At 39.6% G+C, this 57,671-nt stretch carries 61 protein-coding genes and 1 pseudogene (1 of these 62 cut by a window edge); 26 read left to right on the forward strand and 36 right to left on the reverse strand.

All coding sequences use genetic code 11. The annotated features are described in order from the left end of the window. Positions 1-358, forward strand: the 3' portion of a protein-coding gene (locus tag AABS66_RS00475; RefSeq protein ID WP_430224429.1) for a GNAT family N-acetyltransferase. Its footprint begins 164 nt before the window's first position; only the last 358 of its 522 coding nucleotides appear in the window; its start codon lies beyond the left edge, outside the window; its stop codon occupies positions 356-358. A 51-nt stretch (positions 359-409) separates the two neighbouring features. Here the strand turns inward: AABS66_RS00475 and AABS66_RS00480 are convergent, their stop codons facing one another. Further along, positions 410-1,324, reverse strand: coding sequence for a DMT family transporter (locus tag AABS66_RS00480; protein WP_206084346.1), 915 nt, complete (start codon positions 1,322-1,324; stop codon positions 410-412). A gap of 95 nt (positions 1,325-1,419) precedes the next feature. On the opposite strand from AABS66_RS00480, the gene AABS66_RS00485 reads away from it, so the two are divergent. After that, entirely contained in the window at positions 1,420-2,286 is an 867-nt protein-coding gene (locus AABS66_RS00485; RefSeq protein ID WP_272538436.1) for a LysR family transcriptional regulator, read from the forward strand. On the opposite strand, the gene yqfB is transcribed toward AABS66_RS00485, so the two are convergent. Next, positions 2,283-2,603: a N(4)-acetylcytidine aminohydrolase gene (gene yqfB / locus AABS66_RS00490; RefSeq protein ID WP_206084342.1), complete on the reverse strand. Its 321-nt coding sequence runs from the start codon at positions 2,601-2,603 to the stop codon at positions 2,283-2,285. The two genes, AABS66_RS00485 and yqfB, sit on opposite strands and share 4 nt — an antisense overlap. 175 nt (positions 2,604-2,778) lie before the next feature. On the opposite strand from yqfB, the gene AABS66_RS00495 reads away from it, so the two are divergent. After that, a complete protein-coding gene (locus AABS66_RS00495) occupies positions 2,779-3,561 on the forward strand; it encodes a GNAT family N-acetyltransferase (RefSeq protein WP_272573618.1) in 783 nt (260 codons plus the stop codon). Between the two features lie 39 nt (positions 3,562-3,600). Here the strand turns inward: AABS66_RS00495 and AABS66_RS00500 are convergent, their stop codons facing one another. From AABS66_RS00500 to AABS66_RS00510, 3 genes are all read right to left on the reverse strand, one after another. Further along, positions 3,601-4,194: a LysE family translocator gene (locus tag AABS66_RS00500; protein ID WP_430224430.1), complete on the reverse strand. Its 594-nt coding sequence runs from the start codon at positions 4,192-4,194 to the stop codon at positions 3,601-3,603. 25 nt (positions 4,195-4,219) lie between these two features. Further along, positions 4,220-5,143: an alpha/beta hydrolase family protein gene (locus AABS66_RS00505; RefSeq protein ID WP_206084336.1), complete on the reverse strand. Its 924-nt coding sequence runs from the start codon at positions 5,141-5,143 to the stop codon at positions 4,220-4,222. 77 nt (positions 5,144-5,220) lie between these two features. Next, on the reverse strand, positions 5,221-5,994 hold the full coding sequence (locus tag AABS66_RS00510; RefSeq protein ID WP_206084334.1) for a DeoR/GlpR family DNA-binding transcription regulator: 774 nt from the start codon (positions 5,992-5,994) through the stop codon (positions 5,221-5,223). Between the two features lie 86 nt (positions 5,995-6,080). Between AABS66_RS00510 and hisN the strand changes: the two genes are divergently transcribed. Beyond that, positions 6,081-6,881: a histidinol-phosphatase gene (hisN, locus tag AABS66_RS00515; protein ID WP_272680942.1), complete on the forward strand. Its 801-nt coding sequence runs from the start codon at positions 6,081-6,083 to the stop codon at positions 6,879-6,881. 28 nt (positions 6,882-6,909) lie between these two features. Then, positions 6,910-8,070: an MFS transporter gene (locus AABS66_RS00520; protein WP_206084330.1), complete on the forward strand. Its 1,161-nt coding sequence runs from the start codon at positions 6,910-6,912 to the stop codon at positions 8,068-8,070. Between the two features lie 55 nt (positions 8,071-8,125). Here the strand turns inward: AABS66_RS00520 and AABS66_RS00525 are convergent, their stop codons facing one another. Beyond that, positions 8,126-8,953, reverse strand: coding sequence for a PhzF family phenazine biosynthesis protein (locus AABS66_RS00525; RefSeq protein ID WP_206084328.1), 828 nt, complete (start codon positions 8,951-8,953; stop codon positions 8,126-8,128). 133 nt (positions 8,954-9,086) lie between these two features. On the opposite strand from AABS66_RS00525, the gene AABS66_RS00530 reads away from it, so the two are divergent. The 4 genes from AABS66_RS00530 to AABS66_RS00545 are packed head-to-tail and all read left to right on the forward strand — an operon-like array spanning position 9,087 to position 11,994. Continuing rightward, on the forward strand, positions 9,087-10,187 hold the full coding sequence (locus tag AABS66_RS00530; RefSeq protein ID WP_206084320.1) for an NAD(P)/FAD-dependent oxidoreductase: 1,101 nt from the start codon (positions 9,087-9,089) through the stop codon (positions 10,185-10,187). Between the two features lie 3 nt (positions 10,188-10,190). After that, positions 10,191-10,964, forward strand: coding sequence for a GNAT family N-acetyltransferase (locus AABS66_RS00535; protein ID WP_206084318.1), 774 nt, complete (start codon positions 10,191-10,193; stop codon positions 10,962-10,964). A 28-nt stretch (positions 10,965-10,992) separates the two neighbouring features. Continuing rightward, positions 10,993-11,421, forward strand: a complete 429-nt coding sequence (locus AABS66_RS00540) for a GNAT family N-acetyltransferase (protein WP_430224431.1) — start codon at positions 10,993-10,995, stop codon at positions 11,419-11,421. Between the two features lie 12 nt (positions 11,422-11,433). After that, positions 11,434-11,994 (forward strand): adenylate kinase, encoded by a 561-nt coding sequence (locus AABS66_RS00545; protein WP_206084315.1) that lies wholly within the window; start codon positions 11,434-11,436, stop codon positions 11,992-11,994. Between the two features lie 63 nt (positions 11,995-12,057). On the opposite strand, the gene ddlA is transcribed toward AABS66_RS00545, so the two are convergent. Together ddlA and AABS66_RS00555 are read right to left on the reverse strand one after the other, a co-directional pair. Further along, positions 12,058-13,161 (reverse strand): D-alanine--D-alanine ligase, encoded by a 1,104-nt coding sequence (gene ddlA / locus AABS66_RS00550; protein ID WP_206084313.1) that lies wholly within the window; start codon positions 13,159-13,161, stop codon positions 12,058-12,060. Positions 13,162-13,295: 134 nt separating this feature from the next. Next, complete coding sequence (locus AABS66_RS00555) at positions 13,296-14,177, reverse strand: LysR family transcriptional regulator (RefSeq protein ID WP_272538443.1); 882 nt, start codon at positions 14,175-14,177, stop codon at positions 13,296-13,298. Between the two features lie 147 nt (positions 14,178-14,324). Here AABS66_RS00555 and AABS66_RS00560 point away from each other — a divergent pair, with 147 nt between their 5' ends. Further along, positions 14,325-14,939, forward strand: a complete 615-nt coding sequence (locus AABS66_RS00560; RefSeq protein WP_430224432.1) for a LysE family translocator — start codon at positions 14,325-14,327, stop codon at positions 14,937-14,939. Here AABS66_RS00560 and AABS66_RS00565 read toward each other — a convergent pair. The 3 genes from AABS66_RS00565 to AABS66_RS00575 form a co-directional block, all read right to left on the reverse strand. Beyond that, a complete protein-coding gene (locus tag AABS66_RS00565) occupies positions 14,936-15,412 on the reverse strand; it encodes an NUDIX hydrolase (protein ID WP_206084306.1) in 477 nt (158 codons plus the stop codon). The genes AABS66_RS00560 and AABS66_RS00565 overlap by 4 nt on opposite strands. Positions 15,413-15,435: 23 nt before the next feature. Next, on the reverse strand, positions 15,436-15,822 hold the full coding sequence (locus AABS66_RS00570) for a cytidine deaminase family protein (protein WP_206084304.1): 387 nt from the start codon (positions 15,820-15,822) through the stop codon (positions 15,436-15,438). 76 nt (positions 15,823-15,898) lie between these two features. Beyond that, a complete protein-coding gene (locus AABS66_RS00575) occupies positions 15,899-16,234 on the reverse strand; it encodes a hypothetical protein (protein ID WP_430224433.1) in 336 nt (111 codons plus the stop codon). Between the two features lie 81 nt (positions 16,235-16,315). Here AABS66_RS00575 and AABS66_RS00580 point away from each other — a divergent pair. The 3 genes and pseudogenes from AABS66_RS00580 to AABS66_RS00590 form a co-directional block, all read left to right on the forward strand. Continuing rightward, positions 16,316-16,606 (forward strand): annotated as a pseudogene (locus tag AABS66_RS00580) (EamA family transporter); the annotation flags it as partial. Between the two features lie 92 nt (positions 16,607-16,698). Then, positions 16,699-17,328, forward strand: coding sequence for a GrpB family protein (locus AABS66_RS00585; RefSeq protein WP_430224434.1), 630 nt, complete (start codon positions 16,699-16,701; stop codon positions 17,326-17,328). Between the two features lie 5 nt (positions 17,329-17,333). After that, positions 17,334-17,792: a GNAT family N-acetyltransferase gene (locus tag AABS66_RS00590; RefSeq protein ID WP_272538447.1), complete on the forward strand. Its 459-nt coding sequence runs from the start codon at positions 17,334-17,336 to the stop codon at positions 17,790-17,792. A 74-nt stretch (positions 17,793-17,866) separates the two neighbouring features. Here the strand turns inward: AABS66_RS00590 and leuE are convergent, their stop codons facing one another. Continuing rightward, positions 17,867-18,508: a leucine efflux protein LeuE gene (gene leuE / locus AABS66_RS00595; RefSeq protein WP_272516286.1), complete on the reverse strand. Its 642-nt coding sequence runs from the start codon at positions 18,506-18,508 to the stop codon at positions 17,867-17,869. Positions 18,509-19,012: 504 nt separating this feature from the next. Here leuE and AABS66_RS00600 point away from each other — a divergent pair. The 4 genes from AABS66_RS00600 (at position 19,013) to AABS66_RS00615 (ending at position 21,588) form a co-directional block, all read left to right on the forward strand. Further along, positions 19,013-19,834, forward strand: a complete 822-nt coding sequence (locus AABS66_RS00600) for an AraC family transcriptional regulator (RefSeq protein ID WP_206084296.1) — start codon at positions 19,013-19,015, stop codon at positions 19,832-19,834. A gap of 91 nt (positions 19,835-19,925) precedes the next feature. After that, positions 19,926-20,627: an AzlC family ABC transporter permease gene (locus AABS66_RS00605; protein WP_206084295.1), complete on the forward strand. Its 702-nt coding sequence runs from the start codon at positions 19,926-19,928 to the stop codon at positions 20,625-20,627. Further along, a complete protein-coding gene (locus AABS66_RS00610) occupies positions 20,624-20,938 on the forward strand; it encodes an AzlD domain-containing protein (RefSeq protein WP_206084293.1) in 315 nt (104 codons plus the stop codon). Before AABS66_RS00605 ends, AABS66_RS00610 begins: the two co-directional genes overlap by 4 nt. Before the next feature lie 182 nt (positions 20,939-21,120). Next, a complete protein-coding gene (locus AABS66_RS00615) occupies positions 21,121-21,588 on the forward strand; it encodes a DUF1456 family protein (RefSeq protein ID WP_206084291.1) in 468 nt (155 codons plus the stop codon). Positions 21,589-21,683: 95 nt separating this feature from the next. Here the strand turns inward: AABS66_RS00615 and AABS66_RS00620 are convergent, their stop codons facing one another. The 6 genes from AABS66_RS00620 to AABS66_RS00645 form a co-directional block, all read right to left on the reverse strand. Continuing rightward, entirely contained in the window at positions 21,684-22,598 is a 915-nt protein-coding gene (locus AABS66_RS00620) for a LysR family transcriptional regulator (RefSeq protein ID WP_206084289.1), read from the reverse strand. Positions 22,599-22,619: 21 nt separating this feature from the next. Further along, positions 22,620-23,579 (reverse strand): acetyl-CoA carboxylase carboxyl transferase subunit alpha, encoded by a 960-nt coding sequence (gene accA / locus AABS66_RS00625; protein ID WP_206084287.1) that lies wholly within the window; start codon positions 23,577-23,579, stop codon positions 22,620-22,622. A 109-nt stretch (positions 23,580-23,688) separates the two neighbouring features. After that, entirely contained in the window at positions 23,689-24,105 is a 417-nt protein-coding gene (locus tag AABS66_RS00630; RefSeq protein WP_206084285.1) for a helix-turn-helix domain-containing protein, read from the reverse strand. Between the two features lie 20 nt (positions 24,106-24,125). After that, positions 24,126-24,701: a GNAT family N-acetyltransferase gene (locus AABS66_RS00635; RefSeq protein WP_206084283.1), complete on the reverse strand. Its 576-nt coding sequence runs from the start codon at positions 24,699-24,701 to the stop codon at positions 24,126-24,128. Continuing rightward, positions 24,682-26,142 carry an AMP nucleosidase gene (locus tag AABS66_RS00640; RefSeq protein WP_371007212.1) on the reverse strand — a complete coding sequence of 487 codons (1,461 nt, stop codon included), beginning with the start codon at positions 26,140-26,142 and terminating at the stop codon, positions 24,682-24,684. The genes AABS66_RS00635 and AABS66_RS00640 overlap by 20 nt, the downstream gene beginning before the upstream one ends. 82 nt (positions 26,143-26,224) lie before the next feature. Next, the gene (locus AABS66_RS00645) at positions 26,225-27,133 is read right to left on the reverse strand and encodes an AEC family transporter (RefSeq protein ID WP_272680926.1); all 909 of its coding nucleotides are present in this window, start codon (positions 27,131-27,133) and stop codon (positions 26,225-26,227) included. A gap of 314 nt (positions 27,134-27,447) precedes the next feature. Here AABS66_RS00645 and AABS66_RS00650 point away from each other — a divergent pair, with 314 nt between their 5' ends. The 4 genes from AABS66_RS00650 (at position 27,448) to AABS66_RS00665 (ending at position 30,395) form a co-directional block, all read left to right on the forward strand. Further along, a complete protein-coding gene (locus tag AABS66_RS00650; protein WP_206084277.1) occupies positions 27,448-28,215 on the forward strand; it encodes a basic amino acid ABC transporter substrate-binding protein in 768 nt (255 codons plus the stop codon). Positions 28,216-28,279: 64 nt separating this feature from the next. Then, entirely contained in the window at positions 28,280-29,044 is a 765-nt protein-coding gene (locus AABS66_RS00655) for an amino acid ABC transporter permease (protein ID WP_206084275.1), read from the forward strand. Then, positions 29,031-29,753, forward strand: coding sequence for an amino acid ABC transporter ATP-binding protein (locus AABS66_RS00660; protein ID WP_206084273.1), 723 nt, complete (start codon positions 29,031-29,033; stop codon positions 29,751-29,753). The genes AABS66_RS00655 and AABS66_RS00660 overlap by 14 nt, the downstream gene beginning before the upstream one ends. Before the next feature lie 102 nt (positions 29,754-29,855). After that, positions 29,856-30,395: an NADAR family protein gene (locus tag AABS66_RS00665; protein ID WP_206084272.1), complete on the forward strand. Its 540-nt coding sequence runs from the start codon at positions 29,856-29,858 to the stop codon at positions 30,393-30,395. Between the two features lie 99 nt (positions 30,396-30,494). On the opposite strand, the gene AABS66_RS00670 is transcribed toward AABS66_RS00665, so the two are convergent. Beyond that, a complete protein-coding gene (locus tag AABS66_RS00670) occupies positions 30,495-30,953 on the reverse strand; it encodes a GNAT family N-acetyltransferase (protein WP_206084264.1) in 459 nt (152 codons plus the stop codon). Positions 30,954-31,055: 102 nt separating this feature from the next. Between AABS66_RS00670 and AABS66_RS00675 the strand changes: the two genes are divergently transcribed. After that, entirely contained in the window at positions 31,056-32,543 is a 1,488-nt protein-coding gene (locus AABS66_RS00675; protein WP_206084263.1) for a PLP-dependent aminotransferase family protein, read from the forward strand. Between the two features lie 101 nt (positions 32,544-32,644). After that, positions 32,645-33,223: a YebB family permuted papain-like enzyme gene (locus tag AABS66_RS00680; protein WP_206084444.1), complete on the forward strand. Its 579-nt coding sequence runs from the start codon at positions 32,645-32,647 to the stop codon at positions 33,221-33,223. Between the two features lie 65 nt (positions 33,224-33,288). Here AABS66_RS00680 and AABS66_RS00685 read toward each other — a convergent pair whose 3' ends face one another. From AABS66_RS00685 to AABS66_RS00735, 11 genes are all read right to left on the reverse strand, one after another. Next, positions 33,289-33,954: a CerR family C-terminal domain-containing protein gene (locus tag AABS66_RS00685; protein ID WP_272538449.1), complete on the reverse strand. Its 666-nt coding sequence runs from the start codon at positions 33,952-33,954 to the stop codon at positions 33,289-33,291. A 21-nt stretch (positions 33,955-33,975) separates the two neighbouring features. After that, entirely contained in the window at positions 33,976-35,241 is a 1,266-nt protein-coding gene (locus tag AABS66_RS00690) for a M24 family metallopeptidase (RefSeq protein WP_206084259.1), read from the reverse strand. 259 nt (positions 35,242-35,500) lie between these two features. Continuing rightward, positions 35,501-35,848 (reverse strand): YajD family HNH nuclease, encoded by a 348-nt coding sequence (gene yajD, locus AABS66_RS00695; RefSeq protein WP_206084257.1) that lies wholly within the window; start codon positions 35,846-35,848, stop codon positions 35,501-35,503. A 142-nt stretch (positions 35,849-35,990) separates the two neighbouring features. Then, entirely contained in the window at positions 35,991-37,022 is a 1,032-nt protein-coding gene (locus AABS66_RS00700) for a methionine synthase (RefSeq protein ID WP_206084255.1), read from the reverse strand. Between the two features lie 29 nt (positions 37,023-37,051). Continuing rightward, positions 37,052-38,029, reverse strand: a complete 978-nt coding sequence (locus tag AABS66_RS00705; protein WP_272573633.1) for a DUF1852 domain-containing protein — start codon at positions 38,027-38,029, stop codon at positions 37,052-37,054. A gap of 412 nt (positions 38,030-38,441) precedes the next feature. Further along, positions 38,442-40,016, reverse strand: coding sequence for an alkyl hydroperoxide reductase subunit F (gene ahpF, locus AABS66_RS00710; RefSeq protein ID WP_272573634.1), 1,575 nt, complete (start codon positions 40,014-40,016; stop codon positions 38,442-38,444). Between the two features lie 126 nt (positions 40,017-40,142). Then, on the reverse strand, positions 40,143-40,706 hold the full coding sequence (gene ahpC / locus AABS66_RS00715) for an alkyl hydroperoxide reductase subunit C (protein WP_206084249.1): 564 nt from the start codon (positions 40,704-40,706) through the stop codon (positions 40,143-40,145). Positions 40,707-40,892: 186 nt separating this feature from the next. Continuing rightward, complete coding sequence (locus AABS66_RS00720; protein WP_272538517.1) at positions 40,893-42,017, reverse strand: ABC transporter permease; 1,125 nt, start codon at positions 42,015-42,017, stop codon at positions 40,893-40,895. 5 nt (positions 42,018-42,022) lie between these two features. Next, positions 42,023-44,779, reverse strand: coding sequence for a ribosome-associated ATPase/putative transporter RbbA (rbbA, locus tag AABS66_RS00725; RefSeq protein WP_206084247.1), 2,757 nt, complete (start codon positions 44,777-44,779; stop codon positions 42,023-42,025). Then, entirely contained in the window at positions 44,776-45,846 is a 1,071-nt protein-coding gene (locus tag AABS66_RS00730) for an HlyD family secretion protein (protein ID WP_206084241.1), read from the reverse strand. Before AABS66_RS00730 ends, rbbA begins: the two co-directional genes overlap by 4 nt. 379 nt (positions 45,847-46,225) lie before the next feature. Beyond that, the gene (locus tag AABS66_RS00735) at positions 46,226-46,702 is read right to left on the reverse strand and encodes a GNAT family N-acetyltransferase (protein WP_206084239.1); all 477 of its coding nucleotides are present in this window, start codon (positions 46,700-46,702) and stop codon (positions 46,226-46,228) included. Between the two features lie 413 nt (positions 46,703-47,115). Here AABS66_RS00735 and AABS66_RS00740 point away from each other — a divergent pair, with 413 nt between their 5' ends. Beyond that, positions 47,116-48,858, forward strand: a complete 1,743-nt coding sequence (locus AABS66_RS00740) for an ABC-F family ATP-binding cassette domain-containing protein (RefSeq protein ID WP_430224435.1) — start codon at positions 47,116-47,118, stop codon at positions 48,856-48,858. 236 nt (positions 48,859-49,094) lie between these two features. Here AABS66_RS00740 and AABS66_RS00745 read toward each other — a convergent pair whose 3' ends face one another. From AABS66_RS00745 to AABS66_RS00765, 5 genes are all read right to left on the reverse strand, one after another. Beyond that, complete coding sequence (locus AABS66_RS00745) at positions 49,095-49,295, reverse strand: DEAD/DEAH box helicase (RefSeq protein ID WP_272680913.1); 201 nt, start codon at positions 49,293-49,295, stop codon at positions 49,095-49,097. Further along, positions 49,288-49,845 carry a PadR family transcriptional regulator gene (locus AABS66_RS00750; RefSeq protein ID WP_206084235.1) on the reverse strand — a complete coding sequence of 186 codons (558 nt, stop codon included), beginning with the start codon at positions 49,843-49,845 and terminating at the stop codon, positions 49,288-49,290. The genes AABS66_RS00745 and AABS66_RS00750 overlap by 8 nt, the downstream gene beginning before the upstream one ends. Before the next feature lie 290 nt (positions 49,846-50,135). After that, a complete protein-coding gene (gene tyrP / locus AABS66_RS00755) occupies positions 50,136-51,284 on the reverse strand; it encodes a tyrosine transporter TyrP (protein WP_318826048.1) in 1,149 nt (382 codons plus the stop codon). 77 nt (positions 51,285-51,361) lie between these two features. Then, positions 51,362-53,305, reverse strand: a complete 1,944-nt coding sequence (locus AABS66_RS00760; protein ID WP_272538455.1) for a pyridoxal phosphate-dependent decarboxylase family protein — start codon at positions 53,303-53,305, stop codon at positions 51,362-51,364. Positions 53,306-53,710: 405 nt separating this feature from the next. After that, positions 53,711-54,721 carry an NAD(P)H-quinone oxidoreductase gene (locus AABS66_RS00765; protein ID WP_371007147.1) on the reverse strand — a complete coding sequence of 337 codons (1,011 nt, stop codon included), beginning with the start codon at positions 54,719-54,721 and terminating at the stop codon, positions 53,711-53,713. A 364-nt stretch (positions 54,722-55,085) separates the two neighbouring features. On the opposite strand from AABS66_RS00765, the gene AABS66_RS00770 reads away from it, so the two are divergent. Together AABS66_RS00770 and uspE are read left to right on the forward strand one after the other, a co-directional pair. Next, on the forward strand, positions 55,086-55,841 hold the full coding sequence (locus AABS66_RS00770; RefSeq protein ID WP_068443675.1) for an FNR family transcription factor: 756 nt from the start codon (positions 55,086-55,088) through the stop codon (positions 55,839-55,841). Positions 55,842-55,966: 125 nt separating this feature from the next. Further along, entirely contained in the window at positions 55,967-56,914 is a 948-nt protein-coding gene (uspE, locus tag AABS66_RS00775; RefSeq protein WP_206084232.1) for a universal stress protein UspE, read from the forward strand. A 58-nt stretch (positions 56,915-56,972) separates the two neighbouring features. Here the strand turns inward: uspE and AABS66_RS00780 are convergent, their stop codons facing one another. Further along, on the reverse strand, positions 56,973-57,596 hold the full coding sequence (locus AABS66_RS00780; protein ID WP_206084231.1) for a TetR/AcrR family transcriptional regulator: 624 nt from the start codon (positions 57,594-57,596) through the stop codon (positions 56,973-56,975). Positions 57,597-57,671 lie beyond the last annotated feature (75 nt).

Consider the following 57,671-nt stretch of genomic DNA (forward strand, 5'->3'; position numbering starts at 1 on the left):
CCATGATATTAGCCAGACAAACATAGAGTGGTATGTTATTGAATCCGAGTTTCCTATAGGGTTAGTGAAGCTCACACATCAAGAAAAAATACCCGATACTCAAGTCGTTGGAACGTTATTAAATAAACTCTATTTTTTACCCTCAGCGACAGGAAAAGGTTATGGGAAATTAACCTTCAAACTGATTGAAAATATAGCCATAAATAAAGGCTCTAACGCACTCTGGTTAGATGTGCTTGCCAGTAATTCTCGGGCAATCCAGTTATACCAATCGAATGGGCTGCAAATCTTCAAGGAAATTTTATTTAAAAGTAAATCCCAACAAACCCTTGAGTACATTATGTACAAAACTCTTTAGTTTAGAATATAAAATCAGTTGCTCTACACATACTGGCGAGCAACTCAGTTTTTACTGTTTCTTATTCGTTATCATTATCCCCAGTATGATGAATACCCCACCAATGATAATCATTGAACTCATTTTTTCATTAAGAAAAAGCGTACCAATAATAACAGCACTTAACGGATTAAGCGCAATGAATGATCCTGCTCCCGCAGCCCCTAGCTGTGCAACACCTTGGTAATACCATACATAAGCAATAGCCGACCCTAAGACACCTAAATAACTTAAACTGATTAAGTCGCCCACAGATAACAAAGACAGCGCCCCAAAATTCATTTCTTGTGTATAAACAGATGTAAGGACTAATAAGATAGTGCCAAACAAAACCGCATAAGTCACAGTATGTAATGCCCCTATTTCTTGGATAACGTTTTTACCTGCGACGGTATATATCCCCCAGCTAATCACACAACCTAAAATAGCTAAATCACCGCTACTGACCACAACCCCATCTGAGTCTGGTGTTTTATCAGACAATAAGATAATTGCACCTATTACGCAAAAACTGATTCCAATGCCTTTTTTAATTGAAATTTTCTCTTTCCATAGAATAAATGAAATTAATGCAATCATTGCAGGGTTAATTGCGACTAATAAAGCGGCTCGTGACGCAGGAATAATTTGTAACCCATAGAAAAATAAAATTTGATAAATAAATACCCCACTCGCCCCCAACACTATAATTTGGCAAAATTGCTTCACTGAAATGCGTTTCCAACCAATACGGCCAATAAACAAAACTAAAATTAATGAAAGGCTAGCAAAAAGAAAACGTAATGTTGCAGACAATAAAGGGGAGATCTCAGGTTGGATAACTCTACCTGCAATAAATGTACCTCCCCAAATAACTGAAACAAACACCATTTGAATGACAATAATATTTAGTGAGCGCTTTTTTGCTATCGTTACTGTGTTTTGCATTTTGTTCTCTCAGCGATAAAGATAAATCTTGTTAATTTCTTTCCCACTGATAAGCTAACCCTAATCTAACATCATAAACTAATGAGTGTTTACTCATGACATTAACGCAACTTGAAATCTTTACCATCGTAGCTGAATTAAGAAGTTTTACTTTAGCGGCAATGAAACTAAATATTTCCCAGTCCGCCGTTTCTCACGCGATAAAATCCTTAGAGAAAGATCTCAATGTTATGCTATTCACTCGTGAGCAAAATCAAACAACATTAACTGAAATAGGTAAAACACTGTTATTGCATTCTCACCATATGCTAAATATCCAAGAAGCTATAAAACAAGAAGCTCTTGCATCCAATGGTTTACAAGCAGGTGTTTTACGGATTGGTTCTTTTGGTCCCGGGTCATCATTAAACTTATTGCCACCACTTTTAGCCCAATTTCGCCAAAAATACCCGCTGATTAATATTGTGGTTGATGAAGGTGATGACGAAACTGTCGCTCAATGGTTACAAGAAAAGCGTATTGATATCGGTGTAGTTGTGTTACCTGATGAACGGTTTGATACTTTTAAAGTAAAAGACGACCAAATGGTGGCAATTCTCCCTCAAAATCATCCATTGACAAACCTACCAAGTATTTCATTGAAAGAATTGTGCAAATACCCTTTTAATTTAACGCAGGCAGGGTCTGGGAAACTCGTGTTAGATTTATTTCATGCACAAAAGCTGACACCAAGAATCCAATTTAAAACGCGACAATTACTTAGTACATTTGCTTTAGTTGCTCGTGGTGATGCTGTTTCAATTGTTGCACAGCTTGCAATTCCAGATTACATTCAAAATATTGTTGTAAAACCACTAGACCCGCCAGTTAAACGCAATATCGCCTTTGCTGTTAATGATAAAAGCCAACTGTCACCCGCGACAAAGGCTTTTATTCAAATTGCTAAAAAAACGTATGGTTAATTTAATAACCGATAGGTAATCACATATAAAGATTGCTCTGTCGGATAAATTTCTTTAATGAGCTTTTTCAATGTATCTAATGTCATTGCTTCTTGTTCTGCATGGTACTCAGAAATATCATCGTAGAAAATAGGCTCAACAGAGAGTATTTCAATTTCGGTATAATATTTCCCTGTCTCAAGCGCATATACCTTAACGGTTGTGTTTGGTACGTAATGGCTTTCACTTTTATCACGGATTGTGATTACCTTTTTTCCAGATACCACCAATGGCAGTAATCGCTCAAAAAACGTAATTGTATCTGGTGCATCATTCATAATTTTTCCCTAAATTTTATTAAAAGACCTATTGAAAACACATTTTCTTATAACATCGCCAAAATGCAACCAAATGGTTGTTTTCGTGCTGTGGCTTGCCTTTACTCTACTGTTGGAGCAAGGCTTTCTATACAATTATGTCTGAACATAATTAAAAACAAACTGGATATCAATAATGAATAATAACGAAACCTTATTTTACCAACAAGAAGAACATTTTTGGTCTGCTATTTGTTCCGACACTTTAAAGATTAGTGAAAATACTATTAGCTATTTTTCTGAACTCAATTTACCTATTTTCAATTTTATATACCTGCATCAAGGTACTAATCTTAGCGAATTTGAAAAGGCAGAAAATACATTTAAGCAACAATCTAAACCTTATATATTAGTTGTTCATCAAGACGAACTGACCCAATTTGAGCAAGAAATTGAGAAGCGAGGTTTCATTGCAGATGGCGAGTCTACAGCAATGATTTTACCAAAGTCCGCACTGTCTTTATTTAAGGAGCCACCATCAATTGAGACTGGCTACCGAATTGAGCAATGTAATGAACGGTTGAGTGATTGGGCACAGCCGTTGATTACCGCATTTCCTGCAGATTCCGATGATGAGGAAGAGGACGACATCGTCATTAATGAATATATTCGTTACCACCAAAGGGCATTAGACAAACAAACCAATATGATGCATTTTGTCTTATTTTCTGGTGAGCAACCTGTATCTACCTTAACTTTAACAGTAAATGATAAAACTGCACGGTTGGATGATATTGGCACTGATATTCAATTTCAGGGAAAAGGATTTGCGACAATACTTATCAAACACGCATTAGCAGTTTGCAACCAGCAAGGTCTTGAACAGTGCGTATTAGAGGCATCATCAGACGGGCTTTCAATCTACAAAAAACTGGGTTTTGAGCCTATTTTTAGCTACTTAAGTTTTATTGCGGAATAAATATTTAGCGTGTACCTGAGCCATAAAGGTACATGCTATTTAAAATAAATACGGCGTGAGTGTAATCAGTAACAGCAATATACCACCAATATTAATATATTTTCTCAGTGTATTAATTTGAATTGATGAGGAAAAGATAATAAGGCTTCCACATGATACCGCCAACCAAGCCGCCATCATCAATACATGAATACTAGATAAAACCAGAAAACTGATTAGAGAAGGGTCTGTGCCAACAAAGTTTGATACCACCACTAAATATAAAACAATTGCCTTGGGATTAAGTAGATTGACTAAATACGCATCTTTAACCGTAACTGTCCTTATCACATTATTTGCTGCACTTTTACCTACTTTTAAACCTGTGTTAATTAATGTGATAGACAAATAAACTAAATATAATGTTCCTAAAATACCGATTGAACGCATTGCCCATGGATAAGAGGCTAGAATTTTTGATAGACCAATACCAACTAATAAGCCATGAGTCAATATCCCTAACCCAGTCCCAATGATTGGAACAAGTAGCCCTTTCATTCCTTGAGTTAATGTACTATTCAGCGCAATTGCAAAGCTTGCCCCTGGGGAAACAATGATTGGAAGCAACGTCACTATAAAACCCAGTATATCCACAGATACAAACCTTATATTTCGTTATCTATTTTAATCCAGCATTGCTGTACCAATTTTGAATATCTTTCACAATCATCTCTGTGTGCAATTGCCCTTTATTATCCTTAAAGAAGTGATCGAGTTTTTCATATTTTTTAAAATTAACTGATGGGTTATTCGTTTGGCTCATCATTCTTTCTGTGCTGTAAGCATCGACATTCGTGTCTGCCATAGTTTGAATAACCAAATGCGGCGTTTTAATTGCCTGCACTAATTTCAAGTTATCAATCGTCAGCATTTCATACCACCAGCGTGGCCCATGACCACTGACAAACTGGTCATCATTTAATTGTTTATGCTTTGCCGCCTGCGCAAATTGATTAAAGCCCTCTAATGAATTAGCGACATCTTCCTTTGGCGTATTATTTTTAATGCTATAAAGCACATCATCGATAAAATATTGCCCACCCACATTTAGCGCAATGGATGCTGAAATAAAGTCGCCTTTAGCTGCAATTAAATGCGTGACTAACGCCCCTTCACTACCCCCTAATAAGATAATATGTTGATAATCTTTTTTGAGTTGTTTTAATACCGCCACATAATTATCCGCTCGCTCAATAGGAGAATCTTGAGACATATATTCTACAGGGCAATCTTCTTCTGACGCTTCTTCACCGTCTGCGCCGACTAAACTATTCAACCCTGTTTTCTCAACTAATAAAATATCGTTTCTGGGAAAAACTGCACCAAAGTTTTTAACCATATTGGGGTTATTTACCACGCTTTTGCAATCTGAACCCTGCAATAAAACTAGCAAATCTTGCGATTTGTTATCACCTTTTTGAATAACGTAATAATGAATTTCTTTACCATCATTGAGTAAGGTTTGTTTTTGATATGAGCTAGGTGCAGCAAGTACACTAAATGAACAAAAAGAAGTTAAAAGTACAGTCAGTTTAATTGTCATAGGGAAACCATGAGTTATTTTTATTCGCCATTATATAAAATAAGGTTATTAGGTTGGTTCTTATCATGCTCCACTTGTTAATCTGTCATCACTATTTTTAGTGAAGTCTCTGCAAATAATTCAACGATATTTGAGTTCAAATTCTTATCCATTACCAAAATAGATATTTGATCGCAGTTTGCAATTGTGTAGCGGGCAACACCTGGTAACTTATCTGCAGTAACCCCCATAATGACTTGGTTACTACGTTCAATGAGTGTTTTTTTTAACTCAGCTTCCTCATAGTCAAAAATAGTCACCCCCATCTGTGGATCTAAAGCGCAGCCACCAATAAAACATTGGTCAAAATGAATATGAGCAATTTGGTTAACTGCCGATGTATCAATGCTGGCACCAATTTCACGATTTAATTTCCCACCAATTAAAATCACTTCGCAAAGCGGCCTTTTCATTGATTCAATTGCAATGGCGGGGGAGTTTGTCACCACGGTAAACGCAATATGCGCGGGTAAATTGCGTGCAATTTCTAGATTCGTTGAGCCTGTATCAATAAATACACACGCCCCTTGTTTAATTAACAAGCTACATGCCTGTGCAATTTTAATTTTCTCCGCTTGATTTTGCTCGATTCTTTGCTCGAACGAGCCTAATTCATCAAGCATACTCACCGCTCCGCCATGTACTCGACGACAAACGCCCTCTTGAGCTAATTCATTTAAATCCCTACGAATTGTATGTTCAGAAACCTGCATATTACGGGCAAGGATAGTACAAATTACTCGCCCTTGCTCACGTAACAATTGGCGAATTTTATTTTGTCTTTGCTCTGGAAAAGCTGCATAATCGAGCATATAGTACCTCTTAATTATTTTAAAGTGATCATAATCGAGCACAAAATTATGTCAATCCCTCTTTACAACGTAATAAGGAAGAAGATATGAACAACTTACCGCTACCTGACAGCTTCTTTTTACATGAACTCGCAAATATTGCGGGGAAAATCTCTCTCGATTATTACCGCACTAGTGAGCTCAGTGTGGTTGAAAACAAGACAAAGGCTAATTATCGTTTTGACCCTGTCACGCAAGCAGACAAGCTGGCTGAGAAAGCCATGCGCGAACACATCACTAAAACCTATCCAAATCACTCTATCATGGGTGAAGAGTATGGAATTTCAGGGGATGGTGACATTCAATGGGTACTCGACCCGATAGACGGTACTCGCCCTTTTTTATGTGGTATTCCACTTTGGGCTAACTTAATCGGCCTGACTGAACAGGGAAAAGCCGTGATGGGCATGATGAGCCAACCTTATATTGGGGAACGCTTTTGGGCAGATAGGCATGGCAGTTGGACGAGTAGCCCGCATGGACATTCTCGTTTAGCTACTCGAAAAAACGTTAAATTAGAACAGGCTATATTACATACGACGTCCCCAGAACCAATATTATCTCGACCTGATATTCACTTTAAGGCGCTCGATGAACGTGTTTTAATGACCCGCTATGGTGGAGAGTGCTATGGGATGGCAATGCTTGCAGCAGGAAGAATTGATATTTGTGTTGAATTCGCACTGGAACCTTATGATATTGTTCCATTAATCCCTATTATAGAGCGTGCGGGTGGAGTCGTTACCACACTTGAGGGAAAACGTGCAGAATCTGGCGGGGCTGTCGTCGCAACGGGTTGCCCAATCCTTCATGAGCGCGTTCTGACTATCCTAAATTCAGGTAGTTAATTTATCATTTAAAAAAGTATTATAAAAAATGCAATCTACTCAACATGTTAATACCACTGTTCACTTAGCATCTGCGAAAAGGGAGCAAATTTCCACGCGCATTATCTTTTTTATCGCTGGTTTTGTTACCGCAGCATGGGCGGCTATCGTCCCCTATGTCAAAGTCAATACAGGAGCAAATGATGCAACACTTGGCATGTTACTACTTTGCTTTGGTGGTGGTGCACTTGTTGCCATGCCAGTGACAGGGGCATTAGCCGCCAAATATGGTTGTCGCCGCTTGATGGTTATCGCAACTATTGGTTTTTGTTTGCTTTTTCCTGTTTTATCGTCACTTTCTAGCATCATTTTTCTGGTGGCAGGCTTATTATTATTCGGTATTTTTATTGGCTTGACCGATTGTGCGATGAATGTGCAAGCCGTCATTGTGGAAAAGTCCTCAGATAAGCCTATTATGTCGGGCTTTCATGGATTCTACAGTGTCGGGGGGATTGCGGGTGCGGGTACTATGAGCTTAGTTCTGCTCTTAGGGGTATCCGCGACTTTAGCGTCTATTTTTGTTTCTGTTATTGCGTTAGTTTTATTAGCCATCTGTTATAACGGCTTAATTACGTATGCGAATGCCCCAACAGGCCCGCTTATTGCTATCCCTAAAGGGATTGTATTGGTGATTGGTATCGTCTGTTTTGCTGTGTTCCTTGCCGAAGGGGCTGTGCTAGATTGGGGGGGCGTATTTTTAATCGAACACCATGGTCTTAAAGAGACCTTAGGTGGTTTGGGTTTTGCTGCTTTTGCTACAACAATGACGATTGGCCGGTTACTGGGTGACAAAATAGTGATGCGGGTCGGTTCAGCTCGTGTAGTCTTTCTAGGTGCACTCCTAGCTTGCCTTGGTTTCGTAATCGCAGTTATTTCCCCTTATTTAACCCTTGCAATTATTGGTTTTGCTTTAGTGGGAGCTGGTTCATCGAATATCGTTCCTGTGATGTTTTCTGCAGCGGGTAAACAAAACACGATGCCAGAAGCCTTGGCTGTACCTGCGATTTCGACATTGGGTTACTTAGGGATCTTAGCGGGACCTGCAGTAATTGGCTTTGTCGCATTCCAATTAACACTAGCGACTGCCCTTTTAATGATTTCTGTATTATTAGTATTTATTGCATTTGTTACCCGTTTTATCCGCGTTTAGTCTAATGAATATCATAAGGTTGCTAATGAATGGCAACCTTATGATAACCAAATAATTAGAGTTCAATCGTCCCACTGATGCAGTTAATTACATCACCAGCAATCCAAATTCCGTCATCATCTGCACTCACATACACTCGCCCTTCGCCATAAACACACTGCCCTTGGCCAACAGTATACTGTTTTGGGAGTTTTCCTTGAGGGATTAACCATTGTGCCGCACCCGCGTTAAAGCTTCCTGTCACGGGGTCTTCTACTGAACTGGTACCACAAAAAACTCTGACTTCGAGCTGTTTATCTTTACCTTCAGGGTAAATCGCACACAAGCCGATATCATAGCCCTTCAGTTGAAAATAATCAGGCTTAATATTTAAGAGTGTGTCCACTGACTTAAGCTGAATCCCCATCCAACCTGGGCCGTTATCTACCCAATTACTGTCAACAACATCATCTTCGGTGATCCCCAACCCTTTAAATACCTTTATTTTTTCATTTTGAGCAATTTCACCACTACGGATAAGTGGTGGTGCCTTAAATGCCAACCGGCCATCCACCATTTTAATTGCGATTAACCCTGCTTTGCATTCTTGAACTATCGATGTTTTCTGCTGCTGCCCATAGGTTTGCTGCCACACAAAACAACTCCCTAAAGTCGGGTGCCCTGCAAACGGTAACTCACCTTCTACCGTAAAAATTCTCACACGATAATCTGCTTCGGGTTTTGTTGGCTGCAATAGAAAAACGGTTTCGCTTAAATTGGTCCATTTTGCGAATTTATTCATTTGTGCATCTGTTAGGTTATCCGCCCCAACAACAACGGCTAATGGGTTACCATCCAGTTTACTGGCTGAAAAAACATTCACTTGCTCAAAAATATACTTCATTTTTTCCTCTGACGTCGTTACTACCATATTTACTATGGGAATAATAATGCGCTAGCTAACAATGTTTTGTGTATATAAATGCAATAACACATTAAGATAGCTATTGTAATTAATACTTTGACACAGATAACCCATGGATTCGACAACTAAAAATACAATTATTATCGTGGGTGCGGGCTTTGTCGGCACCACCTTAGCATGGTATTTATCAAAACATACAAATCAACGCATTATCTTATTAGACAAAAAACACGCAAGCCAAGGTGTTACCCAACACGCCTTTGCTTGGCTTAATGTGTCTTATGGCCGCCCTGACGCCTACAGTCAACTTCGCAAGCAAGCACTTGCGCAATGGCGCTCTCTTGACGAGCACACACAGGGCCAGCTAAACATCCAGTGGTCCGGTGCAATTAGTTGGCAAGATAACGAAACAGCGACAGCATCTTTTATTGATGAGCATCAGAAAAATCATTTTAACGTCAAAGCACTAAATAAAAATGCATTACAAAAGATGGAGCCGAATTTATGTACACTCCCGACGCTTGCTGCTTTTTGCCCTGATGAAGGGAGCGTCGACCCTGTTTATGCGACTCAAACCTTGCTAAAGTTAGCCATTGATCAAGGTATAATCTATTTACCCCAACATGAAGTACTCTCACTTGTTCAAGAAGGTCAGCGTATTTTAGGTGTGATCACAGATCATGGTACATTTTTAGCCGACCAAACGGTGATAACAGCGGGTATTGATGCCACTGCGCTCATTGGCTCAATTGGGGTTAAGTTACCTGTGAGTGCTTCACCGTCAATTATTGTGCACATTAATGCGCCAGATGAAAAACCGTTAGTGCAGCATATTATTTCAACTCCTGAAATGGAGTTACGTCCTGCTTCTACAGGTAAAATACTGTGTGCTGAGGATTACCTGAGTGATCGCCCAGAACATAGCGCAGACTGTATCGCACAAAATGCCCTAACCGTTATCAAAAATTCATTTATAGGTAGTGATACGTTAAATCTTGAAAAAACTTTCATCGGAATGAGACCCATGCCAAAAGATGAGATGCCAATTGCCGGAAAAGTTGCTGATTTCGAAGGTTTATATATTATCAGTATGCACGCTGCGATTACACTAGCGCCGTTGATATGCCAATTGGCTCAAGATGAAATTTTGCATGGAATAGAACACACTGCACTTGGCCCATATCGATTAACTCGTTTTGCATCAGGTAACTGACAAATGAATATTCCGTTGTACTATTTAAGACATTATCAATCGATTGAAAAAACGTTTTGGACATCTATTTGTGAACATAGTATCCAGATTGCACAACACACCATTTGCTATTTAACGCCGCTTAATTCGCCAGCGTTTAACTTTATCTATTTGCAACCTGACTCCACCAGTCACGCATTTATGCAAGCACACAATCTGTTTGTGTCGCAAAAGAAAAATCACACTTTAGTGATCCCTGAAGAAATGCTCCCTCAGGTGGTTAACGAAGCTGAATCATTAGGTTACAAACGTGACAGCGTAACGACTGCCATGGCATTAACTCTAGCGAAACAAAATAAGGTTGAACTACCTGATAACCAAGTGGATATTGTCTTAGCTAATCACGACTTGTCATTGTGGGCAAAGCCGCTAGTTTCTGCATTTTACCTGTCGGAAGAGCACGACCAAGTCATTAAAGAGTATGTGCGTTATCACGAAGATGCTCTACAACAAGGCGCTCCACAATTTCACCTAGTGTTACTTGTCGATGGCGAGCCCGCTACGTCTATGACCGTAACAATTGAAGGAACGCTTGCTCGTTTCGATGACATAGGTACAGAACCAAGCCACCAAGGTAATGGCTACGCATCACAGCTCATTGATTACGCGTTAGCATTTTGCCGTCAGCAAGGTGTTGAACACTGCTTCCTTGATGCCTCTGAAGCGGGGTTTGATTTGTATAAAAAGTTTGGTTTTGAGCCCTTATTCCGCTATATCAATTATGTCTGGTGTAAATAACCTACGTCACTGGTGTTATTTACACGATATGCCTAAATTGGAGCCATTAATTGCACAATGGTTCCTTCAGGAGTGGCCTTCCCACTATGGTCCACTAGGAAAAGGTGATGTTTGGCAAGATATCGCCACTTATCGCCATCGTGAAGGAACGGGTATGGGGATTATCGCCTTTGAGGCAAATAAACCTTGTGGTTTTATTGCCTTGAAAAATGACAAATTTTTACCTGATAACACGCCATTTCCATGGGTCGGTGCCGCTTTTGTTATCCCAGAAAAACGAAATCAGGGACTCGGACAGTATTTATTTGAACAACTTGAGTTGATCATTGATAAACAACAATACCCCCAAATTTTTTGTGCGACAGCCGTTGCGGATAACTTACTCATCCGCTGTGGGTGGCAGTTGTCTGTAGCATTAAGTCAGCTCTCTTTGCGTATTTATCACAAATATATCTGACATCAACATCCTATGAAGATTAATATTATCGGTACCAGCGGCAGCGGTAAAAGCACCCTTTGCCAACAGCTAGCATTATTGTTAAATGTCCCTGCCATTGAATTAGATAGTTTATATTGGCTCGCAAATTGGCAAGGTTCCTCAGATGAAGCATTGGCAGAAAGGCTCAGCATTTCTTTGAATAACGCGCCTTCTGGGTGGGTACTTGACGGAAACTATACACGGACTCAACCTATCAAATGGAAAGATGTCGATATGGTGATTTGGCTTGATTATTCATTGCCGCGAACCCTTTATCAGTCAATTACTCGTACATTATCGCGCATTCGTTCAGGACAAGAGCTATGGGAAAATACTGGCAATAAAGAACGTTGGGGAAAAGCCTTTTTCAGCCGAGACTCAATTATTCTATGGCTACTAAAGACTTACTATCCAAATAAGGAAAGAAACCTAAAACATATGGCGAATATCAACTTGTGCCATATTCAATTTGTTCGGCTCACATCACCAAAGGAAACGCGTTTGTTTTTACAACAAATGAAAGCGCAAATTGAGGACAAACAGCTGAAATAACTCAGGTTCTGTTAACACATCTCGGTAGCCATAAAAGCTACCGAGAATACCTTACCTCAGCGATTAAATTTCATCACACGCAGTTTTTAGCATCGCCGTTTGTTGGAATTTTTCAATCCCTAATTCAATTAAACGGCTAATTAATTGCTGATACGTCATACCACCTTGCTGCCAAAGTTTCGGATACATACTGATATTTGTAAAACCAGGCAATGTATTGATCTCGTTGATAACAACGTCATTATTTTCCGTTAAAAAGACATCAACACGGGACATACCACTACAATTTAATGCTTGGTATGCGGATAAAGCAATCTCGCGAATTTTTTCACTCACCGCATTTTCTAACTGAGCTGGGGCTACGACAGATGCGCCATTCTCATCAATATACTTGGTATGGTATGCGTAAAAACTATCGTGTAACACTATTTCACCACAAGGGCTAGCGAGTGGGTCGTCATTACCCAATACCGCACACTCAATTTCACGCCCTTTTACTGCGCTTTCAATAAGCACTTTAGTATCAAACAGGAATGCAAAATCTAATGCTGCTTCAAACTCTGCCTCGTTACTGACTTTGCTGATGCCAACCGATGAACCTTGGTTTGCGGGTTTAATGAATAGCGGTAAACCTAGCTGTGCCACTGTTACTTCATACTTTATTGTTGTGCGTTTATTTTGCAGTACAGTAATAAACGGGGCAATATTTAAGCCTGCATCTCTGAGTAATCTTTTAGTTACGTCTTTATCCATACAGGCCGACGAACCTAAAACACCTGGCCCTACAAACGGCAAATTTGCCATGCGCAATAAACCTTGCAATGACCCATCTTCGCCTAAATTACCGTGAACAATAGGGAAAATAACATCAATTTGTGGCAATGGTTTTGCGTCTTCTAGGGAGATAAATTGTTCATGCGTCCTACCTGGAACAAGTGCAATACTACGTTTCGGTGTATTGAGTGCAATACGGGATGGATCATCCCCATGAATAAGAAAATCCGCTTCATTATATTCATGCCATTGACCTTCTTTGTTTATACCCAAAAGGCACACGTCAAACTTCTGACGATCAAGGCCGTTAATAATATTTTTAGCTGATTGCAGAGAAACTTCATGCTCTGTCGATTTTCCACCAAAAATTACACCTACCCGTACTTTGCTCATTATCTGCTCCAACGTAATACACCATACCTAACAGAGAAATATAGCATGCACGGCAAAAGTTATGTCATAAAATCTTTATATTACAGTGAGGTTCGCTGTAATAATGAGCAATCATTAGTTTTTTGATGGAATATCTATAAATTATTAATACAACCGATGCTTATATTGATTTGCTCAATTAACCAATTCACAAAGACTGTCACTGCGCCATCTGCTGCAATAGGTTTTGGCGAGAGCAAGTAATAAGCAGATCCGTCAGGAATAAAGCCCTCAGGAGCTTGAAGTTGCCCTGATTGAATTTCATCTGTAACCATAAGAAAAGACACTAACGCAGCCCCCTGTCCTGATAAAGCGGCTTGAATACACAGGTAAAAATGTTCATAGGTCACATATTTATAGCCTGTTAAATCTACACCACTATTTTTTTGCCATGTTACCCACGCTTCAGGGCGTGATGCACTTGTTAATAGCGGGCGGTTTGGTAACAAACTAACAGCCTCTTTTTCAGGTAGTCGTACTATCCCCATTTGCTCTGAACATACCTTGGTAGCGTATATTTGTCCTCCCCATACAAAATCATTGCGCCTTAAAGCAAGGTCAACATGGGTCTTCGCAAAATCAATAGAGCCACCAGCAGCAACAAGGTGAACAGTGATATGGGGATACCGTTGATAAAAATCAGTTAAACGAGGAATTAGCCACTTCATGGCAATCGTTGGTTCACAAGACACACTCACTACGTCAGGCGTGGCATTTGTCTTGATTTGCTCAACTGTCGCGCTTAACTGCTCAAATAAGCTACTGGTCGTCTGTAAAAGAAGTTGGCCTGCAGCTGTTAAGAAAACAGCACGATTTCGCCGCTCAAATAACGCCACACCAAGATGTTCTTCCAATAGGCGGATTTGGCGGCTGATAGCACTGTGAGTGACATTTAATTCTTGTGCAGCTTTAACAAAGCTACCCGCTTTAGCAGCGGCATCAAAGAAGCGTAAGGTCGATAACGGCGGCAATTTCATATTGGTAACGAAAAGTGACAGATTTCAGTCAGGATAAATCGCTTTTTAACTTTATTCAATATATTGATAATAAAAACATTAAATAGATCATTACAACCATATTCATGGTTGTAACTGTTAGTTTTTATAACTCTTTAGGAAACTTAAATGAATGAAATCCTTGCAGTAGCAACAATAACAATCCTTGCAGTGATCAGTCCAGGGCCTGATTTTGCGATGGTAACTCGGCAAAGTTATACCTACGGCATAAAGACAGGATTATTATGTGCTTTTGGCATTGCAATTGGCGTTCAAGTGCATGTATTTTATACAATTTTCGGTATTACGCTAATTATTATGAGCTCAAGTGCATTATTTTTAGCCGTTAAGTTAATCGGTGTTTGTTATTTGGTTTATATCGGCTTTAAGTCATTCACCAACAAAACAAAAATAACCGCTGATAGTGCCAACACACAGCCAATATCTAAATTTAATGCATTTAAAACAGGCTTTTTAACCAATGCCCTAAACCCCAAAACCATGTTTTTTGTTGTTTCCGTTTATAGTCAAGTTATCCAAGTCGGAAACTCTGTTTGGCTCAACTTAGGTTATGGGGTGTTTATTTCATTGGTGCACTTAGTTTGGTTTAGCTTAATCGCACTATTTTTTGCCACCCCTTCAGTACGTAATAAAGTATTGAGTTATCAATCAGTCATGGATAAAACCATTGGCACCTTGCTAGTCTTACTTGGTTTTTCTTTGCTCTTTTTCAATATCAATTAAGCCTTATTGAGCCCCTGATAATATTCATTTGCCATTTGTGCCAGTTCAATAACATCTTTAGGCATATTTAATTGCGCGAGTTGTTGAAAAGGCACCCAACTAAACGGTGAAAAAGGTGGCTGCTCAGGTGAAATTAATTCACATAAATACACCATATCGATATGCCAATGGTCACCTTTTTTCTTATCCGCGATAAATTCCTTGAGAATGGCCATCGGTAATGATAATGATTGCGTATGAGATGAAGCAACAACTGAGGTCTTAAAGGGATATCCACAACTAATAATATTGCAATGAAGCCCCGTTTCTTCTAATACTTCGCGATATAACGCATCTTGCGGTTCTTCATTTTCTTCAATATGCCCCCCAGGCGGTAACCAAAAACCTAGTTTAGGGTGTTCATGCAGTAAAAACTCCCCTTTTTCATTACGGATCATTGCCGTTGCAGTAAAGTGTTTAATCTCATTATTCATTTGATGATGACTCTTCTCGGTGTTCAACAACGTGATGTTTTCCAGTCATATGGCATGAGTTCAGCAAGGGTCACTTGGGTATTATCATCAACACCAACGATTGTCTCTTTGTTTTTATCTGATAGCTGACTAAGTAACTCACGACAGCGGCCACAAGGTGGCACGATACAACCTGATGCATCAACAGCAACAATCGCCTTAATCACTGAACGCCCTTCTTTTAGCATATCTGCAACGGCAGCATGCTCTGCGCAGAACCCCAGTGAACATGCGGAATCGATGCTCACGCCACTATAAATATTGCCATCATCGGTTTCTAATGCAGCAGCAACATGCCCACTTTCGATGTACCCATTAAATGTCGCTGGCTTCGCATATCGTTTCGCAATCTCGACGAGGTGTTTTAACATAATTGCCCTCTTTTAATGTTAATTGAATATCTTAATTAAACGCTAACATAATAAAAAGTATTAATTTTTTTGTGCTCTATTCCAGATCTACCATATACAATATTACTGACTTGATAGTATCTAATGCAGCGGCTAGCTCATCATAAGAAACCTTACTCACAGCCACACATATGGCCTGTGGCACAGCGTTTGATGTCGAATAAGACTCAGCACGACTCACCGCAATATTACGTTTATTGAGTTGACTAATAACCGATTCGGAACGCAAACCTTCAGGTAATGGTACCCAAATAAAATAGCTATTAGGATGAGCAATATAGGGAAAATCGCCAAATACTTGTTGGACAATTTTTTGCCTATTTCTTGCATCTTGCCGTTTATTACGTTCAATTTTTGCAACTTCACCTTTCATTAACCAATCACAAATAATCGCTGTTGTAAGCGCTGGTGCGTTCCATGTCGTTATTCGGATTATTTTTTCTATATTTTCAGGCTAGTGCTGTGTGTGATTTTATGGCCAACTAACCTTGCAAACGTATCAACAAAGGCTTGGCTAGGTTTAGTATACGTCTCTTTCTTTAGCATGTTATTAGGGTTCTTTTTTTGGTATCGAGGACTTGCAGAAGGAGGTATTGCAGGTGTGGGGCAATTACAACTATTACAACCCTTTATTGGCTTACTACTTTCAGCTTGGCTGCTTGATGAGACCGTCAATTCTTTAATGATTGCATCAACTTGTGGCATTATTTTTTGCGTTGCCGCCTCGAAAAAATTCGCGAGTTAAAATTGGCTGTATCTGTAGGCACACAAAGCGCGATCGCAATAAAAATTTACTTTATTATTTGCTGCTACATATGAATTAAATAGGAGCGAACAGTGGCCCTTTCTTTAGCAGATTATAAACGGCAGATTATGTACTTTAGTGAAGGTGACCTAACTGAAAACCCTTGGGTGAAAGGAAAGCCTGTTCCTCGTCTAATTCAAGTTGTTCCTTATGACCTGAAGTGGCCAGAAATCTATCGGCAACAGCAAAAATATATTTGTGATGCTCTACGTGATAAAGCGCTTAAGATTGCTCATGTAGGTTCAACAGCCGTTCCTGGCTTAGCGGCTAAGCCTGTTATCGACATTGACTTGATTGTAGCACCCCCCGAAGACGAAAAAAGTTATGTTCCAACCCTTGAAGAACTTGGATTTGAACTTACTGTGCGGGAGCCCTCTTGGTACCAGCATCGAATGCTTAAATTACAAGATCCACAAGTGAACTTACACGTTTTTGCACCAGATTGTCCTGAACATTTACGCCACTTACTGTTTCGTAATTGGTTAATTGAGCACCCCGACGATAGCGAAAAATATGCAAACGCTAAATTAGCCGCTGTAGTCGATGCCAACTATGTCAAAGAGTATAACGACAATAAAAATGCGGTTGTCAGGGATATTTATAGTCGACTTTTCGAACAATTAGACATGCTGTTACCTGATTTACTTTTACATGAGAACTAGAAAATATGCATTTTGTGATTGTTACTAAGCAAAATATTCAATTAATTGAACAAATTAGTGATGCATTACACCAAGAGTGGGCGAGTTTATCACCATGGGCCGACACAGCACAGATAAAACACAGGCTGCACGAGCGCAGCCAAGCGGCTAATCCGCAAATTTTGTCTTGTTTCGTAGACAGTAATGGCCAGCTACTTGCAACCGCTAGCACGATCCTTCGCGAGCTCCCAGATATTCAGCAGGCGACTTGGTGGCTAGGGGAAGTCTTAACTGTGCCATCAGCCAGAGGAAAAAGGATTGGCACCCAGCTGATTGAAACGCTTTATCAGCACTATCGAAAATCCACAAGTGAAAGTCTTTACCTATATACACCTGATATGCAGGGTCTTTATCGAAAAATGGGGTGGCAAGATGTGGAACAGCGTAAAGTTAATGATGAGCTTGTCACCATTATGAAACGCTAAGGTATTAGACACAAAATAGCCAGCACATTTAGCTGGCTATTGAATCACAGGGTGATATTTCAGTACGTTCTCTTTTAGGCTGTTAACGCTAATTTAGCCCCAAACATTAAGAACACTGCCCCAATACAGCTATTGGAGAATTTTGACAGTTTCTTATTGTGTTTTACCATATTCGTCACGGCTACTGCGCCGAAAATCAACAATGATAAATAAATCATACTGCACATTTCTAAAATCACACCAAGGACGAAGAATGGCACACCTGCATTTGGGTATGCAGGGTCAATAAATTGTATAAAAAATGACACATAGAAAATGATCATTTTAGGGTTTAGAAGACTTAAAAAGACCGCTTTTTTATAAGTTCCTTTCGTCTCTAAAATAATACTATCAACATCATGCACACCTTCTTTTTTGTGTAATACGCTGTAAAGTGTTTTTATTCCTAAATAAAATAAATAAGCCGCACCTGCGTATTTAATTACACTAAAAAAGATTGGCGATGTTTTGACTAATGAAGCAACCCCTAGGAAAGATAGGAATATCAGTATTGCATCCCCTGTAAATACCCCTAGCGCTGCTTTGTAACCATTTTTTACGCCATATTTTGCACTGCTAGTTAAAACAAATAAAGAATTAGGGCCTGGTACCAGTGTAATAAAAATAACACCGATAAGATAAGTCCATAAGTTTGTAATACCGAGATTTTCAAGCATAGGAAACCCGCTAACTCAATAAAAGTTATAACAAAAAATTCACATTCATTTCTGATAGAGATTATGATACAGGTTTTATTTTTTTATAAAAGATATCACTGCTTAACACATCAAAATATAGGTTTATATTTCAATATAAACAACGAATCCAGTTAAATTAACATGTTTTATACCTTAATTTTAGAGTTATAGTTCAATTGCAACCATTAAACCAGAAGCAAACTAAAAACACCTCACCAATCAGGATTATATACCATATATTAATGTTAAATTGGAATTACATGGAGGTTTTAACTTGGGAATGTTGATAGTGATTTGATTCTCATTTCGCGTTATAACATAGAAACGTATTAATACCCTGAAAATGGCTATAGATAACAATATTAATTTAGCCTAGATGTTTTTTTGGCTATTGTAATAAATATATTACGCTCACATTTAATTAACGAATCTCGGATAATTAAAACAAGAAGTACTTTATATTTAATCAGCTTTAGGGATCACATGGAAAGCGCTAACTACTTTCATTTGCAAGAGCTCAATGGCCTTGAAATGATAAATGCTCGATATCATCAACAAAAATTTTCTCGCCATAGCCACGAAGGTTTCTGTATTGGCGTTATTGAAGATGGTGCTCAGCAATTCTTTCGTACAGGTGAAAACCATTACGCACCAAAAGGCGATATCATTTTGGTCAATGCAGATGAAATACACACGGGTTCGTCTGCAATGGAAAATGGTTGGTCATATCAGGCAATCTACCCTACCCCTGACATGTTTTCGCAGCTCACCACCGACTTAAAAATTGAAAATCAAGGACTAGTGCCTTGGTTTCCTTGTGCGGTCGTGCAAGATACAGGACTGGCTGCTCAGTTACGGTTACTTTTCAGCTTGTTATTGCAACCTGGAAACTTACTGTTTAAAGAAACCTTACTGCTCTCTACATTAAGTTGGTTAACGTTACGCTATAACCAGACTAAAACCGAGTTAGCTAAAATTACCCCTGCAAAACAGCGTATAGAACAAATTTGCGAATTGATGATAAATACCTGTGAGCAAGAACATTCTTTAGCTGAATTAGCCCAAATAGCGGGATTCAGTCAATGGCATTTTCTAAGACAATTTAAGCTGCAAACAGGCACAACGCCCCATGTTTTTTTGGTTCAAGCGCGTCTACATAAAGCCAAAAAACTGTTATTAGCGGGAAACACCCCTGCTGATGTTTCGAATTTATGTGGTTTTTCTGATCAAAGCCATTTTACACGCCACTTTAAACAGTCATTAGGCGTCACACCAGGTAATTTTGTGCGTCATCTAATTACTTAAAAAGAGCAATTTTATTCTATCTGCCGCCAATTCATATCCTTAATATGAATGGCACGTTACATAGGCATTATTTCAACAGGTATTAGTTAACATGGATTCAAAGCAAAGTCGCAGCTGGCAAAAAGCCATGATGGATGGCGCGGCTCATTCCGCACCTCTTAACCTTGCTGTGATCCCTTGGGGAGTACTCGCGGGCTCAATGGCCGTAGAAACAGGGTTAGATTTTTGGCAAAGTGTTGCAATGTCAGCGATGGTTTTTGCAGGTGCAGCCCAACTAGTCACCCTCGGATTACTCAATTCAGGCACCGGTTTTATCACGATTGTGATTTCGGTGTTCTTTATTACATCTCAACATTTACTGTATGGGCTGACGTTACGTCCTCAAGTGAAAGATTTTACAACCCCTCAAAGGCTCAGCATTGGCTTTCTTCTCACCGATGAGCTATTTGCAATCAGCGCGGCGAAACGTCAAAGTTTGAGTTTCCCTTACCTATTTGGCGCAGGGTTTAGCTTTTATCTTGTTTGGTTAATCACCAGCCTTTGTGGCATTGCAATGGCGAATATTGTTGGAGACCTAAGTCGCTTACACCTTGATTTCTCTGTTGTAGCGACACTCCTTGCGATTGTTGTACCTTTGACGAAAAAAATCAGCACGCTATGTGGCGTCATTTTCTCACTCGTCGTAGCCATAACCTTATCCATGTACTCCATCAGTAGCGCGATTGTCATTGCAGGTGTCGGTGGAATGTTTGTCTCGGTCATCGTTTCGCGCGTATTGAAGGAGGAAAAATGATCTGGCTTTTGATTATCACGCTAACCGCCGTTATTTTTACATTGCGTTATGTATTTTTAATCCCACAGCTACCACTTCGGTTACCTTTGATTGTTCGCCAAGCATTAGGTTACTCAGCACCTTGCTTGTTAACGGCGATTTGCGCACCTGTTATTTTATTAGAAAACCATGAGCTCAGGGACTTTCCCGATAACCCGTATTTGTGGGGTGCTGTATTCTGTGTTGTCATCGCATCATTGCTGAAAAATATGCTGTTAACTGTAGGATTGACCCTTGTATTTTTTTATTCTCTGATTTATTTCATGGGTTAATACCGTTCAATAGGAGTAAAGTCAGGTGACAACACTTTGCTTTATTCCACTAATCCCGCATAATAGCCGACTTCGTCGCAATACGACCCTATTCAATTACTCCCTTTCTTTATGAAAGTCTGTGATCCATTGGCTTTTCAATTGCGCCAATTAATTCTATCAATAATGGATAATAAACAACCATGCTTAATAATTATGTTTTACGCAGTGTTCGCTATATGTTGGACTTGAGCGATGCTCAAATGGTCAAAATCGTAAAACTTGCAGATTTAGACGTGACGAAAGAAGAAATGGTATGCTGGCTCAAAAAAGATAGTGAGCCTGAATATGTTGAATGTAACGATAACGTAACCGCGCACTTTTTAAATGGCTTAATTTATCATCGTCGTGGTAAAGATGAAGACCGCCCTGCACCAGAAATAGAAAGCCGTCTAAATAACAATATTATTCTCAAAAAACTACGGGTCGCTTTCGAACTAAAAGATACTGATATGATTGAAATTTACCAATTGGCAGACTTTCGAGTATCAAAACCTGAGCTTAATGCTGTTTTCCGTAAACCTGGACATAAAAACTACCGTGAATGTGGGGATCAACTTCTGCGTTATTTCCTTAAAGGCCTAACCACACGCTTACGTGGCGATAAATAACACATATTTTACTCTGCTCTGGTATTTGCCTAAAGCACATGAGGTAAATACCAAATAGCCTTGCCCTATTAACACCATCATCTATAGCGTTCAGATTAAATATTTTGTAGCAAATAGTTTAAAAATAGGTCTATTTTTGGGGATAGCACACTTCGGCTTGCGTAGACTGCTCTTAACTCGATAGGTGCAGGGTTTAGCCCTTCCAATTGAACAATGTCTAATTGACCCGATTGAATTTGTTGATGACAAGCTTCTAACGATAAAATAGCAAAACCAACACCACTCACCGCGGCTGCATGAGCGAGTATCCCACTATTCACCCGATATGGGCTATTTATCATCGCTGTGCGTTGCTTGCCTTGAGAATCAATAAAAATCCAAGGCTGACCTTGTAAGGCACTAAGGCTTGAAATACAAGGTAACTTCACTAAATCAGCGATGGTTTTCGGTTTACCAAATTTATGAATCAGCTCAGGGGATGCGACGACCACACTTTGCCAAGATTTCACTAATCTTGAGTGATAGCTGCTATCCTCAAGCTCTCCACGGTGAAAAGTCAGTAATAAATCAATGTCATCACTAATGACGTCTCGGGGCATTAATTGTGTGTCACAATAGATATTGAGTTGCGGATGCAGTAATGCAAACTTTGCTAATAAATCTGCTAATAATACACTACCTGCTTCACTCGGAATAGTAAGGCGTAAGGTACCTGTAATCCCTTGAGGGTGACTAATTTGTTGGACAATATCATCCAGTTCACCCACTAATTTTTGGCTTTGCTCAAACAGAATGTTACCCGCTTCCGTTAATCGCATCTGCCTTGTTGTTCGCTCAATCAAACGGCAATTTAGCTGTTCTTCTAATTGCTTAATTTGTCGACTCACATTGGATGATGGCATCGAAAGCTGCTTTGCAGCATTAATAAAGTTACCTTGCGTTACAACCGCAATAAAAACCTTTAATAAATTTAGGTCAACCACCGTGCATACTTCCTTTTCATTCAACATGATTGGCCTAAACTAATAACACTAGCAGTAACCAAATGCCATGATTTTTTGGTAACGCTCTGATAATAAAGCATCCGTATCGAGTCGAGTTAGTGCAGCTAAATCTGCTATCAATTGCTGTTTTAAATGTTCAGCTGCTAACTGATAGTTTCGGTGCGCCCCCCCTAATGGCTCAGGAATAATCGTATCGATAATGCCTAATTCTTTTAATCGAGAGGCAGTCATTCCCATAACTTCAGCTGCAACTTGCGCTTTTTGAGCGTCTTTCCACAAAATTGATGCACAACCTTCGGGGGAAATTGCAGCATACGTACTGTATTCAAGCATATTAATTCTGTCACCAACACCAATTCCTAGCGCGCCACCCGAACAACCTTCCCCCGTGACAACACAAATAATTGGCGTTTTTAAGCGGGACATTTCTAATATATTCTTTGCGATAGCCTCGGCCTGTCCACGCTCTTCAGCGCCTACGCCAGGGTACGCACCCGCTGAGTCTATCAGTGTAATAACAGGTAATTTAAAACGTTCCGCCATTTGCATTAAGCGTAACGCTTTACGGTAACCTTCAGGTGATGGCATACCAAAATTACGCATCACTTTTTCTTTGGTTGTTCGTCCTTTTTGTTGGCCTAAAACCATGACAGGACGCCCTGCAATACGCGCCAAGCCTCCCACCAGCGCTTTATCATCAGCAAATGCGCGATCTCCCGCCAACTCCTGAAACTCAGTAAAAATTAAAGAAATATAATCAAGGGGATATGGTCTTAATGGGTGCCTTGCTAACTGTACGATTTCCCATGCACCAAGAGAAGAAAAAATGGTTTTCGTCAATGAGTGAGACTTTTTTTCTAACAGTTTGATTTCTTCTTCAAGCTTAATTTCGCTAGGATGCCCCTGTTGCTTGAAGGCAACTAGTGCTTCTATTTTGTCATTAAGTTCAACTATCGGTTTTTCAAAAGCCAAAAAATGAGTAGACATACAGACCTTAAAATCATTAACACAATTTTAAGAGTGTAAAGGGTTATTCTATCCCATTCTATGATTGAATTTGGGATTAATTAATATCAAATATGGGATAATTGATGGGTTATTTATGCTTGATACGGTTTAATTTTAGGCTGTTATTCAGGATTTTTTGAAAGTTTGGACATAAAAAATGGTTCTCTTCTGGGCAATTAGCTATATGAATAATGCCATCTTTTAACGCCAATAAATTTTGGATCGTCTGTTCAATTTCTTCAGCTTTAGCCATCAGGCTGGCTCTCTCTATATTGGGGCCATCTTGGTGATTAAGCATTGCCGCAATTTCATCGAGTGTAAACTTAGCCTGCTGCCCTAAACTTATCAGAGATAAACGGGTTATCACATCTTTGCCATGATAAATACGCTTTAAGCCTTTTCTGCCAATCGGTTTAATTAACCCCTTCTCTTCGTAGTAACGAAGCGTTGAGGCCGCTAAACCTGACAGTTGACTCACTTGTGAAATATCTAATTCATCATGCATAGAACGATAACCCGTTAATATTATAACATTGTAGGCGTTAGCTTCTGCCGTAATAGCACAGTAATATTGCCATTCATAAATATTTCACGATCAATAACATAGCCTAATTTCTCGGCAACGCGTAATGACGGTAAGTTTCTCGGCTCAATAAAACAAATCGTTTGCTGATACTTATTTTGCGCTTTTAACCAACTCAGCGCCGCTTGCATCGCCTCGGTTGCATAGCCTTTGCCTTGAAATTCTGGTGCAATGACCCAACCTGCTTCGGGAATTCCTTTTATTTGCGGCTCAACCATTCGATGAAAGTCCGCAAACCCAAGGTCACCAACATACTGCCCTGTTGCTTTTTCCCTTACCGCCCAGTAACCAAAACCCAACAATGGCCATAACCCACCATAGGCTAGCATTCTCATCCATGATTCTCGTTCAGTTGACGGCATACCGCCGATATAGCGTACCATGGATTCTGTCGCCCACAGTTTTGTCAACGCGGGGAAATCACTGACTTGGTGTTTCGATAAAATCAGTCTTTCTGTTTCTATTTCAGGTATTAAAGCCATAGATTGCATCTCCTTGCTATCTAAATGGGGGTTCATCAAAGGTTCTTAACTTCCGAGAATGTAATTTATCCCCTTCTTGATGTAATAAATCAATAGCGCGAATACCTATTTGTAAGTGTTCTGAGATAGCCCCTTCATAAAAGCTATTCGCTTGGCCTGGTAATTTAATTTCCCCATGTAATGGCTTATCTGACACACACAAAAGCGTACCATAAGGTACTCTAAAACGATAACCTTGTGCAGCTATGGTTGCGCTTTCCATATCAACAGCAACTGCACGGCTCAGACTAAAGCGCCTTGCTGTAGCAAAGAAACGCAGCTCCCAGTTTCTATCGTCTGTCGTCACCACAGTTCCAGTACGTAAACGTTGCTTAACCAATTCGCCAGGCATATTACTGACTTGTTTAGTCGCATCATAAAGTGCTCGTTGAACTTCTGCGATGCTCGGAATAGGAATATCTGGCGGTAATACATCATCCAAAATATGGTCATCACGTAAATAAGCATGCGCAAGAACGTAATCACCAATATTTTGGCTTTCCCTTAACCCTCCACAATGACCAATCATTAACCATGCATGTGGTCTTAATACCGCTAAGTGATCACAAATGTTTTTTGCATTTGATGGGCCAACACCAATATTCACTAATGTTATTCCTGAGCCATCTCGTGCAATCAGATGATATGCAGGCATTTGGAATTTTTTCCACGTCATGTCTGAAATAGCAATTTGTGGATCCGCATTTTCAACCGTCAGGTAGTTATTACCAACACAAGACAACGCAATATAACGGCTCTCAGGATCACGGATTTGCTCACAAGCCCAACTGACAAACTCATCCACATAACGGTTATAATTGGTAAATAAGATATACGGTTGCACATGCTCTGGTGGCGTACCAGTATAATGTTTAAGGCGTGCAAGTGAAAAGTCTACACGTAAAGCATCGAAATGCGATAAAGGCATTTCTTCCGAAACGGTATATAAGCCATCGGTAATATCATCACTGATATGGGCTAAATCTGTTATCGGAAAATGAGCGGCAAGGCTACCACTCATACTTCTATCAAGGACTAAATCCGAGCCATCAATTACAAACGGATATGGAATTTCCGTCTTAGACGGACGAACTGCAAAAGATACATCATAATCTTGCTGTAAAATAGAAAGTTGTTCCGTTAAATAATGGCGAAATAACTCTGGTTGAGTCACAGTGATGGAATAATTTCCTTTTTTTACAAAGCGTGCATAGGCACGGGTTTTTTCACAGTGATCAATTTTTCCTTCCCACGTCACACAAAGCTCAGGGTAAGCAAATAACCCATTTTCTCTCTCGTCTGTATTTGGTATCTGCCCTTTTGTGACATAAACAGCAATGGCATCTCTTAATGATTGAATGGCATTTGAATATAACAACGAAAGTTTATCCAAAACATCTTCAATAGATAAGTTTTCATTTTTCTGGCATTTTTCCAAAGACACACACAACTCCTAATCAGATGAAGTAATCTCCCGATAACATAGAGTATCAATGTGACAGTTGCAAAACATATCACCATTAATGCATGACGAATGATAAAACTATAGGCAAGGTGAACACGGCGATAATAGTTTGCAATGTAATGATCCCAGCCATTAATTGGCTATCACCATTCAACTGACGAGTCAAAATATAGGCCGTTGGTGCAGTAGGGATGGCAAAAAATATCACCAATAAAATCGTTTCTAAGTTTGGCAAAGAAAACAATTTAGCCATTATTAACGTTAATACAGGCATAGCAAGCAAGCGTAATAATGTTGATAGTATGATTGGTTTGAATTCTTTACGCAGTGTTGTTGTTTGCAGCGCACCACCAATACAAATCAATCCCAATGGTAAACTTGCTGCTGCGAGTAATTTTAATAATTGTTCAGAACCAAAAGGTAGCCCCACAGGCGATAAATTTAACAAAATTCCGATAACACAAGAGAGTATTAACGGATTTTTAATGATGGGTAATAAGAGTTGTTTTACTGACACTTTTTTCCCTGAAGATAACGCCAGCACCGCGATAACATTACAGCTTGGCACTAAAATTGCCATAATAACTGCGGCAACGGCAACCCCCTCTTTACCAAATAAATCGGCCACAATAGCTAAGCCTAAATAAGTATTAAAACGCGTGATCCCTTGAATATGCGCACCAAATCGAGGGACAGTTATTTTGCATAAATATTTACTTATCAGCACTAATAATGAACTTATCGCTAAAATGCAGAGGATCGCACTACCTAAATAAGCTAACTTAGGATTATTTAAAGGGGCACTTGCTAAGCTATTAATTAATAAGGCGGGAAATAAAATAAAATAGTTGAGTTTTTCGGCTCCAGGCCAAAAATCAGGCGAAAATAACCGAGTACGTCTTAATATAAAGCCTATCGCAATCAATGCAAATAGTGGCCAGAGCACTAACAATATTTTACTCATTATGATTTATCTTTTTATATCAGTCCATTATAAGAAGTCACTCCAGAGTTTAACGTTAATTTTTTGTAACGGATAGGTAAAAAAAGCCCTCATTAACCATATCCTTCCGATTTTATGATTGGTTTAACAAAAATATCATACAGCGTATCTCCCCTTTACTCTTTTGTTCGTATTTTAGCCAGATTCAAGGTCGACCATGCATCAGTAAATCAGCAAATGACATTATCCAACCTTAATTTTGAAATACTATTTGCTTGCCTGATTAATTTTATGTATTTTTATTCACTATAAATGCATAATTAAAGAGGTCTAAAATGTTTAAAAAGCTCGTTTTTGCTGGTTGTATGACACTGGCTGCATTCGCAGGGAATGTTTACGCAAAAGACAGTTATACCGTAGGTGCTGGTGGAACATATCGACCATTTGAGTTTGAAAATAGCCAAAAACAATTGGAAGGTTTTGATATTGATATTATTAAAGCCATTGCTGATGCAGAAGGTTTTGACGTCAAACTGGTTAACACACCATGGGAAGGTATTTTTGCCACTTTATCCTCAGGGGATAGAGATATTTTAATTTCAGGGATAACTATCACAGACAAACGCAAAAATATGGTTGATTTTTCCAATCCTTATTTTCCTGCTGAACAAGCTATCGTGATCGGTGAGTCTTCCAATGTTACCGATTTAAATAGCTTAAAAGATTTAAACGTTGGTGTTGTTAATTCCAGTACAGGGGATATTGTGGTTTCCGATGTAATTGGTAAAAACAGCACATCAATTAAACGTTTCGATAATACACCTTTATTGTTGCAAGAACTGTATGAAGACGGCATTGACGCAGCAGTTGGTGACGTTGGTGTCATTAAGTATTACATCAAAACTCACCCAGAGAAAAAATTTAAATTAATCTACGATAACCATTTTGAAAAACAATATTTCGGTATTGCGGTTGCTAAGGGAAATAGTGAATTACAACAAAAGATTAATAATGGTTTAAATACCATCCTTGAAAATGGCACTTATAACCAAATCTACCAAAAATGGTTTGATGCAAATGTTCCGCAATTACCAAAACAATAGCTTTATTTAATTTAAAGCCATCTTTAGGTGGCTTTTTCTCGTTATAAATCAGGGTGAAATTAAGATGTCTGCGTTTCGTTGGGAAATAATTGAAGAGTACGCCCCACTATTTGCTGAAGGCGCATTAATGACCATAAAGGCCACCATTATTTGCGTTATTTTAGGCTCTTTGTGGGGGCTCACGCTTGGGCTGGGGAGAACGGCCAAAGCGGAACAAGGGATTTGGAAACCCATTTTACGCTATTTCGTACAATGGCCCGTGCGTTTTTATGTTAGCGCCTTTCGTGGTACACCATTATTTGTACAAATAATGGTTGTTCATTTTGCATTGGTTCCATTATTTATTAATCCGCGTGATGGGTTGTTCGTTACATCAGGGTTAATGTCCGTTGATACCGCCAAAATGCTACGTTCTGACTATGGTGCATTTTTATCTTGTGTCATTGCTATTACTTTAAATTCAGGGGCTTATGTTTCTGAGATTTTTCGTGCAGGCATTCAATCAATTGATAAAGGGCAAATGGAAGCCTCGCGGGCGTTAGGAATGAGTTGGGCAAAAACAATGCGTAAGGTCATTCTTCCGCAAGCTTTCCGCCGAATTCTACCTCCTTTAGGTAATAACGCGATTGCTATTGTCAAAGATTCATCACTTGCTTCCGCAATTGGTTTGGCCGATCTCGCCTATGCTGCGCGAACTGTTTCTGGGGCATATGCCACATACTGGGAACCCTACTTAACAATATCAATAATTTATTGGATGCTGACATTTATACTCGCTCAGTTAGTGCAATATATGGAAAGAAGGTTGGGCAGAAGTGATTTACGTTAATGATTTACAAAAAAAATTTGGGGATACCCATGTTTTACGCGGAATCTCTTGTGAGATCCATCCGCAAGAAGTTATCTGTGTTATTGGTCCTTCTGGCTCAGGGAAAAGTACTTTTTTACGTTGTTTAAACGCACTGGAACGCCCTGACGGCGGTGAAATCAAAGTCAATGGATTTGATGTTCATGACCCAAAAACAGATCTCAATAAAATGCGTGAAAATGTTGGTATGGTTTTTCAACGCTTTAATTTATTTCCACATATGACAGTGCTTGAAAATTTGATGATGGCTCCGACACTCGTTAAAGGTTTAAAAAAAGAGCAAGCGTTAAAACAAGCTGAGCAGCTTTTAGTCAAAGTTGGCCTATTAGATAAAATTGATGCGTGGCCTGCAAGCCTTTCTGGTGGGCAGCAACAACGTGTTGCCATTGCACGAGCATTAGCAATGCAGCCGTCTATTTTATTATTTGATGAACCAACTTCAGCACTGGATCCTGAGTTAGTTGGTGAAGTATTGTCTGTTATGAAAACGTTAGCAACTGAAGGTATGACGATGGTTATTGTCACACATGAAATGGGCTTTGCCCGTGAGGTTGCGGATCGCGTTATGTTTATTGACCAAGGCATCATTCAAGAAGAAGGTCCTCCTGAACAACTATTCTCAGCACCTAAAAACCCTCGTACTGCAGAGTTTTTAAGCAAAGTTCTCTAATTACCCCGCCTGCTTATCAACATAAGCAGGCTTTTCTGATAGCTCAATTCCTTTTTTCTCCGTATGCTAAGAATATTATTCTTATATAATTAAACTTAACCTATGGATATTAAAAGCCTTTGTAAGCATTACCGCTCAGGGAAAAAATTCAAATATGTTTTTTTCTGGGGGCACCAAACCAAACAAAATCAAGTCACGAAAAGCTGCTTTAGTCAGTGGTACCCTTCACCGTTTATTGTCGATGGGCACCGATTCGCAAGTGCAGAGCATTTTATGATGGCAGAAAAAGCACGTTTATTTGGTGATATTGAAACGTTAGGAAAAATCATTCATGCGCCTAACCCAGGAGCAGCAAAAGCGTTTGGTCGCGAGGTTCGTGGATTTAAACAAGATGTTTGGAATGATAAACGTTTCGAAATTGTTGTTGCCGCGAATATGGCCAAGTTTAGCCAAAACGAACAACTTAAAACATTTTTACTTTCAACCAACGAGCGCGTATTAGTTGAAGCCAGCCCTGTTGATAAGATATGGGGAATAGGCCTTGCCGAAGATGCAGAAAATATCGAAAATCCACTCACGTGGAAAGGATTAAATCTTTTAGGTTTTGCTTTAATGGAAGTTCGCTCCCAACTCGCAAGTTAAACATATTTTTTGCACTTAATCCCACTCCACTAAAAAGCCCGTTGTTATCAAACAACGGGTCAGTCAGTCACTGAAATGTAGGATATGCTACTACATTGATTACAATGGCATTCTATATTCAATCACCCCTGGTTTCTCTGCCACCCAGTTATACAGTTTTTGCCCGCGTAAATTAGTTTCTTGTGTATGCCAATATAAGCGACCACATTGTTTATCTTGTGCTTGCACTTGAACAAATTCAATAAGCTGCTTACCAACGTGACGCCCTCTCATTTCTGGCGTGACATACAAATCTTCTAAATAGCAAAAGTCATTTTTTGCCCATGTTGAACGATGAAATAAATAGTTGACGAAACCAACCACTTTGCCATCTTCAAGAGCGACTGCGCAGTGCATAGGCTCATTATCGTCAAAAAAACGCTCCCAAGCTTTTAATGTTACCTCTTCACTTAATTCAACTTGATAGAACTTTTGGTATTCCAACCAATACACTAACCATTCTGGATAATGTTCTGGGGCAACAAACTCAATCGTAACTGGTAATGTAGCTTTATTCATAATAACCCTTCCATTTGTAGATATATTACATAATGTGGTTATAGTACAATCCCATCTGGTGCTGTATAAGATACACTTTTGTTATTTATTTAGGATCCACTTATGCGACGTAAACAACAAGCTCAGTTTCCATTGCTCCTACTTGATAAGGGATATATAAAAGAAAATGTGTATCACACGATCCGCAATGCAATCTTAGATGGTCGTATAGCTTCAGGTGTGAAACTACCGTCCTCAAGGGCTTTAGCTGAGATGATGTTTATTTCGCGTAACTCAGTCATTGCAGGCTTTGAGAGGTTAATTGATGAAGGCTATTTGTATTCCAAAAAAGGCTCTGGCACTTATGTGTCAGCAAATATTCCTGACGAATTAGTTCGTACAGCATCGACTTCACAAACAATTAAGCAGCCTGAATATAATGCACTTAATCTTAATCCTAAAGTCGCAATATTGACAAGTTTGTGGAATCAATCACGACCAAATACAAAATCGCGCCAAATGTTTAATATTGGTATCGGTTGTGTTGATCAGTTTCCTCATGAACTATGGGGAAGATTATTAGGCCGTGTTTGGCGTAAATCGAAACAAACTATCCCTTTTTTTAATCATCCAGATGGGTTTACGCCCCTTAAGAAATTGCTGGTGGATTATGTTCACTCCACTCGCGGCGTTCACTGCAAAGAGAAACAAATTATCATTGTCAATGGAACCCAACAGGCAATTAACTTAGCTGCGAAAGTACTGTTACAACAAGGTGATAAAGTTTGGCTTGATGACCCAGGCTATGACAGCGCTCGCGCTATTTTAACTGCAGCAGGGGCTGAAGTTTCACCGATACCATCCGATTCCGAAGGCATGGATATCGCTTATGGTGCGAAACACCATGGAGATGCCAAATTAGTTTATACCGCTCCTTCCCATCAATTTCCTTTAGGAACTACATTAAGTCTATCCCGCCGTTTAGCATTGCTTGACTGGGCACAACATAATAATGCATGGATTTTTGAAGATGACTATAACAGCGAGTTTCGTTTTTTATCTAAGCCAATTCAAGCATTACAAGGCTTAGACAACCAGCAAAGAGTCATTTATGCGGGCACATTTTCAAAAATGATGTACCCAGGGTTTCGCTTAGGTTTTTTAATTGTGCCAGAAGTTCTGAGTGAAGCATTTACCATGATGAAATACTACAGTGATAGCCATTGTGGATACCTAGAGCAAGCCTCTCTAGCCCAGTTTATTCAAGAGGGCCACTATGCTCGCCATGTGCGTAAAATACGCAAAATATGCCATGATAGGCAGAACGCGTTTTTCAATGCGATTAACCTGTACCTCCCTCATTTATTTGAAGTACAAATGACAGATTCAGGAATACACACTGTATGTTGGATAAAGGCTGGGTACGATATTAATCTTATACTTGAACAGTGCCGCTTATTAGGTTTTGGTGCACAGCCTTTATCACGATATTGCATTAAAAGTACCAAGCAAAACGCCATTTTATTTGGTTATGCAGCACATACTGAAACTGATATTGTGCACAATGTGAAGTTACTAAGTGAGCAGATGAATAAGATATACCCAAGCTAAACAAAGAAGATTTTACGCTTTTATCTGATAGTCAGATTTTTGCTAAGCTTTATAACTATACCTTAATGATATTCTTTCATTTATATTGAGGTATTGTAATGATGCAAACAAACTACCCCTATGAATATGAAGTGGGTGATATTGTTTTTACCAGTATTGGTACCGAGTTATTTCGTCAAATTGCTTCAGCCTCTTTATGTTGGAGCAACCATGTCGGTATGATCATCGGGCACGATGGTGAAGATTATTTAATTGCCGAAAGCCGTGTGCCTTTATCCACAACCACGACACTTTCACGTTTTATCGCTCGTTCTTCAGATAAGCGTTATAGTGTGCGCCGTTTCGCCAACTCGTTAACACAAGAGCAAAAAAATGCCTTGGTTGCACAAGTCCCTGCCCGTTTAAATAAGTTTTACCATACGGGGTTTAATTATGAGTCGCCAAGGCAATTTTGTTCTAAATTTGTCTTTGATATTTACCAATCTGCCTTATCTGTACAAATTGGTGAAATTGAAACGTTTGAAGAATTATTAACAAAGAATCCGAATGCAAAATTAAATTTTTGGAAACTTTGGTTTATTGGTCAAATACCTTGGGAACGCACTACTGTAACGCCCGCCAGTCTGTGGAATCATCCTGAGCTATCGTTAGTTTACCGCAGCCACGAAGATATCCACTAATTGAAGAATAGAATATTAGCGAAGTCACCGAACGTCGCCTAAAAGTGGCTTAGTATACTAAGCCACTATTTCCCTATCATTAAAGCTTGAATTGCCATCAAGCTGATTTGCTGCAATATATCACTCAATAAACGTTCATCAATTTGCTGAGCATTGAGTCGCTTAAGAAAAGGTTTTCGCGCGACAACAAAACCTAATACTTGTCCTATCAATACATGAGCTCGGATAATCGCGGTTTGTTTATCAATGCGATTAATCGTTTGGATCAGCCCTGACAAACGTGTATGGAAAGGTTCGATAAAGTCCCGATAAATAACATCATAATTTTCTGTAGGCTCAAGTTGCTCACGAAGAATAAGCACGGAATAATATTCATGCTTTGGTAATAACAACGCATTCCCTAACCCTGTTATCAATAAACTAATTAACTGATTTGCTTGCGCCTGCTCAATAGGTGTTTGTTGCATAGCTAGTTTAAGCTGTGCATCAAACGCCTGAACATTACTTTCCCGAGATAAATCGCTCGCAATTTTTTGAATAACAGCGCAATAAACACCTAGCTTTCCCCCTAAATGATAGGGAATTGCAGACTGGTTAACACCCGCACTTTCAGCCAATTGTCGCGTACGAACGCCATTGATGCCATGAATCGCAAATTGTTTAATCCCTTCATTAATTAACTTTTCTTTCGTTAACTCTGATGAAAGTATGTTTTTATTTGTGTCATTCATATCTTGCTGTTATTCCTAAAATTATATGTCCGCGCGCATAAGATAAGTAGAATTATTATTCAGTTCAATCCCCCTATCTTTACCGACAACCACTGTGCCACCGAGATTACATAAATGATAGCCAAATGCGCAGTTAGGTTCAAAGGCAAACGTCATCCCTTCCTGCAAAACTAATTCACGCCCTGGATTTGGCAACCGTTCCAATTGACGGTATTTTTGGGCAATAGGTAATGACTCAATACCAGGGGCTGTGCCAAAGCCAATAGGCCCATAAGGATTAATACTGTGGATCAATGGATGTACATGCCACCCCTTCGATTTTAACAGCGGTTTTTCCATTTCATCCACCACTTCACCGAATGTGACCCCCTCTTTAAGGTACTCAACACCAATTTCATAGCATTCCCTTGCAACAGCTGCCGCTTTTTCGATATTGGGATGAATTTTCCCCACCGCAACCGCGGCTTGGTGCTGTGTTTCATACATGCCATACAGAGCAAATATTTCTGTTAACACAATATCACCTTGCTGTATCTTTCGTGGCGTTTGTGAACGGTATTGCCACGCAGGCTGACCCCACCCAATATATTCAGGTCCTGAACCCATCAAAATTTCGGCGGTGAATCCCCCCATAGATAAACATTTCGCGGTGACTGCCGCCGCAATATCCGCCTCTGAATTACCGACAATAGCTGTAGAACGCATCGCTTCACTCATTGCCTCACCTATCATTGCAGCATATTTTACATGCTCAAGTTCTTCTGCACTTTTCACGGAGGCGAGTTGAAAAAACGAGCGGTAAACAGGGACAAAATTTAACTGAGGTAAACGCGCTTTTATTCCCGTCAATGTGTTATACGGCATTGCACCATCGAAATAAAATGGCGGGTAAGGCTCTAACCCCACTACACCAACATTCGCATTTGCAGACACACCTAAATCAACAAATACCTGCGCAATATTACGCCCTGTTTTCCCTACAACTATTTGCTCTGGTGATATCCACTGCCTATCACCTCGCATTTGTGCTTGCATATGATCAGCTACCATCATGGGGGCGAATGTGACTACCAGTGGGGCTTTATCTTGATGGAAGATCACAACCGACCCTAAACGATCATTGGTGAAATAGTGATCAATACAAAACGGTGCGGGTGCCGCTGATTCCCTGTCCCCATAAACCATAAGGACTTCAAGATCATGCAGTTTCATGATTTTCCGCGCAATCCCCCATCGTCTATCGCGTTCTTCAAACGAAAATGGACTTGGTATCGTTAGGTTATTCATCTGTTTCCTCTCTTATTTATATTTAATTCATTTGAATGAATTAAATATAGTCCGCATTGAGAGATAAAGTCAAACCCTTGCTTGACCATTTTGTGCTAATGACTAAATTCTATTTTGATATGCAATCAAACAGTGAAAGATTCTAATCCATTGGAAACAGCTCGCCTAAAACACAAATGCCTCTTTATCAGAGGCTTAGTTAAAGGCAAATAAGATAAAGCTAAAGACTCTAGCTTATTTTTCGATAGGTGACTTGTTATTATTTTTTCTTGTTTAACATCGATTTCAAATCAGCAAATGGGTTATAAGTTGCCGCTTCGATATCATTTTGTGCATCTTCCCCCGCCACAACATTGGTGCCATACATGTCTGCTTCCGTGTATTTTGAATGCTCATGATCATGGCAAAATAAACATAATAGCTCCCAATTGCTGCCATCTTCAGGGTTATTGGTATGATCATGGTCGATATGGTGAACCGTTAACTCGCGTAAATTAGAATATACAAACTCGCGAGTACAACGTCCACACACCCACGGGTAAATTTTTAGGGCTTTTTCACGGTAGCCGCTTTCTAAACGTGCGTAGTTTTTAGGGATTAGAGCCATTGCCGACATTCCTATTTCAAAAAATTATTTAATGATAATTCATCTAATATACCTCAAGTTAGACTGAAATAAGAAATCTAAGGCAACAAAAAACCCAGATATTGATTCTGGGTTTCTCTTGATTCGCTATTATTCGAATAGATTACTTATTTAACAGCTCTCTACGGATAATCTCTGCCCCTGCACTTAAGGCATTGAGTTTACCCGTCGCAACTTGGCGCGACAGTGGTGCCATTCCGCAGTTAGTTGATGGATAAAGCTTATCTGCATCCACAAATTGAAGTGCTTTACGCAACGTATTAGCGACCTCTTCTGGCGTTTCGATGACATTACTTGCCACATCAATCGCCCCGACCATCACTTTTTTGCCACGAATGAGCTCAATTAAATCCATTGGAACATGGGAGTTATGGCACTCCAGTGAAATAATATCGATACTCGAAGTCTGCAGCTTAGGGAATGCTTCTTCATATTGGCGCCATTCAGAACCCAACGTTTTCTTCCAGTCTGTATTGGCTTTAATGCCGTATCCATAACAGATATGCACTGCTGTTTCACACTTCAGGCCTTCAATCGCCCTTTCCAGCGCCGCCACCCCCCAATCGTTCACCTCATCAAAAAATACATTAAACGCAGGCTCATCAAACTGAATAATATCAACGCCTGCGGCTTCGAGCTCTTTTGCTTCCTGATTCAGGATCTTAGCAAATTCCCATGCCAATTTTTCACGGCTTTTATAATGGTTATCATACAACGTATCAATCATAGTCATTGGGCCTGGTAATGCCCATTTAATCGGCTGTTTCGTTAACTGGCGCAAAAATTTAGCATCTTCAACAAAGACTGGTTTTTGACGCTCAACAGCCCCAACTACCGTCGGAACACTCGCATCATAACGATCACGGATTTTAACCACTTCACGCTTTTCAAAATCAACGCCACTGAGATGTTCAATGAATGTAGTCACAAAATGCTGGCGAGTTTGCTCACCATCACTCACAATATCAATCCCAGCACGCAATTGATCTTCGAGGGATAAACGCAGCGCATCTTGTTTCCCTTCAATTAATTCTTCATTTTTTAACTTCCAAGGCGACCAAAGGGTTTCAGGCTGAGCAAGCCAAGAAGGTTTTGGTAAACTGCCAGCGGTAGATGTTGGTAATAATGTTTTCATAATAATTGACCTTAAATTTTTATCATTAATCAAAGTGCGTAGCTAGCAGACCATTGTTCTAGAATATGCTTATAGGGTTCAATAAAATGCTCTTCTGTATATTTCCCCTGTTCAATAGCCAATCGGCTACGTTCTTCGCGGTCATAAACAATTTTTGTTAACGAATAATCTTGGTTCGTTAAACTCGGTTGATAACATTGCCCTGCAACTGAATTTGCATTATAAATTTCTGGGCGATAAATTTTCTGGAATGTTTCCATCGTACTGATCGTACTAATCAGTTCAATATTGCTGTAATCGCTCAGCAAATCTCCCGTAAAATAAAAGGCTAATGGAGCAACACTGTTTTGTGGCATAAAATAACGAACTTGTAATCCCATCTTTTTAAAATATTGATCCGTTAATGAAGCTCCATTTTGCTGATATTCGATACCTAATACTGGGTGCTGATTACCCGTGCGATGGTAAACATCTTTATTTGAGACGCTTAAACAAATAACTGGCGGCTTATTAAAATGTGCTTTGTATTCGTTCGAGTTAACAAAACATTTAAAGATATTTCCATGTAAATCGCCAAATTTTTCAGGAATACTAAAGTTTGTTTGGTCTTTATTGTGATCTAACAATAAAACACTGAAATCATAATCACGGACATAAGAAGAAAAATTATTTCCGACAATTCCCTCTGTACGTTGCCCCGTCTTGTTATCAACGATGTTTGTTTTTAATACCTCAATCACAGGGAAGGTATCGGCATTATTTTCAACACGCATTTCCACAGAAATAATTTCAAGCTCAATTGCATATCGGTCACTTTTCGGGTTATCCCAATAGGCTAACGTATTAAAACGGTTGTTCATCATGGCAAGCGTGTTACGCAAATTTTCTTGACGATTTTTCCCTCTAGCTAAATTAGCAAAGTTAGTTGTGATCCGTGTATTTTCAGAAGGATTATAATTTTCATCAAAAAGACTACTTTTAATCGTAAATGTAAAATTTTTGTTCATCGTCTTGTCGCACCCTAAATTCCAAGATGGAAACTAAATTGACTTCTTGATTTTTTAGAAGTTTTTGTTTCTCATTCATCAATCTTTATGTTGTAAATAAGTTAACTTGTTAGCGTTAATTCATTTATGCCAGAGCCGCTGAATGAGTGAAAGCGACTTAATTTCACTACAACATGAATGAAATTCATGATCATGGATATGACTGGCTTTGTGCAGTATTTAGATCTGTATCACATAATTTAGATTAAAAAGGTATAAGTAAAAAGATGAGATAAGCCTGGTTATTGATAGGTGTTGAACTTACGAGGAGCCTAGTTTGATATTTCAATGTTCAGAGTTTACACACAAAAAAAAGGCACTCGCCCCCGAGTGCCTTTTGACTACAACTCACTGAATATAAAGTAAATTACACCTATTCAGCGGTTCTGGTACTTGTGCGGATTAGGTAATCAAAGGCGCTAAGTGCGGCCTTTGCCCCTTCTCCAGCAGAGATGATAATTTGCTTGTAAGGCACTGTTGTACAATCCCCTGCTGCGAAAATGCCTTTCACACTGGTTTCATTACGTGCGTCGATTTCAATCTCGCCCATACGGTTTCTTGCAACTGTATCACCTAACCAATTGGTATTTGGCAATAAACCGATTTGTACGAATGCACCTGCAACCTCTAAAGAATGCACACTTTCGTCTGTACGGTCTTTATACTCAAGGCTAGTCATTTTGCTACCGTCACCTTTTACTTCAAGGGTTTGGGCATTTACAATAATATCGACATTCTTCAAGCTACGTGCTTTTTGTTGTAATACAGAATCTGCTTTAAGTTCTGGCGCAAACTCAAGCACAGTGACATGATCAACCACACCCGCTAAATCAATGGCAGCTTCAATACCTGAGTTACCACCACCAATAACTGCAACGCGTTTGCCTTTAAACAACGGACCGTCACAGTGTGGGCAGAATGTCACCCCTTTGGTGCGATACTCTTGTTCACCAGGAACGCCCATGTTTCTCCAACGCGCACCTGTCGAAATAATAATACTGCGTGATTTTAAAATACCACCAGATGCTGTTTCGATTTGGTGTAAACCACCTTCTTCAGCGGCTGGGATTAGTTTAGCAACTGATTGACCATCAATAACATCAACATCATAGCTATCAACGTGGTTTTTCAACGCGCCAGCAAAAATGGCACCTTCCGTTTTGATAACGGAAATATAGTTTTCAATATCAACGGTATCCATCACTTGGCCACCAAAGCGCTCACCGATAACACCTGTGCGGATACCTTTACGTGCGGTGTAAATTGCAGCTGATGCGCCCGCGGGACCACTACCAATCACTAACACTTCAAAAGGTTCACGTTCAGTCAATGACTTAGCGGCGCGTGCATCTGCATTAGTATCAACTTTGCTGACAATCTCACTCAATGTCATACGGCCTTGGCCAAATTCTTTGCCATTTAGGTAAACGGCTGGAACGCCCATCACGTTACGCTCATCAATTTCATGTTGGAAAAGCGCACCATCAATGGCGGTATGGCTGATATTTGGGTTTAAAACTGCCATTAAATTCAATGCCTGAACAACGTCAGGGCAGTTATGGCAAGATAATGAATAATATGTTTCGAATTGGAACTCGCCTTCAAGGCCTTTTACTTGTTCCAATAACTCTTGCGCTTCTTTCGATGGATGCCCACCAATTTGCAATAGTGCTAGCACAAGAGAGGTAAATTCGTGTCCCAGTGGCGATCCTGCAAAACGCAAACCACTATCAATACCTGGGTTAGTAATTAAAAATGATGGAGTTCTTATCGCACTATTACGTTCTTCACGTACACTCACTTTGTCAGACAACGAGGCAATTTGATCGAGCAATTGCTTAATTTCGTTTGATTTTTGGCTATCGTCTAAATTGGCAACTAATTCAACGGGTTTAGTTAAACGTTCTAAATAGGCTTTTAATTGGGCCTGTAAATTGTTGTCGAGCATGTAATCCCCTTTAATTTTAATCCTAAAATCGGGTACATATACCCGCCATACTGCAAGTTACAGGCAAGGCATCATTGCACTAAATGCCTGTAACTCGAGTCATCTAATATTCAATCAAAAGATTAATTAGATTTTGCCGACTAAATCTAAAGATGGAGACAATGTTGCATCACCTTCTTTCCATTTAGCTGGGCAAACTTCACCTGGGTGGCTTGCAACGTACTGAGCCGCTTTCACTTTACGCAGTAAGTCTGCTGCATCACGACCAATACCTTCAGCAGTGATTTCAATCGCTTGGATAATACCTTGAGGGTCAACGACAAATGTACCACGGTCTGCTAAGCCTTCAGCTTCACGCATGTTTTCAAAGTTACGCGTTAATGCGCCTGTTGGATCGCCGATCATCGCATATTTGATTTTACCAATAGTGTCTGAGCTTGCGTGCCATGCTTTATGTGTAAAGTGTGTGTCGGTAGAAACAGAGAAAATTTCAACACCTAATTTTTGGAATTCTTCGTAGTGGTCTGCAACGTCACCCAGTTCAGTTGGGCAAACAAACGTAAAGTCAGCTGGATAAAAGAAGAAAACACTCCATTTACCCGCAACGTCTTTTTCAGAAACTTCGATGAATTTGCCATCTTTAAATGCTTGGTTAGTAAAAGGTTTGATTTGAGTATTAATTAATGACATATGATGTTCTCCTGTTTGGTTGCCTATTAAGTTACTGTTTTACAGCGACTTAATCCAATCAGTACGCGCTATCGATTTGATAGGCATAATCTAATCATTTATTAATAATTGATAGGCAAATCATTAAAACGCTTACTGAGGCATTCAGCAAGCGTTTTCTTTTTAGGTAGGCAATTTAGGACGTTATTACGCCATTGTGGCAATGGTTTTGCGAAAACGAATTAGGGCGAGTGCAAAGAAAACACTGCCAATAACCAGTAAAATAGCAAACTGTGACCAAACAATCTGGAAGCCTGCTCCGCGATACAAGATAGCCTGTGCAAGGCTCACAAAGTGGGTGGTCGGCATCGTTAACATAATATCTTGCACTAATTGTGGCATACTTTCCCGCGCCGTCATCCCACCAGAAAGCATATTCAATGGCAATAAGACTAAAATCATTAATAACCCAAACTGTGGCATTGAACGGGCGATTGTCCCCATAAAAATACCTATGGATGTTGTCGCAAAAAGACTTAAAGCAACGCCACACATAAAGAGCAAAATCGAGCCTTCGATTGGGACTTGCAACAGTGTCTTCACCACTAGCATCAATGAAACTCCTGATGCAATCAGCACCACCAATCCCATTGACCATATTTTAGACATCATGATCTCAAAAGGCGTCAATGGCATCACCATTAGGTGCTCAACCGTGCCATGCTCTCGTTCACGGATCAACGCTGCCCCCGTTAAAACAATCGATAACATAGTGATATTGTTAATAATTGCCATCACGGAACCAAACCACGATTGGGTTAGGTTAGGATTAAAGCGCATCCGTACTTCCAAATCAACAGGCAAGCTCGCATTACTGCGGTATTTCGCTAAGAACTCATTGACCTCACCAAGGGTAATATTTTGAATATAACTATTCCCTAAAAATGCTTGGCTCATACGTGTTGCGTCAATATTCACTTGAATTTCAGGGCTCCTACCCGCTAAGACATCCCGTTGAAAATTAGGCGGAATATCCAAGGCAAAAGTATATGAACCTCGGTTAAGCAAGCCATCTATTTGATCAGGCGTAATATCCGCAGGCGGTAAAAAATAAGGGGCATAGAAGCTATTAATAATCCGGTTTGATAACTGCGACTTATCTTGGTCTGCAATGGCTATCGGGGCGTTATGTAAAGACCCTGGTGTCACCGTTGCGGATGAATAAATCGAAACCGTAAAAGCAAAAACAATCAAAGCCAGCATTGCTTTGTCACGCCCTAAGCTTCGTAACTCCTTAACACCTAAATTAAAGATATTTTGAATTTTACGTATCATCATTAGGACTCCTGTTTTTTCAGGAACAATACACTCAGCCCGATGACAAGAGGAACTGTAATCAACAACGGGATAAATGATGCCTGTAAATCAAACAAGTTAAGGCCTTTGGAGAAAGTCCCTCGCGTGATAGTGAGAAAGTGTGAGGTTGGATAAACCATGCCCACCCAACGTCCTATTCCCTCTAATGATGAAACTGGGTCAATCATTCCAGAAAACTGTGTTGCGGGAATTAATGTGATGATCGACGTACCAAAAATGGCCGCGATTTGGCTTTTCATGAAGCAAGAGATGAGTAATCCAATCCCTGTTGCAATACTAACGTACAAAAATGCAGCCAAGGTCAACGTTAAAAAACTGCCTTTAAATTCCACACCAAAAATATACACCGACAAAATACAAAGCAGTACAAAGTTAAACATCCCCAATAAAATGTAGGGGAGCTGTTTGCCCAGTAAAAACTCTAATTTGGTGATCGGGGTGACATAAAGGTTAATAATTGAACCCAACTCTTTTTCACGCACCACACTTAATGCACTTAACATTGCTGGAATCATCATTAATAACAATGGGATAACGGCAGGAACAATCGCAGGTAAACTGCGTACGTCAGGGTTATAACGATACCGCGTTTCTATATCAATAGCAGGCATACCTGCTACCCCTACAGGCTGCCTAGCCGCCATGGTACTTAACCATGCAAGGTGCATTGCTTGAACATAACCGCGAACCGTTTCTGCACGATTTGGCATTGCACCATCAATCCAAACACCGATTTTCACATTACTTCCACGGGCAATATCACGAGCAAAATTTGGGGGTATTTCAATAGCGACAGTGATTTGACCACTGCGCATGCCTTCTTCAAGTGCGTCATAATCTTGAAGAGGTGGCTGTTCAATAAAATAACGGGAACCTGCAAGGTTTAACGTATAACCTTGGCTTAGGCCTGTCTGGTCACGGTCTAGCACAGAAAAACGTAAGTTTTCAACGTCCATACTGATCCCGTAGCCCATAATAAACATCAAGATCACCGTACCAAGCAAAGCAAGTGTAGAGCGCACTGGATCTCGTCGCAACTCCATACCTTCACGGATGGAATAGCTGAATAAGCGACGTAAACTAAAGCGTTTTTTTAAAGCTTCTGTGGCTTGCTCTTTTAGCTCTGGATCAACATGGAACTCAGGTGCGGTTTCGGTTCCTTGTCCTGCATCACCCACGGCATCTTGTAAGTAAGCAATAAAGGTTTCCTCGAGTGTCGCCAAACCGCGCTTTTTGGTGAGATTAACTGGGGTATCGCAGTCAAGTACCTTACCTGCGTGCATTAAGGATATACGGTCACAGCGCTCCGCTTCGTTCATAAAGTGCGTAGAGATAAATATTGTGACACCGTCACGTCTTGATAGATCAACCATTAAATTCCAGAACATGTCTCTGGCTACAGGGTCAACACCCGATGTGGGTTCATCCAGTATTAGCATCTCGGGTTCGTGGATCACCGCAACCGCTAAAGATAAGCGCTGGCGTATACCTAATGGTAAATCATCAGGCATCGTATCCCTGACTTCATCAAGTTCAAACCGTTGGCACATGTCATCAACACGACGAGCAATTTTGTCTTCTGGAATATGAAACAGTTTTGCATGTAAAACTAAGTTTTGTTCCACACTCAGTTCGCTATACAGAGAAAAAGCCTGTGACATATACCCAACTCGTTTACGCGTTTCGATATCCTTCGGGTCAATTTCTTGCCCAAATAACCAAGCCTGCCCTTCACTCGCCTGCAAAAGCCCAGTCAGCATTTTCATCGTTGTTGATTTACCGCAACCGTTTGAACCTAAAAAACCGAATATTTCCCCTTTTGGGATCTTAAAATTCACGTGGTCAACAGCAACGAAGTTGCCAAAACGCATCGTTAAATCTTGCGCTTCAATTGCGATAACATCATCTTTTGAGGTGTCTCTCGGAGGGATCACCACTTTCTTGTGGCCACTGCGTTTTTCTTCAGGCAATAGTTCAATGAAAGCCGCTTCTAGATCATCACATCGTGTTTGGGCTTTTAATTCCGATGCATGCCCTGTCGCTAATACTTTTCCATCATCCATTGCCACCAGCCAATCGAATCTCTCCGCTTCCTCCATATAGGCTGTTGCCACTAATACACTCATATTAGTTTGACGCAAACGGATACGATCAATGAGATCCCAAAACTGAGCACGTGATAAGGGGTCAACCCCTGTGGTAGGCTCATCAAGAATTAACAAGTCTGGATCATGGATTAATGCACAACATAAACCAAGTTTTTGTTTCATGCCCCCTGATAATTTACCCGCAGGTCTGTCTTTAAACGGCGCTAACCCCGTACTTTCAAGTAGATCCTGAATGCGATATTCCCTTTCCGCCTTTGATTGGCCAAATAAACGACCGAAAAAGTCGACGTTTTCATACACGGATAAGGTATGGTAGAGGTTTTTACCAAGCCCTTGCGGCATGTAGGCAATTCGAGGGCATACTGCGCGACGGTGTTCAGCATCATTCATATCGCCATCAAGTACAAACACATTACCTTGTTGAATAGCCCGCGCCCCTGCTATCAACGAAATCAAGCTGGATTTCCCCACACCATCAGGCCCTATCAACCCAACCATCTTGCGAGCTGGAATCGACAGCACAATGTCATCCAATGCACAATTTTCACCATAATGCTGGCTGACATGCTGTATATCAATGATCACATCATCCATCAGTTTATTGGTCATTGTGGTAATCTCACCTCAAGTTCAGTAGGCCAAGATTCATTTGAGTCCAAACGGACATAAGCTTTACCTGGTAGACCTGTTTTCACATATTCAAGGTGTTGTTCGAGTAATTCAGGGGAGATACGCGCACGAACGCGGAACATCAGTTTTAAGCGTTCATTTTGTGTTTCAACGGTTTTGGGTGTGAACTGGGCAACACTGGCAACAAAGGTCGTTTTAGCAGGAATAACAATATTAGGTGCAGCATCAAGAATAATGTGCACATCGCTTCCCAGAGCCACTTTTCCTGCATCTTCTGTTGGCAAGAAGAACGTCATGTATACATCACTTAAATCCACCATATTCAATACTCGCCCCCCAGCGCCAAGGACTTCTCCAGGCTCTGCAACACGGTATTGAATACGCCCATTACGAGGGGCTTTTAAAATACTGTCGTCTAAATCAGCCATAATGCGGCGCTCTGTAGCGGTTGCTGCATCGACTCGGTTTTTAGCTTGAACAATACCAGCACTTGCAGAGTCAATCGCAGATGTTGCTGCAGCAACTTGGGCTTTTGATGCTTCTAAAGCTGCACGTGAGCCCTGCATTTGCGCGGTATCATCATCAACCTGTTGCTGAGAAACCGCTTTAGTTCTCACCAATGCTCTTGAACGATTAAGACGCTTTTGTGCGGCATCAAGTTCAGCTTCGCGTTGGCGTACCACTGCCTGAGCGGCTACTTTTTCACTTTTGCGTTGAGCAAGCGCAGACTCTGCGGTGGTGACAGCACTAATCGCTTGGCGTAATTGTGCTTGGACTTCATGGAGTTGTTCTTGAAGCGCACGAGTATCCATACGGGCTAATTCTTGCCCTTCTTTGACAAAATCCCCTTCTCTTACATTGATGGTTTCAATTCGACCTGCAGTTTTAGTCGCAATATCAATCTCTGTCGCTTCTATACGCCCATTACTTTGCGCAAAACCAGAGGGTAACCCACCTGAATTTATGCTCCAGTAGTAAAAACCACCAGCAGCAATAATGAGTATTAAAATGATGTAAAAAGATATTTTTTGCTTATTTATTTTCATACCATCCCTTTTCCATTAAATGAGAAAACAATGAACAACAATTATTTTTATTAACCTGGTGAAATTAATAAAGCCATATAATTGTTAATATGCGAAATAAATACGGCCAAATACGAAAAAACAAAATTATATTTTTAAAATAGGTTAAATCAGTGTCATTGCTATTCAACTATCAGCTATCTATCTAATTTAACGGAAGTTTATCAAAATTTGGATTAAGTATAGTTGCCTTGCATCACAAAAAATCAGAATAAATTAACAAAATTCATCAGAAGGCATTAATTGTACAACTTTAGATGAAAGAATATAAAAACAAAGCCAGTAAATTTATTTTACTGGCTTTTTCAGACAAACTTTATATTCGTTTAATTATTAGCGATTAACGTGCAAACTCTGCAATTGTTTTTTCATCCATACGGTAACGAACCCATTCATCTTGTGGTTGCGCGCCGATACTTTTATAAAAATCAATTGCTGGTTGATTCCAATCTAAAACACTCCATTCAAGACGTTGGCACTTCCTTTCTACGGCTAATACAGCGATATGTTTTAGCAGTTTTTTTCCTGCACCTGCGCCACGAAAATCGGGAGATACATAGAGATCTTCCAAGTAAATACCGTTATTACCTAACCAAGTTGAATAGCTAGTAAAGAAAACCGCATACCCTGCAGGTTTATCATCCACATAACAAATAAGGGCTTCTGTTTTAGAATCTGCGCCAAATAGTGAATTTTCGATATCAGCAACACTGGCCTTAACTTCATGACGAGCTTTTTCATACTCTGCTAATTCAATTATCATCGTTAAAATCAATGTAGCATCTTGCATTGTTGCTGGCTTTATTTCTACGTTCATTTGCGGCTCTCTTGTTATTTGAACGGCAATTTTATGCCTTACATCTTGAACGCCCAACACTTAGCAATTTAATTCATATGAACTCACACGATATAAGCGATATTTATACCTGTAATCCTACCTATTACTACAACCGTTATGAAAAAACGCATTTCTGGATTTTGATCCTTCCCCTATGTTTGTTATGATTCGTACATTGTTCAACCTAACGAAAAATAAGGAGGCTAATTTATGCTGTTGTGTGATCTCATTGAATACTCACACTTCTTTGGTAATCGCCAGAGCTCAGGCTTTCACAGTTTTATACTGCGATAACCCTGCCTGAGCGAAGCCACAAAGAGATCTTCCCTCAGCTTACTGGGTTGTCGTTATGACTATCCAAGGCATTGTCATGCCTAAAATTTGAGTAAGCTATGAGCACTTTATTATCTGTAAAATCATTAAATTACGACATTTCTACCCACACGCTATTAAATGATGTTTCATTCACCTTGCAACAAGGCGACCGCATCGGCTTAATTGGCCATAATGGCAGTGGAAAAAGTACGCTATTAAAGTTACTTACCCACCAGCTATCCCCCAACAGCGGTAGCATTACCTACGCAAATCACTGTGTCACGGCGTATATCGAACAACATTTACCCGAAGATGTTGCCCATCTGACACTAATTGAAGCACTGGTTCAAAAAATGTCTGAACAAGACAAGGTCACTGAACGCTGGCGGGCTGAAGTATTACTGTCAGAATTAGGTTTTACTACCCAGCAATGGGAACAAAAAGCCAATGAAATGAGTGGCGGCCAACATACTCGTCTCTTGTTAGGCCGAGCCTTAATTGAACAGCCTGACTTATTATTGCTAGATGAACCCAGTAACCATTTGGACTTGCCCACCTTAATTTGGTTAGGTAATTTTCTGCAGTCTTGGAGGGGCAGTTTTGTACTGGTTTCCCACGACCAAGCTTTACTTGATAAAGTCACTAACTGTACGTGGGTTTTACGTGATAAATCGTTACATTTTTATCGGTTACCTTGTAGCGAGGCACGCCGTGCCATGGCTGAAAAAGACATTACCGATGAAAGACGAAATCAGGCGGAGCAAAAAGAGATTGACCGAATCGCCTCTAGCGCAAAACGCTTGGCTATTTGGGGGCATGTTTATGATAACGAGGGTCTTTCTCGCAAAGCGAAACAAATGGAAAAACACATTGATAGACTTAAAGAAACTCAAACAGAGCTCACTGAAGGTTATCAATGGAAATTGGCATTAAATGGTAAACCAATCCCTGCAGACCGAGTTCTCGAGCTCGAAGGAACTGAAGTTTCAACGCCTGCGGGAGAAAATTTGTTTAAAACTGCGTTTCATCAGGTGAGAAGTGGTGATCGTATCGCCATTATGGGAGCAAATGGTTGCGGTAAATCAACCTTATTGCGTCTTCTTTGGCAACATTATCAGCAGGACTTACGCTATAGCAAACACTTAAAGTTTCATCCCACAATTCGTGCGGGATATTATGACCAACAGCTAGAGCAGCTAAATGATAATGATAGCCTCGTGGATGCGCTACGCCCTTTTGCCTCCATTACGGATGAACAGCGTAAAATGGCACTTATTGGAGCTGGATTTGCTTATGCACGTCACCAACAAACCGTGGGAACACTCAGTGGTGGCGAACGTGCACGACTGCTTTTTATTGGTCTAAGCTTGGCACAATATGAACTTATTTTATTGGATGAACCAACTAACCACCTTGATTTAGAAGGAAAAGAGGCATTGAGTGAAGAAATTAGCCAGTTTTCAGGGGCATTATTAGTCGTTAGTCACGACAGGTGGCTAATTGAAAATAGCTGCCAACGTTTTTGGTTTATTGATGAGAATCGATTAGAGGAATACCTTAATATCGATGATATTTATCATAAAATTGAACAACAAGCGCAATTATTATCTCACAGTAATACAGATCCTGTTAAACACAGCCATACTGTAAATACTCCCCCAAAGGTCATCTCCCATGAAGATGAGTTGTTAGAAAAACTATTGGTGTTAGAGGAAAAATTAGAAGCTGATAAGCAGCGTAAATTAAGCCACCAAAAACCATTGTTACAACAACAATGGGTTGATGAAATAGCACAAATACATGCCCAATTAGGGTTGTAAGCTTACCCCCTGATTACTGATGTAGTCAGGGTTTTTTTTAATCCAAATAAAATATAGAGCAGATATCAATCAAAGGATATGCAGAGTTTACAAAATAATTATATTTTTAGTTAAAGCCATTTGGCTTTTCTTAAACATCAAAATAGATTTATTTAAAATATGGCATGCATTCATCTAGTGGTAGTTAACCACCAATTCAGTCCACTGTTGAATAAAGATTTTGTAAACCATTCATCTTAGTATTTAATTTTTTGTTTTTTTGCGCGCTTAAAATAAGATGTAGGCACATTTGGGCAGACAACTTCTTTAAATTTATCATCTTTCTTTGTGCTTTTTTCGGCTTCGTTAGATGTAGAAGTATTATCCTGTGCCGCTTTACGATTATCTGTCATATATGAGTGCTCTTTTGCTTGAATTATATCATTAGTTTTAGCCATTTGATTTTCCTTCCGTCACTAATACCGCGTTGACCTCTTCTATTCGTTCAACTGCTTGGTTAATGATTTCAACGACTTTTGCTGACTCGTCTTTACTTAATTGCTGTAAAACGATTTTGTGCCTCAAAAGTGATTTAAATTTATCCACTGCACATTCAATCTCATTAGCAAATTGGTTTCCCGCTTTAAGCTCTTGTGCATAATTTAACTTTAGTTGAACTTCTGCCAAAAGTTCAGCTTTTAATAATAAAAAGCACCGCCCTTCTGGAGTGATGACAAAACACTTACGACCTTTGTCATTCTCTTTACCCGTTCCCGCAGTAATAAAACCTAATTCTTCTAATAATGTTAGTGTAGGATAAATAACCCCAGGGCTTGGGCAATAAAACCCTGCCGTTTCCTCTGAAATTTTTTTGATCAGGTCATAGCCGTAATTTATTCCCTCAGTCAGTAAGTGTAGAATATATATTCTTAACTGTTTAGGGTTAAACATTCGACTCACACTCTTACCATTACATAAGCAAGGATCAAGTTGTTGTTCGTTTGCCATTCAAATTCTCAGTGTTTGTTTTGATGCCAAAACCGATATATCGGATATAATAGTCACTTCTACAAAAAATGCTAGCTTTAGATATATCTGTTTTTGTGCATAACGTGCTAATGATAATCATTCTTAGTTAGATTATACGCATTGATATAACCTAAAGCAGTCATTATTGTGCTGTAAATTATCTGAATTGCTCGCTTTTGAGCATAAAAAAGCCAGTCCGTAGACTGGCTTCAGACTGCTGACAAACCGATTAGGTTTGACTGCAGGTTAGATCGGTATTATCCAATTTATTAACCAATATTGGGTAATACGTTAAATACAATACCCAGCTGAACACCAATCACGACTATTCCACATAAAAATACGACCAGCAATCCAATCGGGCCACCTAATACTTGGTATCGACGCTGATTTAATGTGCGAGACTTAAATGCCATTGCGCTTGGTAATAATAACGCAAGAATTGATAAGGCGATTGCGGCATAACCCAGTGCCATCACAAACCCCTTCGGATAAAACAACGCAAACACTAAAGGTGGTCCAAACGTCAACAAACCTGTTTGTATACGCCCTACCGCGTTATCTTGTCTCTTAAATAAGTCCGCTAAGAAATCAAATAGCCCTAACGCGACGCCTAAAAATGATGTTGCTAGCGCCAAACTCATAAACATCTGTGCAACTAACTCTGTGCGACCTGATTGTGCCACATCTTTAATCGCATCTAATAAGCCATTAAGCCCTACATTTTCTGCCAAAATACCCACAAACGTCGTTGTTCCGATACTCCCCAGCGTCGCAATTTGCCATAAAATATAAGCAATAAGGGGAATGGCGCTACCAATAATAAAGATAACTCGCAGTTTTTTAACGTCTCCCCCCATATATTTCACAATACTTGGGACACTGCCGTGAAAACCAAACGATGTAAAGAAGACAGGGATCGCAGATAAAATCAGGACTTTCTCCGTTGGTGCAGCCAATAAATTTTGTTGCTCTACATGCGGCATCATTAACGCCAAAATAATGACCAAGAAAATAATTTTTGCAGTGAATAATATACGATTAATAAAGTCTACTGACGAAGTCCCAAAACAGACGACCCCACCACCAATCACCGTAAACAGGAGTATTCCCATCCAATCCGCCATGTCAACCGCAAAACTGCTTTTAAGATTTGACGTGATGATTTCACCCGCCCCACTCACATAAGCCGCGGTTAAGGCGTACATAAGAAACATCATGCTAAAACCAGTAATAAATTTGCCCCCAGATCCTAAATAGCGCTGAGCGACACTACCAATGCCTGTTTCATAGGATTCATGCTGGTAAACTTCAACCAAAAGAAGTGCGGTGTAGCACATCAAGGCCCATAAGGCTAATAACATGCCTAAACTAACTAAAAATCCGTTACCCGCTGCCGCTATTGGCATTGCCAACATCCCTGCACCAATCGTCGTACCTGCAACAATAAAAATACTACCCAATGTGCGATTTTTCATATTGAGATCCTAACAAATTAATTAGAGGCTAATTTATAATTGGAGTGATTTATTTTATTTTCTTCATCAACGAGTTGTTGTAATTTTTCTTCAAACGTTGCGATTAATGCACCCCAGTAATTTTCAAAATGCTGCTTATCACGTAAGCAATGAGTCATTACTGCTGCTCGTAATACATACACAGACTGAACGTTATGCCATTCACTGTCAGTAAAGTTAGCATCTCGACATAAATTCAATGGATTATCACCATATTCTTCGTAGGTTAATGATGTTGACGAGGTTAAAAAGTCGTTTGAATAGGTGCGACCTGCTGCATAAGAACACAGTTCATAAAGCCGTTTGTTTAAGCGGTTTTGCTTTTCTAAAGAGGGATTTCCTAATTCACGGAACATAAAGTTAATCATGTGAAAATCAGGATCTGGCATTGCAAAAATTGTAAACTTACGCCCATCAATATTAAATGCCTTGCACTGATTGATTTTTTCAATCATCCAGTTAGCCGTTGTAATACCCGCAGCAAGCACTTTGCCATACCCCAAAAGATTTAACGGAACTAACCTGTGTGCAGCCCAAACAGCGGCTGCTGTCGCCCCTGCTTTTGAACCTTCCATTATCGATGAGCCTAAAATAACATTGTGCTGCTTGTCTAATTTATGATGTTTTTCCTGAACGTCTTCAAATACATAAGCTGCATGATAAGAAATCAAATCAACAATACGCTTATCCTTCATACAAATAGCCCCTGCACCATATGGAATAAAGCCTACTTTATGAGGGTCTACTGTAATTGAATCCGCTTGATTTAGTGCTTTAAAGCTTTCATACACATCCAATTTTGGCCAAATAACATCTTGAGGGAAAATACCTTCCTGATGATAACGATGAATAAGTGCGTCATATTCTATAAACTGGTTATCTTCATCACGGAACATCGCACACGCATAACCTGCATACGCTGCATCAACATGCACATAAAAAGACACACCGTATTGCTCTTCACATTCACGACGCAAATCAATAACGGCTTTTACATCATCTATAGCACCTGTTTCTGTTGTACCGACAACAGCAACAACGGCAAGAATTGGCTCTCCTTGCTCTATTAATGAGAACACGGTTTCACGCATTTTCTGCACATCGGTTCGATAGCTTGTATCAACGGGCAATTGCACGATATTTTGTTGACCAAGCCCCAAAATATCCATCGCTTTCATCCATGAATAGTGCTTAGATTGAGGGACTAACAATTTCCCCAAGGTATGTAATGATACACCTGTACCACGTGCTGTTAGCTCTCTCACCTCTTCAAAAGTATTTAACTTTTTTAATTCATCAATGAGTTCTAAAACGGCAGCGACTGGTAAATTGAGCAGTTCTTTTTCTGATTTTCCAATTAACAAATGCTGAGATTTTTCATGTTGGGCAATGGCTATAGGTAAACTTTTAAGATTTCGTGCAACCCACAGACCTTCATAATTCGCAACAGTTCCGCCTGATGTAATATGCCCCCAGGATTGATTCACGTTATAACCAAACATGTTGCACAAGTCTAATCCTGCTTCGATTTCCAGTGCGGTGGTCGTAGGAGAGGACTCTTGAGCACAATTATTGGGGTTGTACATCATCGCCATCACATAAGCGAGATTTGAAACCATGAGTGTATCCGCATTCATATGCCCCATATAACGTGGTGAAAACCAAGGAACAGATGTACTTTTTAACTTTGAGGATAATTGATTAAGGATCCCCTCCGTTCGATACAATGTATCTCTATACTCAGGGGCATAGCGGTCAACAGTCGTAATATGGTCAGGATCTTCAGGATGGTAACTTGAACGCCAATGCATGTGTTCCGTAACAGAATACTCCATCATCTCTTTAAAAAAGACTGCATTTTCAGATTTTGGGCCTAAGAAAAGTGCATCCACATTCATTTTCGAATTATTAAAATTATTCATTTAACTACACCTTCAAATTACAATTAGGTAACGCTTAATTGCACTTAAGTTAATTCACTTAATATCATTGGAAAGTGCATAACGGGCTGTATGCATATAAAAGATATCAATATATTAATGATATGCATTTAAAAATATCATTTAAGCATTAATTATTGATAAACAAACCGTTAATGGCCAACTTACTTATAGATATAATTCATTTTTATTTAATTATTAACAAACTAATCAGGATTTTGTTTGGAATTGTGGGCAGGCACAAAAAATCAAAATTTATTTAGCTGTAAAGAGATATTTACGCTGAAAAAGCTTGATAATGTAAATTATTTGTTATAAAGAAAGTGAACTCCAACGACTTTCTATTCGCAGATAGAAAGCCGTCAGCCTTATAATGAAAATGCACAACTAGCTATTTTTTAAAACTATTTTTCCAATCAGGTCACCCGACTCCATATATTGATGAGCCTCTTTTATTTGTGATAACAGATACAATTTGTTAATAATTGGTTTTATTTTACCATTTTGCAACATTGGCAAAATATGTTCTTTTAGTTCTGTCGCTATCTGTATTTTTTCATCAATAGAGCGTGAACGCATGGTTGAACCTGTGTGAGTTAACCGTTTAACCATAAGAGGCATCATATTAAGTCGTTCTGGATTTCCCTTCATCATGCCAATTTGAATTATTCGCCCACCTTTTGCAGCAACTAAATAGTTTTTTTCCACATAATCGCCACCAATAATATCAACTACCATATTAACACCACGTGATAACGTGAAATTCTGCGTGGCTTCGACAAAATCATCAGTTCGATAGTTAATAATGCAATCTGCCCCTAATATTTTTGCAGCATTCGCTTTTTCTTCCGAACCGACGGTGGTGATCACTGTTGCCCCCATTGCTTTTGCTATCATAATGGCCACACTACCAATACCCGATGTTCCCCCGTGGATGAGCACCGTTTCATTTTTTTTAAGTTGGCCAATCTGGCACATATTTGCCCAAACAGTAAAAAAGTTTTCAGGAATAGCGGCACCTTCAATAAATGACAAATTGCCTAGCGGTAATGCAATATCCTTATGTACTAAGCAATATTCTGCATAACCTCCACCTGCTACTAATGCACAAAGTGTGTCACCTAATTGCCAATTATCAACATCGTCTGCTTTTGCAACAACTGTACCTGCTATTTCTAACCCCATAATTGGAGATGCATCGGCAGGAGGTGGGTAAGAACCCTTTCGCTGAAAAATATCGGGGCGATTAACCCCTGCGGCTTCAACCTTAACAAGTAAATATCCTGCAGAAATTCTGGGTAGCGGTTTTTCAATTAATTGCAACTTTTCAGGGCCACCTGGTTCAATAATATTCACAACCGTCATTGTAGTGGGTAAAGGCTGTTGAACATGTGTCATCATGGTCTCCTTTTAGAGGTTAATTTGAAAAATTGATATTTTTAAATTTATTTTTGTGTTAAATTAATGCTAATTAGTTTAATGAATCGTGCTTTAAAATTGCATTTTTAAGTATTAATTCTAATAATGACGTAAGTCAGCTTTTTATTGTTTAGGTGCTAATATTTAATCTATATCAAACATAATATTTAATAATCTGCGTTAATTTAGCATTAATGTCTAAATTAACTAATTTGATGGCCCCTACTTGTCTGGCTATTTTGTCTAATTAGTCAATTCTGTCCTATATTACTACTTACCAGCCGCCTTATCTTATGTTAAAATTGACTCATATCAATAATTTTAACTTGATTGAGCATTTAATATGATCCCAGAAAAAAGAGTTGTTCGTCGCATCCAGTCTGGTGGTTGTGCAATTCATTGTCAGGACTGCAGTATTAGTCAACTTTGCATTCCTTTTACTCTGAATGAACATGAACTGGATCAACTTGATAATATCATTGAGCGTAAAAAACCGATTCAAAAAGGCCAAGCATTATTTAAGGCTGGGGATGAATTACGTTCTTTATATGCCATCCGCTCAGGCACAATAAAAAGCTACACCATAACTGAAGAAGGTGATGAGCAAATCACAGGTTTCCATTTAGCAGGCGACCTCGTCGGTTTTGATGCTATTATTCATACACAGCACCCAAGTTTTGCACAAGCACTTGAAACATCTATGGTTTGTGAAATTCCATTTGAAACGTTAGACGATTTATCAGGCAAAATGCCGAATCTACGTCAACAAATAATGCGCTTAATGAGTGGTGAGATTAAAGGCGATCAAGAAATGATCCTTTTATTATCCAAGAAAAATGCGGAAGAGCGTTTAGCTGCATTTATTCTTAATCTCTCTCATCGTTTTGCTGAACGTGGTTTTTCACCAAGAGAATTCAGATTAACCATGACTCGTGGTGATATCGGTAATTACCTCGGTTTAACCGTCGAAACAATTAGTCGCCTATTAGGCCGCTTCCAAAAAAGTGGCATGCTTAGCGTAAAAGGCAAATATATCACTATCGAAGATATGACTAAATTGACTGATATTGCAGGTAAAGTTTCAGCAATTACTTGCTAGCTTCCCCAAACGGATCACATTAATAGTGATCCGTTTTCGTTTTTTTCCCCAGATTTCTTGCCTATTTAACGCCAATATCTTAGTTTATCTATGTGGAAATATCCGTGTATCGAGAGGACTTCAATATGGCAAACTATAAAAACCTGCTAGTTGCAATTGACCCAAATCAGGATGATCAACCTGCATTAAGACGAGCTGTCTACATCGTGCAGCGTAATGGTGGACGGATAAAAGCGTTTTTACCCATCTATGACTTGTCTTATGACATGACAACGCTGCTCTCTCCTGAAGAACGTAACGCTATGCGTAAAGGTGTCATCAGCCAAAAAGCGGCGTGGATTAAACAGCAAGCCCACTTCTACCTCGAAGCGGGTATTGATATCGAAATAAAAGTGATCTGGCATAACAAGCCTTATGAGGCCATTATTCAAGAGGTCATCAGCGGTGAACACGACTTGTTATTAAAAATGGCTCATCAGACCGATAACTTTGAATCCATTATCTTCACACCTCTAGATTGGCATTTACTCAGAAAATGCCCATCTCCCGTTTGGATGGTAAAAGATAAAGTTTGGCCTGATCACGGGTCGGTGGTGGTTGCGGTTAACTTATCTAATGAAGAATCCTACCATGACGACTTAAATATTAAGTTAGTGGAAAAAACGCGTGATTTAGCGACACGAATTATTAAGGAACAAGAAATTCATCTTGTCAGCGCCTACCCTGTCGCCCCGATGAATATTGCAATTGAGCTGCCTGATTTTGACCCTAGCCTTTATAATAATGCGCTACGTGGTCAGCACCTAATTGCCATGAAAGAATTAAGACAAAAATTCAGTATCGATGAGAAATACACGCATGTTCGCGAAGGATTACCAGAGAAAATCATTCCAGAAATGTGTGAGGAATTACAAGCGGGTGTCGTTGTACTGGGCATTTTAGGCCGTACTGGCCTATCCGCAGCGTTCTTAGGAAATACCGCTGAACACGTTATTGATAAACTAAAATGTGACTTATTAGCAATAAAACCTGATGGTTTTGTGTGCCCTATTAATGCCGCTGATGATGACTAAACCATTACCTTAAGTATTTAACCCCCATACTTTTGGGGGTTTTCTATTAAGAGCATTATTATTGTTGCTGTAAATTTGTATTGAGTATTGGCCAGGCTTGCATCGCATTAAAAATAACTTGGTTTAATCTTTCAAGCTCGATGCCATCACAAGCTTGAATGGTAAAGCCATCAATCACCGTAATATAAAAATCTACAATGGCGCTAATAGGGGCATCAGGCGCAACATCACCATCTTCAATGCCTTTTTTCATACGCTGCAACAAAATTTCTTGATAGCTTTTGCGCTTTTCTTGCACACTCAATTGCACATCTTCAATTTGCTTAGAACCATTCATGGTCGCAGTAATTAACATACAACCCGCGGGCTTACCTGGTTGAATAAGCTTCTTTGCGCTCTCATACATCAACAATTCAATCGCCACTTTCGCTGTTTTCGCTTGCTTCACGATAGACAAAATGGGGCACGCTTCATTAGTTAAATAATATTCAATGCATTGATTAAACAATGATGCTTTATCACCAAAAGCACAATAAAGGCTGGGCGCAGTGATGCCTAGTGCTTGGGTTAAATCACTAATCGATGTCGCCACATAACCATTTTGCCAGAACAATAACATGGCTTTTTCTAATGCGTCTTGCTGGTCAAACCCTTTAGGTCGCCCACGTTTTATCTGATTCATATTCTCACTTCACCAGTCATCGATACAGTGTACCATAAACATTTTATAACGATCACTATAAAAACAATTGACAGC

It is taken from the genome of Providencia sp. SP181, assembly GCF_050446505.1.
GTDB lineage: Bacteria > Pseudomonadota > Gammaproteobacteria > Enterobacterales > Enterobacteriaceae > Providencia > Providencia vermicola.

Excerpts from the sequence above, each read along its gene's own strand:
- AABS66_RS00480 (WP_206084346.1), bottom strand. The coding sequence starts at position 1,324 with ATGCAAAACACAGTAACGATAGCAAAAAAGCGCTCACTAAATATTATT.
- AABS66_RS00485 (WP_272538436.1), top strand. The coding sequence starts at position 1,420 with ATGACATTAACGCAACTTGAAATCTTTACCATCGTAGCTGAATTAAGA.
- yqfB (WP_206084342.1), bottom strand. The coding sequence starts at position 2,603 with ATGAATGATGCACCAGATACAATTACGTTTTTTGAGCGATTACTGCCA.
- AABS66_RS00495 (WP_272573618.1), top strand. The coding sequence starts at position 2,779 with ATGAATAATAACGAAACCTTATTTTACCAACAAGAAGAACATTTTTGG.
- AABS66_RS00505 (WP_206084336.1), bottom strand. The coding sequence starts at position 5,143 with ATGACAATTAAACTGACTGTACTTTTAACTTCTTTTTGTTCATTTAGT.
- AABS66_RS00510 (WP_206084334.1), bottom strand. The coding sequence starts at position 5,994 with ATGCTCGATTATGCAGCTTTTCCAGAGCAAAGACAAAATAAAATTCGC.
- hisN (WP_272680942.1), top strand. The coding sequence starts at position 6,081 with ATGAACAACTTACCGCTACCTGACAGCTTCTTTTTACATGAACTCGCA.
- AABS66_RS00520 (WP_206084330.1), top strand. The coding sequence starts at position 6,910 with ATGCAATCTACTCAACATGTTAATACCACTGTTCACTTAGCATCTGCG.
- AABS66_RS00525 (WP_206084328.1), bottom strand. The coding sequence starts at position 8,953 with ATGAAGTATATTTTTGAGCAAGTGAATGTTTTTTCAGCCAGTAAACTG.
- AABS66_RS00530 (WP_206084320.1), top strand. The coding sequence starts at position 9,087 with ATGGATTCGACAACTAAAAATACAATTATTATCGTGGGTGCGGGCTTT.
- AABS66_RS00535 (WP_206084318.1), top strand. The coding sequence starts at position 10,191 with ATGAATATTCCGTTGTACTATTTAAGACATTATCAATCGATTGAAAAA.
- AABS66_RS00540 (WP_430224431.1), top strand. The coding sequence starts at position 10,993 with ATGCCTAAATTGGAGCCATTAATTGCACAATGGTTCCTTCAGGAGTGG.
- AABS66_RS00545 (WP_206084315.1), top strand. The coding sequence starts at position 11,434 with ATGAAGATTAATATTATCGGTACCAGCGGCAGCGGTAAAAGCACCCTT.
- ddlA (WP_206084313.1), bottom strand. The coding sequence starts at position 13,161 with ATGAGCAAAGTACGGGTAGGTGTAATTTTTGGTGGAAAATCGACAGAG.
- AABS66_RS00555 (WP_272538443.1), bottom strand. The coding sequence starts at position 14,177 with ATGAAATTGCCGCCGTTATCGACCTTACGCTTCTTTGATGCCGCTGCT.
- AABS66_RS00560 (WP_430224432.1), top strand. The coding sequence starts at position 14,325 with ATGAATGAAATCCTTGCAGTAGCAACAATAACAATCCTTGCAGTGATC.
- AABS66_RS00565 (WP_206084306.1), bottom strand. The coding sequence starts at position 15,412 with ATGAATAATGAGATTAAACACTTTACTGCAACGGCAATGATCCGTAAT.
- AABS66_RS00570 (WP_206084304.1), bottom strand. The coding sequence starts at position 15,822 with ATGTTAAAACACCTCGTCGAGATTGCGAAACGATATGCGAAGCCAGCG.
- AABS66_RS00575 (WP_430224433.1), bottom strand. The coding sequence starts at position 16,234 with ATGAAAGGTGAAGTTGCAAAAATTGAACGTAATAAACGGCAAGATGCA.
- AABS66_RS00590 (WP_272538447.1), top strand. The coding sequence starts at position 17,334 with ATGCATTTTGTGATTGTTACTAAGCAAAATATTCAATTAATTGAACAA.
- leuE (WP_272516286.1), bottom strand. The coding sequence starts at position 18,508 with ATGCTTGAAAATCTCGGTATTACAAACTTATGGACTTATCTTATCGGT.
- AABS66_RS00600 (WP_206084296.1), top strand. The coding sequence starts at position 19,013 with ATGGAAAGCGCTAACTACTTTCATTTGCAAGAGCTCAATGGCCTTGAA.
- AABS66_RS00605 (WP_206084295.1), top strand. The coding sequence starts at position 19,926 with ATGGATTCAAAGCAAAGTCGCAGCTGGCAAAAAGCCATGATGGATGGC.
- AABS66_RS00610 (WP_206084293.1), top strand. The coding sequence starts at position 20,624 with ATGATCTGGCTTTTGATTATCACGCTAACCGCCGTTATTTTTACATTG.
- AABS66_RS00615 (WP_206084291.1), top strand. The coding sequence starts at position 21,121 with ATGCTTAATAATTATGTTTTACGCAGTGTTCGCTATATGTTGGACTTG.
- AABS66_RS00620 (WP_206084289.1), bottom strand. The coding sequence starts at position 22,598 with ATGTTGAATGAAAAGGAAGTATGCACGGTGGTTGACCTAAATTTATTA.
- accA (WP_206084287.1), bottom strand. The coding sequence starts at position 23,579 with ATGTCTACTCATTTTTTGGCTTTTGAAAAACCGATAGTTGAACTTAAT.
- AABS66_RS00630 (WP_206084285.1), bottom strand. The coding sequence starts at position 24,105 with ATGCATGATGAATTAGATATTTCACAAGTGAGTCAACTGTCAGGTTTA.
- AABS66_RS00635 (WP_206084283.1), bottom strand. The coding sequence starts at position 24,701 with ATGAACCCCCATTTAGATAGCAAGGAGATGCAATCTATGGCTTTAATA.
- AABS66_RS00645 (WP_272680926.1), bottom strand. The coding sequence starts at position 27,133 with ATGAGTAAAATATTGTTAGTGCTCTGGCCACTATTTGCATTGATTGCG.
- AABS66_RS00650 (WP_206084277.1), top strand. The coding sequence starts at position 27,448 with ATGTTTAAAAAGCTCGTTTTTGCTGGTTGTATGACACTGGCTGCATTC.
- AABS66_RS00655 (WP_206084275.1), top strand. The coding sequence starts at position 28,280 with ATGTCTGCGTTTCGTTGGGAAATAATTGAAGAGTACGCCCCACTATTT.
- AABS66_RS00665 (WP_206084272.1), top strand. The coding sequence starts at position 29,856 with ATGGATATTAAAAGCCTTTGTAAGCATTACCGCTCAGGGAAAAAATTC.
- AABS66_RS00670 (WP_206084264.1), bottom strand. The coding sequence starts at position 30,953 with ATGAATAAAGCTACATTACCAGTTACGATTGAGTTTGTTGCCCCAGAA.
- AABS66_RS00675 (WP_206084263.1), top strand. The coding sequence starts at position 31,056 with ATGCGACGTAAACAACAAGCTCAGTTTCCATTGCTCCTACTTGATAAG.
- AABS66_RS00680 (WP_206084444.1), top strand. The coding sequence starts at position 32,645 with ATGCAAACAAACTACCCCTATGAATATGAAGTGGGTGATATTGTTTTT.
- AABS66_RS00685 (WP_272538449.1), bottom strand. The coding sequence starts at position 33,954 with ATGAATGACACAAATAAAAACATACTTTCATCAGAGTTAACGAAAGAA.
- AABS66_RS00690 (WP_206084259.1), bottom strand. The coding sequence starts at position 35,241 with ATGAATAACCTAACGATACCAAGTCCATTTTCGTTTGAAGAACGCGAT.
- yajD (WP_206084257.1), bottom strand. The coding sequence starts at position 35,848 with ATGGCTCTAATCCCTAAAAACTACGCACGTTTAGAAAGCGGCTACCGT.
- AABS66_RS00700 (WP_206084255.1), bottom strand. The coding sequence starts at position 37,022 with ATGAAAACATTATTACCAACATCTACCGCTGGCAGTTTACCAAAACCT.
- AABS66_RS00705 (WP_272573633.1), bottom strand. The coding sequence starts at position 38,029 with ATGAACAAAAATTTTACATTTACGATTAAAAGTAGTCTTTTTGATGAA.
- ahpF (WP_272573634.1), bottom strand. The coding sequence starts at position 40,016 with ATGCTCGACAACAATTTACAGGCCCAATTAAAAGCCTATTTAGAACGT.
- ahpC (WP_206084249.1), bottom strand. The coding sequence starts at position 40,706 with ATGTCATTAATTAATACTCAAATCAAACCTTTTACTAACCAAGCATTT.
- rbbA (WP_206084247.1), bottom strand. The coding sequence starts at position 44,779 with ATGACCAATAAACTGATGGATGATGTGATCATTGATATACAGCATGTC.
- AABS66_RS00730 (WP_206084241.1), bottom strand. The coding sequence starts at position 45,846 with ATGAAAATAAATAAGCAAAAAATATCTTTTTACATCATTTTAATACTC.
- AABS66_RS00735 (WP_206084239.1), bottom strand. The coding sequence starts at position 46,702 with ATGAACGTAGAAATAAAGCCAGCAACAATGCAAGATGCTACATTGATT.
- AABS66_RS00740 (WP_430224435.1), top strand. The coding sequence starts at position 47,116 with ATGAGCACTTTATTATCTGTAAAATCATTAAATTACGACATTTCTACC.
- AABS66_RS00745 (WP_272680913.1), bottom strand. The coding sequence starts at position 49,295 with ATGGCTAAAACTAATGATATAATTCAAGCAAAAGAGCACTCATATATG.
- AABS66_RS00750 (WP_206084235.1), bottom strand. The coding sequence starts at position 49,845 with ATGGCAAACGAACAACAACTTGATCCTTGCTTATGTAATGGTAAGAGT.
- tyrP (WP_318826048.1), bottom strand. The coding sequence starts at position 51,284 with ATGTTGGCAATGCCAATAGCGGCAGCGGGTAACGGATTTTTAGTTAGT.
- AABS66_RS00760 (WP_272538455.1), bottom strand. The coding sequence starts at position 53,305 with ATGAATAATTTTAATAATTCGAAAATGAATGTGGATGCACTTTTCTTA.
- AABS66_RS00765 (WP_371007147.1), bottom strand. The coding sequence starts at position 54,721 with ATGACACATGTTCAACAGCCTTTACCCACTACAATGACGGTTGTGAAT.
- AABS66_RS00770 (WP_068443675.1), top strand. The coding sequence starts at position 55,086 with ATGATCCCAGAAAAAAGAGTTGTTCGTCGCATCCAGTCTGGTGGTTGT.
- uspE (WP_206084232.1), top strand. The coding sequence starts at position 55,967 with ATGGCAAACTATAAAAACCTGCTAGTTGCAATTGACCCAAATCAGGAT.
- AABS66_RS00780 (WP_206084231.1), bottom strand. The coding sequence starts at position 57,596 with ATGAATCAGATAAAACGTGGGCGACCTAAAGGGTTTGACCAGCAAGAC.